Origin of the sequence: Arthrobacter sp. MA-N2 (genome assembly GCF_000517125.1) — a bacterium.
Lineage (GTDB): Bacteria > Actinomycetota > Actinomycetes > Actinomycetales > Micrococcaceae > Arthrobacter > Arthrobacter methylotrophus.
In genome coordinates this window covers 1,939,060-1,996,083 of sequence record NZ_KI912155.1, presented here as the reverse complement: position 1 = coordinate 1,996,083, position 57,024 = coordinate 1,939,060, and the positions used below count along the sequence as shown (strand labels likewise).

The 57,024-nt window shown below is 63.3% G+C and carries 48 protein-coding genes, 1 tRNA gene and 2 pseudogenes (1 of these 51 only partly in view); 19 read left to right on the top strand and 32 right to left on the bottom strand.

The genetic code is table 11. From position 1 onward, the window contains the following. A protein-coding gene (locus tag A3M3_RS0110085) for an LOG family protein (RefSeq protein WP_028266217.1) crosses the window boundary here: on the bottom strand, window positions 1–803 show its 5' portion. 331 nt of this gene lie to the left of the window's left edge; only the first 803 of its 1,134 coding nucleotides appear in the window; the start codon lies at window positions 801–803; the stop codon falls past the left edge of the window. Between the two features lie 62 nt (window positions 804–865). On the opposite strand from A3M3_RS0110085, the gene A3M3_RS0110080 reads away from it, so the two are divergent. From A3M3_RS0110080 to iolB, 5 genes are all read left to right on the top strand, one after another. Then, window positions 866–1,645 carry a gamma-glutamyl-gamma-aminobutyrate hydrolase family protein gene (locus A3M3_RS0110080; protein WP_028266216.1) on the top strand — a complete coding sequence of 260 codons (780 nt, stop codon included), beginning with the start codon at window positions 866–868 and terminating at the stop codon, window positions 1,643–1,645. A gap of 103 nt (window positions 1,646–1,748) precedes the next feature. Further along, window positions 1,749–2,144, top strand: a complete 396-nt coding sequence (locus A3M3_RS27420) for a cupredoxin domain-containing protein (RefSeq protein ID WP_028266215.1) — start codon at window positions 1,749–1,751, stop codon at window positions 2,142–2,144. An 11-nt stretch (window positions 2,145–2,155) separates the two neighbouring features. Continuing rightward, window positions 2,156–2,590 carry a hypothetical protein gene (locus A3M3_RS0110070; protein ID WP_051423096.1) on the top strand — a complete coding sequence of 145 codons (435 nt, stop codon included), beginning with the start codon at window positions 2,156–2,158 and terminating at the stop codon, window positions 2,588–2,590. 270 nt (window positions 2,591–2,860) lie between these two features. Then, entirely contained in the window at window positions 2,861–3,601 is a 741-nt protein-coding gene (locus A3M3_RS0110065; RefSeq protein ID WP_028266213.1) for a GntR family transcriptional regulator, read from the top strand. A 17-nt stretch (window positions 3,602–3,618) separates the two neighbouring features. After that, window positions 3,619–4,518: a 5-deoxy-glucuronate isomerase gene (gene iolB, locus A3M3_RS0110060; protein WP_028266212.1), complete on the top strand. Its 900-nt coding sequence runs from the start codon at window positions 3,619–3,621 to the stop codon at window positions 4,516–4,518. Window positions 4,519–4,811: 293 nt separating this feature from the next. Here iolB and A3M3_RS28045 read toward each other — a convergent pair. From A3M3_RS28045 to A3M3_RS0110035, 5 genes and pseudogenes are all read right to left on the bottom strand, one after another. Next, window positions 4,812–4,925, bottom strand: a pseudogene (locus tag A3M3_RS28045) (inositol 2-dehydrogenase); the annotation flags it as partial. A gap of 108 nt (window positions 4,926–5,033) precedes the next feature. Further along, window positions 5,034–5,978 carry an ATP-binding cassette domain-containing protein gene (locus A3M3_RS0110050; protein ID WP_028266210.1) on the bottom strand — a complete coding sequence of 315 codons (945 nt, stop codon included), beginning with the start codon at window positions 5,976–5,978 and terminating at the stop codon, window positions 5,034–5,036. A gap of 15 nt (window positions 5,979–5,993) precedes the next feature. Beyond that, window positions 5,994–7,046, bottom strand: a complete 1,053-nt coding sequence (locus A3M3_RS0110045) for an ABC transporter permease (protein ID WP_028266209.1) — start codon at window positions 7,044–7,046, stop codon at window positions 5,994–5,996. 64 nt (window positions 7,047–7,110) lie between these two features. Beyond that, window positions 7,111–8,106 (bottom strand): substrate-binding domain-containing protein, encoded by a 996-nt coding sequence (locus A3M3_RS0110040; protein WP_028266208.1) that lies wholly within the window; start codon window positions 8,104–8,106, stop codon window positions 7,111–7,113. 149 nt (window positions 8,107–8,255) lie between these two features. Further along, window positions 8,256–9,266, bottom strand: coding sequence for a LacI family DNA-binding transcriptional regulator (locus A3M3_RS0110035; RefSeq protein WP_028266207.1), 1,011 nt, complete (start codon window positions 9,264–9,266; stop codon window positions 8,256–8,258). Window positions 9,267–9,422: 156 nt separating this feature from the next. Here A3M3_RS0110035 and A3M3_RS0110030 point away from each other — a divergent pair, with 156 nt between their 5' ends. Continuing rightward, window positions 9,423–10,601: a Gfo/Idh/MocA family protein gene (locus A3M3_RS0110030; RefSeq protein ID WP_028266206.1), complete on the top strand. Its 1,179-nt coding sequence runs from the start codon at window positions 9,423–9,425 to the stop codon at window positions 10,599–10,601. Beyond that, window positions 10,598–11,608 carry a sugar phosphate isomerase/epimerase family protein gene (locus A3M3_RS0110025; RefSeq protein WP_028266205.1) on the top strand — a complete coding sequence of 337 codons (1,011 nt, stop codon included), beginning with the start codon at window positions 10,598–10,600 and terminating at the stop codon, window positions 11,606–11,608. Before A3M3_RS0110030 ends, A3M3_RS0110025 begins: the two co-directional genes overlap by 4 nt. Before the next feature lie 180 nt (window positions 11,609–11,788). On the opposite strand, the gene A3M3_RS0110020 is transcribed toward A3M3_RS0110025, so the two are convergent. The 12 genes and pseudogenes from A3M3_RS0110020 to A3M3_RS0109960 all read right to left on the bottom strand — a co-directional run bounded on the left by A3M3_RS0110020 (window position 11,789) and on the right by A3M3_RS0109960 (window position 27,210). Further along, window positions 11,789–12,661: a sugar phosphate isomerase/epimerase family protein gene (locus tag A3M3_RS0110020; protein WP_028266204.1), complete on the bottom strand. Its 873-nt coding sequence runs from the start codon at window positions 12,659–12,661 to the stop codon at window positions 11,789–11,791. Between the two features lie 8 nt (window positions 12,662–12,669). Next, window positions 12,670–13,683: a Gfo/Idh/MocA family protein gene (locus A3M3_RS0110015; protein ID WP_028266203.1), complete on the bottom strand. Its 1,014-nt coding sequence runs from the start codon at window positions 13,681–13,683 to the stop codon at window positions 12,670–12,672. Window positions 13,684–13,697: 14 nt separating this feature from the next. Further along, window positions 13,698–14,609 carry a sugar phosphate isomerase/epimerase family protein gene (locus A3M3_RS0110010; RefSeq protein ID WP_028266202.1) on the bottom strand — a complete coding sequence of 304 codons (912 nt, stop codon included), beginning with the start codon at window positions 14,607–14,609 and terminating at the stop codon, window positions 13,698–13,700. 108 nt (window positions 14,610–14,717) lie between these two features. Continuing rightward, window positions 14,718–16,229 carry a CoA-acylating methylmalonate-semialdehyde dehydrogenase gene (locus A3M3_RS0110005; RefSeq protein ID WP_028266201.1) on the bottom strand — a complete coding sequence of 504 codons (1,512 nt, stop codon included), beginning with the start codon at window positions 16,227–16,229 and terminating at the stop codon, window positions 14,718–14,720. A gap of 42 nt (window positions 16,230–16,271) precedes the next feature. Beyond that, a complete protein-coding gene (gene iolD, locus A3M3_RS0110000; protein WP_028266200.1) occupies window positions 16,272–18,200 on the bottom strand; it encodes a 3D-(3,5/4)-trihydroxycyclohexane-1,2-dione acylhydrolase (decyclizing) in 1,929 nt (642 codons plus the stop codon). Between the two features lie 20 nt (window positions 18,201–18,220). Continuing rightward, entirely contained in the window at window positions 18,221–19,150 is a 930-nt protein-coding gene (locus A3M3_RS0109995; protein ID WP_028266199.1) for a Cgl0159 family (beta/alpha)8-fold protein, read from the bottom strand. Further along, window positions 19,147–20,172 carry a 5-dehydro-2-deoxygluconokinase gene (gene iolC / locus A3M3_RS0109990; RefSeq protein WP_028266198.1) on the bottom strand — a complete coding sequence of 342 codons (1,026 nt, stop codon included), beginning with the start codon at window positions 20,170–20,172 and terminating at the stop codon, window positions 19,147–19,149. The genes A3M3_RS0109995 and iolC overlap by 4 nt, the downstream gene beginning before the upstream one ends. A 227-nt stretch (window positions 20,173–20,399) precedes the next feature. Further along, window positions 20,400–20,669: pseudogene (locus A3M3_RS24615) on the bottom strand (tautomerase family protein); the annotation flags it as partial. Between the two features lie 334 nt (window positions 20,670–21,003). After that, window positions 21,004–21,906, bottom strand: coding sequence for a succinate--CoA ligase subunit alpha (gene sucD / locus A3M3_RS0109980; RefSeq protein ID WP_028266197.1), 903 nt, complete (start codon window positions 21,904–21,906; stop codon window positions 21,004–21,006). Between the two features lie 27 nt (window positions 21,907–21,933). After that, window positions 21,934–23,103, bottom strand: a complete 1,170-nt coding sequence (gene sucC / locus A3M3_RS0109975) for an ADP-forming succinate--CoA ligase subunit beta (protein WP_028266196.1) — start codon at window positions 23,101–23,103, stop codon at window positions 21,934–21,936. A 283-nt stretch (window positions 23,104–23,386) separates the two neighbouring features. Further along, window positions 23,387–25,948, bottom strand: a complete 2,562-nt coding sequence (pcrA, locus tag A3M3_RS0109970; protein WP_035741585.1) for a DNA helicase PcrA — start codon at window positions 25,946–25,948, stop codon at window positions 23,387–23,389. 419 nt (window positions 25,949–26,367) lie between these two features. Next, entirely contained in the window at window positions 26,368–27,210 is an 843-nt protein-coding gene (locus A3M3_RS0109960) for an inositol monophosphatase family protein (RefSeq protein ID WP_028266194.1), read from the bottom strand. 33 nt (window positions 27,211–27,243) lie between these two features. Between A3M3_RS0109960 and A3M3_RS0109955 the strand changes: the two genes are divergently transcribed. Further along, window positions 27,244–27,870, top strand: a complete 627-nt coding sequence (locus A3M3_RS0109955; protein WP_028266193.1) for a hypothetical protein — start codon at window positions 27,244–27,246, stop codon at window positions 27,868–27,870. Between the two features lie 37 nt (window positions 27,871–27,907). Here A3M3_RS0109955 and A3M3_RS0109950 read toward each other — a convergent pair whose 3' ends face one another. Together A3M3_RS0109950 and A3M3_RS28040 are read right to left on the bottom strand one after the other, a co-directional pair. Beyond that, window positions 27,908–28,951: a hypothetical protein gene (locus A3M3_RS0109950; RefSeq protein ID WP_028266192.1), complete on the bottom strand. Its 1,044-nt coding sequence runs from the start codon at window positions 28,949–28,951 to the stop codon at window positions 27,908–27,910. A gap of 173 nt (window positions 28,952–29,124) precedes the next feature. Next, window positions 29,125–29,643: a hypothetical protein gene (locus A3M3_RS28040; protein ID WP_155854357.1), complete on the bottom strand. Its 519-nt coding sequence runs from the start codon at window positions 29,641–29,643 to the stop codon at window positions 29,125–29,127. Between the two features lie 930 nt (window positions 29,644–30,573). On the opposite strand from A3M3_RS28040, the gene A3M3_RS24610 reads away from it, so the two are divergent. Further along, entirely contained in the window at window positions 30,574–30,855 is a 282-nt protein-coding gene (locus A3M3_RS24610; RefSeq protein ID WP_035741582.1) for a hypothetical protein, read from the top strand. A gap of 72 nt (window positions 30,856–30,927) precedes the next feature. Here the strand turns inward: A3M3_RS24610 and A3M3_RS0109935 are convergent, their stop codons facing one another. The 3 genes from A3M3_RS0109935 to A3M3_RS0109925 all read right to left on the bottom strand — a co-directional run bounded on the left by A3M3_RS0109935 (window position 30,928) and on the right by A3M3_RS0109925 (window position 33,923). Further along, entirely contained in the window at window positions 30,928–32,448 is a 1,521-nt protein-coding gene (locus A3M3_RS0109935; RefSeq protein WP_035741579.1) for a putative bifunctional diguanylate cyclase/phosphodiesterase, read from the bottom strand. Further along, window positions 32,438–32,884 carry a DUF7793 family protein gene (locus A3M3_RS26940; protein ID WP_051423094.1) on the bottom strand — a complete coding sequence of 149 codons (447 nt, stop codon included), beginning with the start codon at window positions 32,882–32,884 and terminating at the stop codon, window positions 32,438–32,440. Before A3M3_RS26940 ends, A3M3_RS0109935 begins: the two co-directional genes overlap by 11 nt. Window positions 32,885–33,158: 274 nt before the next feature. Then, on the bottom strand, window positions 33,159–33,923 hold the full coding sequence (locus tag A3M3_RS0109925; RefSeq protein WP_028266189.1) for a membrane protein: 765 nt from the start codon (window positions 33,921–33,923) through the stop codon (window positions 33,159–33,161). A 126-nt stretch (window positions 33,924–34,049) separates the two neighbouring features. Between A3M3_RS0109925 and A3M3_RS0109920 the strand changes: the two genes are divergently transcribed. The 5 genes from A3M3_RS0109920 (at window position 34,050) to A3M3_RS0109900 (ending at window position 39,421) form a co-directional block, all read left to right on the top strand. After that, window positions 34,050–34,122 (top strand) — tRNA-Arg (locus A3M3_RS0109920). A 1-nt stretch (window position 34,123) separates the two neighbouring features. Further along, entirely contained in the window at window positions 34,124–34,579 is a 456-nt protein-coding gene (locus A3M3_RS0109915; RefSeq protein WP_231497223.1) for a DUF6314 family protein, read from the top strand. Beyond that, window positions 34,576–34,992, top strand: a complete 417-nt coding sequence (locus A3M3_RS0109910; RefSeq protein WP_035741576.1) for an NUDIX hydrolase — start codon at window positions 34,576–34,578, stop codon at window positions 34,990–34,992. The genes A3M3_RS0109915 and A3M3_RS0109910 overlap by 4 nt, the downstream gene beginning before the upstream one ends. A 140-nt stretch (window positions 34,993–35,132) precedes the next feature. Then, complete coding sequence (locus tag A3M3_RS24600) at window positions 35,133–38,492, top strand: PAS domain-containing hybrid sensor histidine kinase/response regulator (protein WP_231497222.1); 3,360 nt, start codon at window positions 35,133–35,135, stop codon at window positions 38,490–38,492. Further along, complete coding sequence (locus A3M3_RS0109900; protein WP_028266186.1) at window positions 38,489–39,421, top strand: GGDEF domain-containing response regulator; 933 nt, start codon at window positions 38,489–38,491, stop codon at window positions 39,419–39,421. Before A3M3_RS24600 ends, A3M3_RS0109900 begins: the two co-directional genes overlap by 4 nt. 181 nt (window positions 39,422–39,602) lie before the next feature. Here the strand turns inward: A3M3_RS0109900 and A3M3_RS0109895 are convergent, their stop codons facing one another. Continuing rightward, on the bottom strand, window positions 39,603–41,516 hold the full coding sequence (locus tag A3M3_RS0109895) for an ABC transporter ATP-binding protein (protein ID WP_028266185.1): 1,914 nt from the start codon (window positions 41,514–41,516) through the stop codon (window positions 39,603–39,605). Continuing rightward, complete coding sequence (locus A3M3_RS0109890) at window positions 41,513–43,183, bottom strand: ABC-F family ATP-binding cassette domain-containing protein (RefSeq protein ID WP_028266184.1); 1,671 nt, start codon at window positions 43,181–43,183, stop codon at window positions 41,513–41,515. The genes A3M3_RS0109895 and A3M3_RS0109890 overlap by 4 nt, the downstream gene beginning before the upstream one ends. 273 nt (window positions 43,184–43,456) lie before the next feature. Between A3M3_RS0109890 and A3M3_RS0109885 the strand changes: the two genes are divergently transcribed. The 5 genes from A3M3_RS0109885 to A3M3_RS0109865 all read left to right on the top strand — a co-directional run bounded on the left by A3M3_RS0109885 (window position 43,457) and on the right by A3M3_RS0109865 (window position 47,456). After that, window positions 43,457–44,182, top strand: coding sequence for a hypothetical protein (locus A3M3_RS0109885; RefSeq protein ID WP_028266183.1), 726 nt, complete (start codon window positions 43,457–43,459; stop codon window positions 44,180–44,182). Beyond that, complete coding sequence (locus tag A3M3_RS0109880) at window positions 44,179–44,898, top strand: hypothetical protein (protein WP_028266182.1); 720 nt, start codon at window positions 44,179–44,181, stop codon at window positions 44,896–44,898. Before A3M3_RS0109885 ends, A3M3_RS0109880 begins: the two co-directional genes overlap by 4 nt. A 244-nt stretch (window positions 44,899–45,142) precedes the next feature. Next, window positions 45,143–45,961, top strand: a complete 819-nt coding sequence (locus A3M3_RS0109875; RefSeq protein WP_028266181.1) for an amino acid ABC transporter substrate-binding protein — start codon at window positions 45,143–45,145, stop codon at window positions 45,959–45,961. Between the two features lie 15 nt (window positions 45,962–45,976). Further along, window positions 45,977–46,642, top strand: a complete 666-nt coding sequence (locus A3M3_RS0109870; protein ID WP_028266180.1) for an amino acid ABC transporter permease — start codon at window positions 45,977–45,979, stop codon at window positions 46,640–46,642. Beyond that, complete coding sequence (locus tag A3M3_RS0109865; RefSeq protein ID WP_028266179.1) at window positions 46,629–47,456, top strand: amino acid ABC transporter ATP-binding protein; 828 nt, start codon at window positions 46,629–46,631, stop codon at window positions 47,454–47,456. The genes A3M3_RS0109870 and A3M3_RS0109865 overlap by 14 nt, the downstream gene beginning before the upstream one ends. Window positions 47,457–47,526: 70 nt before the next feature. Here A3M3_RS0109865 and A3M3_RS0109860 read toward each other — a convergent pair whose 3' ends face one another. The 7 genes from A3M3_RS0109860 to A3M3_RS0109830 all read right to left on the bottom strand — a co-directional run bounded on the left by A3M3_RS0109860 (window position 47,527) and on the right by A3M3_RS0109830 (window position 56,891). Then, on the bottom strand, window positions 47,527–50,553 hold the full coding sequence (locus A3M3_RS0109860; protein ID WP_028266178.1) for an alpha-mannosidase: 3,027 nt from the start codon (window positions 50,551–50,553) through the stop codon (window positions 47,527–47,529). Window positions 50,554–50,719: 166 nt separating this feature from the next. After that, a complete protein-coding gene (gene fdhD / locus A3M3_RS24595) occupies window positions 50,720–51,649 on the bottom strand; it encodes a formate dehydrogenase accessory sulfurtransferase FdhD (RefSeq protein ID WP_051423092.1) in 930 nt (309 codons plus the stop codon). A gap of 1 nt (window position 51,650) precedes the next feature. Continuing rightward, window positions 51,651–53,987: an FdhF/YdeP family oxidoreductase gene (locus tag A3M3_RS0109850; protein WP_028266177.1), complete on the bottom strand. Its 2,337-nt coding sequence runs from the start codon at window positions 53,985–53,987 to the stop codon at window positions 51,651–51,653. A 62-nt stretch (window positions 53,988–54,049) separates the two neighbouring features. After that, window positions 54,050–55,402, bottom strand: coding sequence for a molybdopterin molybdotransferase MoeA (locus tag A3M3_RS0109845; RefSeq protein ID WP_028266176.1), 1,353 nt, complete (start codon window positions 55,400–55,402; stop codon window positions 54,050–54,052). Then, window positions 55,399–55,686: a DUF6457 domain-containing protein gene (locus A3M3_RS28500; protein ID WP_028266175.1), complete on the bottom strand. Its 288-nt coding sequence runs from the start codon at window positions 55,684–55,686 to the stop codon at window positions 55,399–55,401. The genes A3M3_RS0109845 and A3M3_RS28500 overlap by 4 nt, the downstream gene beginning before the upstream one ends. A gap of 31 nt (window positions 55,687–55,717) precedes the next feature. After that, window positions 55,718–56,353, bottom strand: coding sequence for a molybdenum cofactor guanylyltransferase (gene mobA / locus A3M3_RS0109835; protein WP_028266174.1), 636 nt, complete (start codon window positions 56,351–56,353; stop codon window positions 55,718–55,720). A gap of 37 nt (window positions 56,354–56,390) precedes the next feature. Next, complete coding sequence (locus A3M3_RS0109830) at window positions 56,391–56,891, bottom strand: HNH endonuclease (RefSeq protein WP_028266173.1); 501 nt, start codon at window positions 56,889–56,891, stop codon at window positions 56,391–56,393. Window positions 56,892–57,024 lie beyond the last annotated feature (133 nt).

Sequence of the window (57,024 nt, the reverse complement as noted above, 5' to 3'; positions counted from 1 at the left end):
CCGTAGAACCAGGTAGGGATGCCCAACGACGTCGTTCCGCGCGGATGGCGCCTGATGACGGCCGCCGCCGCCCGCGCCCAGGCGGTCACCGAAGGACGGAACCCCGGAACCCCCGCGAGCGATTGCAGCGCGGCAGCGAAGTCGCCGTCGGGCAGGCCGCTCAAGTAGGCGCCGAGGTTGGCCGCTTCCATGGCCCCGGGCCCGCCGCCTGTAGCCACTGTGAAGCCGGACAGTGCCAAGAGGCGCCCTAGGCGTGCGGCGTCGTCGAAGTCTTGTGTTCCCCGTTGTGCGGCATGCCCGCCCATGACCCCCACCATCTTGTGCCCTGAGAAATCCCCGTTGTCCATGAGTTCGTCCAGGGCGTCCCCGATGGCGTGGTCGTGGAGCGCGGCGGCGAGAGTTGCGTCCAAACTGGTGCGTTGCCCCGGCATGATGCTCCACTGGTACACCCTTGCGTCCAGTGTTGACTCGTACTCCGTTGAATCAATGTCCTCGTACAGTTCGGCGGCGCTGTAGAGACTTCCCCGGTAAGGGTTGAACGGGACGCCACGCAGCTTGGGAAAGATGAGTGCGCCGCGGCTGCGCAGGGAGTCCTCGACCCCGTCGTCGAAGGTGCAGCCCAGAAAGATGGCGCCTAGGGGATCCAACCGTTCCAAGTCCGCCCGCCGCCCACGCAGGTCCAACGACTGTGCGTGCCATCCGTGCATCGTTGCGGCTCCGGAGCTGAGCAAGCTGTCGAAATGGGCCACGCTCCCAATGTCAAGCGTGCGGGGACTGGGAGTCAGGGAACCGGACGGATTCATGGCATCAGCGTAAGCCCGCGGTTCCGTTGCGCAGGAGTCGCCCGGCCGGTGCATCATGGAGCATGCAGATTTCCGAACAGCAGAGCAGCGTCCGTCCCCGGATCGGCATTCCCGTCCGGCTCAGCAGCTCCGAAGACGCCGACGCCCGGGTGGGCGAGGCGAATGAACTCTTCGAGTTCATCGTCCAGCTAGTGCGCGACGCCGGTGCGGAGCCGGTATTGCTCGACGCCTCCTTCACCGACGAAGCGGGCAGGCTGGCCACCGAGCTCCGTTCCCTCAACGGGGTCCTGCTGCCCGGCGGCGGAGACCTGGATCCGCGGCTTTACGGCGAAGAAGCAAGCGAAGCCTGCTACGACGTCAACCCGGAGCAGGACCGCTTGGACTTAGCGGTCGCCCGGGAATCGCTCGACGCCGGTTTGCCCACCCTCGGTATCTGCCGCGGCCACCAGCTCCTGAATGTCGTGTACGGCGGGACGCTCATCCAGGACATGCACCCTTCGTTGGTGGAGCACAACGGCCTGACGTCGGCGGAGGGTGGGCTAAGCGTCTGGGCTTGGCACGACGTCGAACTTTCCCCGGCTTCAAAAGTAGCGGGGCTTTATGGTTCGCGGAACTCGGTGCGGATTGCTTCGGGACATCACCAAGCGGTTGCCCGAGTGGGCGATGGCCTGGTGGTGACCGCGGTTGCAGAGGATGGCACCGTGGAAGCCCTTGAGGATCCGCAGCGCTGGGTGGCATCCGTGCAATGGCATCCGGAGGCCTCGCAATTGCCGGAAGAGGAACGGCTGGCCCCGTTCAAGGCTTTCGTGGAGGTCTGCAGGACGCTGCGTCCTGTTTCCTGAGAGTGTAGTTACTCGTTGTGGTGAACCTGATGGCTCCTGATTACGTCTCATGAATGTGGCAGGCAAATTCCGGCCACCGGACATGAGAAGCGGGGAACCAGTCATGAGGAAGAACGCCAAAGCGCTGATGGTCATCGTGGCGGCGGCCGCTTTGATCTCCGTGTCCGGGTGCGGAGCGTCCGGAACCGGCGGATATGGCGTGTCATCGAGCCCGCCTTCCGCCGTTTCCTCCGGCACTCCACAATCCGGCATCGCCACCATCACTATCAAGGACTTCGGCTACCAGGGACCCGTGTCGGTCAGCCCCGGCGCCAAGGTCACGGTGAAGAACGAAGACGCCCAGGCCCATACGGTCACCTCGGACGATGGCAAGGCGTTCGACGCCGCGGCCAACGGCGGAGGCGGAACAGCCCAGTTCACGGCGCCCACTACACCGGGCAGCTATGCATACCACTGCGCCTACCACTCCAATATGCACGGAATGCTGGTCGTGAAATGAGCACAGGGAAGATGAGCACGCTGCCAGCCGCTCGCCGCAGGCCGAGGGACGTCGTGCTGCGGCTGCTTGTCGTTGCAGCCCTGGTTATTGACGCAGTGGTGCACTTTCAGCTTGCCCCCGGCTACCAGTTGGCTGCTCCGGGCGGAATCGGGCAAGGAAACTTGTTCCGTCTGGAGGCCGCGGCCGCGCTCCTGGCCAGCCTGTACGTCCTGGTCCGCGGCAGCCGGCCGGCTTACGCAGCCGCCCTGCTCGTTGCTGGCAGCGCTTTCGTGGTGGTCCTCCTCTACCGCTATGTCGATATTCCGGCCATGGGTCCGATCCCGTCCATGTACGAGCCAGTGTGGTTTTTCGAGAAGTCCCTCAGCGCCGTCGCCGAGGGAGTGGGGGCGGCTTTGGCCGCCGCCGGTCTCTTCAGGCAACGCCGCGGTTCGCGTCGACGCCGCTGAGAAGCGCCCCCGTCCCTGACAGGCACGCCGCCCGCGCTGAAATCCCAAGAGCCCGAGAGCCTGAGAGCCCAGCGCTTATCCGCCCATGGTTCTGATGACTGGACATGTCCCTCATAGCGGCCCTGAAATGGTGCAATAGCCGCGACTTCGGCACCCTTGACCCATGCGACCCTCCTGCTATCATCAGTAAAGCAGTATGTCCTATCAAGCGAACATGAGCGGACATGCGTGCAACTTCCGGGACAGTCCCGGAATGCGAGGGAGCATGCAATGGCGAATCAACTTGGCCTCACTATCGACCGCTCGTCCCCCGTGCCTTTGTACCACCAGGTGGTCCAGGGCATCGAGGCTGCCATCCACAACGGAGTACTGGAGCCGGGTAGCCGCTTGGACAACGAAATAGACCTCGCCGCCCAGCTCAACCTGTCGCGGCCCACCATGCGCAAGGCTATGGACGAACTGGTCCGCTCGGGTCTGTTGGTCCGCAAGCGCGGCGTCGGCACACAGGTGGTGTCGAGCCAAGTCCGCAGGCCGCTGGAGCTCTCCAGCCTCTACGACGATCTGACGAACAACGGGAAGAAGCCCACAACACAGGTCCTCAGCTTCTCGCACATGGAGGCCGACGCAGCCACGCTGACCGCCCTCCAGCTTCCGGCCGGGTCCAAGGTCTACCACTTCACCCGGCTACGCAAAGTGGGCGGCAAGCCCCTGGCGCTGATGGAGAACTGGGTCCGCGACGACATCACCACCATGGACGAGTCCATGCTCGCCGCGGAAGGCCTCTACGCCATCCTTCGCCGCGGCGGCGTGAACTTCCGCCTCGCCTCGCAGCGGATCGGTGCCATGATCGCCAACGACTACCAGGCACCGCTGCTCGAGACCGAGGCCGGCTCAGCCTTGGTCACCATGGAGCGCACCGCCGTCGACGACACCGGACGCATGGTGGAAACCGGGCACCACGTCTACCGGGCCGATTCCTACAGCTTTGAAATGACACTCGTACAGCGCTAACGCAAGGACACAGCTTCATGGCCAACTGGGTCTATCCACTGGGAACAGCCAACGACGGCGATTGGGACATCTCGCTCGGAACCTCCGATTCCGCGTTGATTGTGGACGGTTGGGCTCACACGGGGCTCAAGGTCGCCACGCTCGCCGCGGGCGCCGCCGTCGAGCTCCCCGCCGCGGCTGAAGAGCGGATCGTCGTGCCGCTCAACGGCGCCTTCACGGTGACGGTCGACGACGTCGAGTATCCCCTTGCGGGGCGGCCGTCCGTCTTCCATGGCCCGAGCGATGTGCTGTATTCCGGCACGAACGCCGCCGTCACTATCAGTTCGTCCGACGGCGGCCGCGTCGCCGTCGCCACGGCCCCGGCTAACGCGTCGTACCCCACCAGGCTAGTCACCGCCGCGGAAACCCCGGTGGAGCTGCGTGGTGCAGGCAATTGCTCCCGTCAGGTCCACAACTTCGGCACCCCTGCCGCTCTCGAGGCAGATCGCTTCATTGTCTGCGAAGTGCTCACCCCCGCAGGCAACTGGTCCTCCTATCCCCCGCACAAGCATGACGAGGAAAAGGACGGCGAGACGCAGCTCGAGGAGATCTACTACTTCGAGACCCGCGTGGCTGACGGCTCGGGTGCACCCGACCCTGCCCATGCGGATGCGATCGGCTATCAACGCGTTTACGCTTCAGATGACCGTCCGATCGACGTTGCCGCAGAGGTTCGCACGGGCGACGTCGTGCTCGTCCCCTATGGCTGGCACGGTCCCGCCATGGCCGCTCCCGGCTACGACCTGTACTACTTGAACGTCATGGCCGGCCCGGGCCCTGTGCGCGAATGGCTCATCAGCGACGACCCCCACCACGGGTGGGTGCGGCAGAGCTGGGATGGTCAGGACATCGACCCCCGTTTGCCGTTCGGCACCTAAGGCCGTTCGGCACCCGAACCAGACGCAGGAACGCTCCTCCGGAACGAATGTTCCGGAGGAGCGTCCTTGTGATGGAGGGATTCTCGGAAGGGGCTCTTATCTGCAGGAGCGTTCCTCGAAAGGCGTGTGTATCTGCAGGAGGGTCGGGGGAATCCAGCTTATTTGTGGAGGAGCGTTCCTGCCGATGACAGGGAACTCCGCCCCGCTTGCCACGACACCTCCGTGATGGCGGGTCCAAGAGCCAAGGGCGACATAGCCTGGATCGAAGCGGAGTCATGGGAGGCAATCACGACGGCGTCGAGGTCTGCCACGAAGGTGACTTCGGCTCCGCTGATGGTGGTGGAGAGGTTCCTGATGTGGTCTGCGCCCATAACGCCGGCGCCGATAACGCCAACCCGGGTCGGCATGCTGTCTTCCCGTCTACTACGTAGTGCACATTCCCGCTGGGCATGGCGAGCGGGGACCCATCCGTTTTCAGGCGGACCCCCGTCTCCATCGCCCTGTGTCCCTGCCCGTTAGGCGTGCCGCGGGCTGTTTTCCCTTGAAGAGTCGGCAACGTCGGCGATTTCAGTTACCCCGGCGACTTCGGCTTGGACTTCTTTGAGGGCTTGGGTGTGTCCGCCGAGTTGTTCGAGTTCGTGGGCGAGTTCTGCCAGTTCCGCGCCGCCGGCCATCTGGGCGGTGAGTTCGTCCAGGGTGATGTCCTTTTTGTCGTAGTAGCCGATGGACTTGCCGCGTTTGAGCAGCAGGAACCGGTCACCGACGGGGAAGGCGTGGTGCGGGTTGTGGGTGATGAAAATGACGCCCAGGCCCCGGTCCCGGGCCTGCAGGATGTAGCGGAGCACGACGCCGGACTGCTTGACTCCCAGCGCGGCGGTGGGTTCGTCCAGGATCAACACCTTCGCCCCGAAGTACACGGCCCGGGCGATCGCGACGCATTGGCGTTCACCGCCGGAAAGCTGACCGATGGGCTGTTCCACATCGCGCAGATCGATGCCCATCGCGGCCAGCTCCTTCAGCGTGATGTCCTTCATCTTCTGGACATCCATGGACTTGAACGGCCCGAACCCGGAGGTCAGTTCCGAGCCCAGGAAGAAGTTCCGCCAGATCGGCATCAACGGCACCACGGCCAGGTCCTGGTAGACCGTGGCGATGCCGGCATCCAGGGCGTCCCGGGGCGAGTTGAACTTCCGCTCATCGCCCATGACGTGCAGGGTGCCTTCATCGTGCTGGTGCAGGCCCGCGATGATCTTGATCAGCGTGGACTTGCCCGCGCCGTTGTCCCCCAGCACGCAAGTGACCCGGCCATTGTCCACGGCCATCGTCACGTCCCGCAGGGCGATGATGTTCCCGTAGTGCTTGCCCACCCCGTCCAGGGAGAGCAGATGCACGGGGGTGTGGGTCAGCGGGTCCTTCTCGTCCCGGAGCAGGGTCTGCTGATCGATCTGTTTGGCATTCATTTTCCCTAACCCCTTTTACTTAAGCTCTGCACGACGTTTGACGATGAGGTTCACGATGGTGGCCAGCAGCAACATCAGGCCCAGGAAGAACTTGAACCAGTCCGGGTTCCACTGCGCATACACAATGCCCTTGTTCGCCATCCCGAAAATAAACGCACCGATCGCCCCGCCCACCGCCGAACCATAACCACCCGTGAGCAGGCAGCCGCCGATCACCGCGGCAATGATGTACAGGAACTCGTTGCCCACACCCTCACCGGACTGCACAGCATCGAACGCGAACAAGTTATGCATGCCCAGGACCCAGCCGCAGAACCCCACCGCCATGAACAACCCGATCTTCGTCCTGGTCACCGGCACCCCCACGGCACGGGCCGCGTTCGCGTCCCCGCCCACCGCGAAGATCCAGTTCCCCACCTTCGTGCGCAACAGCACCCACGACGCGATCGCGACCAGGATGATCCAGAAGAACACCGTGATCTTCACCTCGACCCCGCCGATACTGATCGAGGAAGCAAACACCGCATGCGCCGAATCAAAACCATCCAGCTTCGAAATCGACGGAGACGACACCGACCCGCCGATCAGCCGCGTCAACGCCAGATTCAGGCCCGTAAGCATCAGAAACGTCGCCAACGTCACAATGAAGGACGGAAGCTTCGTCTTGACCAGAATCCACCCATTGATGAAACCAATGCCCAACGAAACCACCAGCGCCAGCACCACCCCGACCCAGGCATTCATCGAGAAATACCAACTGAACAACGACGCCGTCAGGGCCGAGGAAATCACAGCCACACCAGTGGAAAGATCGAACTCACCACCAATCATCAACAACGACACCCCCACCGCCATGATCCCGATCGTCGAAGACCCATAAAGGATCGTCGCCAAAGCATTCGGCTGCGTGAACGTACCCGAGACCGAAGCAAAGAAAACAAACAAAACCACAGCCCCCACCAAGGCACCCACTTCAGGCCTCGCCAAAAACTTCTGGAACGGATTGCGTTGCCCAACCCGCTCATCCTTGATCGGCGCGGGCGCCGGGGGCAATGTTGCTGTTGACATGGGAAGAACTCCTTGTTGCTCAGGCCGCGCGGTGGTAACCCGCCGCGCGGCCAGGATCCTGGATCTAGCGGACGCCCTGCTGGGCGAATTTGAGGACGTCGGAAGCGTTGGACTTGTCAACGATTGTGGGGCCGGTCAGCACCGGCTGGCCGCCACCGATCTTGAAACCGCCACGCTTGGCCTGCCAGAGAGCGTCGACGGACATGTAGCCCTGGAGCCACGGCTGCTGGTCCACCGTGAAGATCACGGAGCCATCGACGATCTTCTGCGCGAGGTCCGCATTCAGGTCGAAGCTGGCAACCTTCGCGGAGCTGCTCGCGTCCGTGACGGATTTGAGGAGCGTCAGGGTGATCGGAGCGCCCAGGCCGATAATGACGTCAGCGTCTTTCGTCGCCTGAAGCTTCGCGGTCGCGGTGGACTGGACCGAGGTCATGTCCTGGCCGTTCACATAAAGAATCTCTGTCCCCGGAACCTTTTCCTTGACACCTGCGCACCGTGCTTCAAGACCAACGTGGCCCTGTTGCTGGATCACGCAGACCGGATGCTTGAAGCCCTGGGCCGCGAGCTTGGTTCCCACGGCCTCGCCGGCGAGCTTCTCGTTGGAGCCGAAGTGCGTAAAAGCGCCGAGCTGCGCGGACACGTCCTCGCCGGCGTTGAGGCTGACCACCGGGATGCCCGCGTCCTCTGCCTTCTTGAGGACATCTTTGAGGGCGTCCGGAGTGGCGAGGGTCACGGCGATGCCATCGACCTTCTGGTCGATGGCCTGCTGTACGAGCTGTGCCTGGCGGCCGGCTTCGGGGTCGCTGGTGTACAGGAGGTCAACGTTGTCCTTGGCGGACGCTTCCTCTGCACCCTTGCGCACGATGTCCCAGAAGGTATCGCCTGCCGCTGCGTGGGTGATGAGGGCAACTTTCATCCGGGGAGTGCTGACGGCTTGACCGCCTCCTGCGGCGTTGGCGCTGTCAGCCGGCTTTCCCCCTTGGCTGGAACAAGCGCTAAGAGCCATCATCGGAACGACGGCTGCCACAAGCGCCGCTTTCCGCCAGGAAAACTTCTTCACGATTTATCTCCTTTGATAGGGGTAGCGGCCCTGCCGCTCTGCAGGAACTCAAAGCCCTCTACACAGATCATGGTGACTAGCCTCACATATGTCAATACTTTGTCCTGACATTAGGATGTTTTTACGTGCAGGCGGTGCTCGATGACCGCCTAGCGGGCCGCTGGCGCCGTCGTAGATCGGACAATCAAGACAGGTTCGATAAGCGTGCGCTGCGGCTCCAAAGCCGGGTTTTCGATCCTGGCGAGCAGCCTGTTTGCTACGTCAATCCCGAGCAGATCGCTGCGGTTGTCGACGGATGTGATGTCCAGATACTTCGATTTAGCCAAAGGCGAGTTGTCATAGCCGATGACGGAAATGTCGCCGGGAACATTCAGCCCGCGCGCCTTGAGGGCCGCAAATGCACCCATGGCCATCGTGTCGTTGGCCGCGAAGATCGCCGTGGTATCCGGGTATTTTTCCAGGAGCCAGCAAGAAGAGGCGTAGCCGTCCTCCTCCGAGGTACCTTGGGACTCGGCAATCAAGAGTTCGACGCCCGCCTCCTCAATCCGCCGCCGAAACCCCGCGCGCCGGTGGGCCGACGCGCCGTCGGACCCCGAAAGATGGCCGATGCGGGTATGCCCCAACCCCAGCAAGTGGTCCGCCGCCATGCCGCCCCCGCCGTCGTCGTCGTTGGTTATCAGGTCGGCGCCGCTTGGCACTCCCTTGCGCCAGCCGGCCACCACCGTAGGAACGCCAGATTCGGCCAGCATGGACTCGCTCGGCTCCGCGGCGATGACGAGCGCGTCGACATGCATAGCCAGGAGGCCGTCCGCGGCATCCTTGATGCGGTTCGCGCCGGGCCGGGAGTCGGCCAGCATCACGTGGTAGCCGAGGTCCGCCAGGACGGACTCCATGCCCCTCAGGAGATCCACGAACCACAGGTTCCGGTAGTCGTCGATCAACAAACCGATACTCTTCGTCCGATTGCTCGCCAGCGTGGTCGCGGCGCGGCTGGGACGGTAGCCCAGCTCCGATATTGCCGCTTGGACGGCTTCGCGGCGTTTATCACTGACCCTCGCCGGTGACTGGAGAACCAAGGACACCAACGACGGCGAGACGCCGGCAAGCTTGGCAACGTCATAGATGGTCGGGCGCCGGGTTTTGGGACGTGTCGCACTCATGGTTCAGGAACCTTTCTTCTCTGTTGTCAAGGGTGCTAGCGATACATTGACAGGACATACTCACATGATTAGGCTTTGACTCCAGTGCTAAATTGTAGCGCTCCAAAGTGCCAACGGGGTGTTCGGCACCCAGGCTGAATTTCGAAGGAGAAATCAATGGCTGAGAGCCTAGGGGTCGCCGTTATCGGCGCAGGAATGGCCGGCAAGGCCCATGCTGCGGCCTACCGCACAGCGTCTACCCTTTACAGCCCCGTGCTTCCGCCGGTGCGCCTCGTATCGATCGGCGACGTGAACGCCGAGTTCGGTTCCCTCGCGGCCCGGCGATTCGGCTACGAACGCAATGACACCTCGTGGCAGGCGATCGCAGAGGCAGACGATATCGACGTCGTGAGCGTCGTCATCGCGAATTCCCTCCACCGCGAGGTCGTCGAGGGTCTCCTCGCTGCAGGTAAGCACGTACTCTGCGAGAAGCCCCTGAGCGACTCCCTCGAGGACGCCCGCGCCATGGCCGCGGCCGCCCGCAACGCTTCAAGCATCGCGCGCATTGGCTTCACGTTCCGCCGCACGCCCGGCATCGCCTATATCCGCGACCTCATCCGCAGCGGGGTGCTCGGCAACGTCCTGCACTTCAGCGGCCGCTACTGGACAGACTACGGCTTCAGCCCCTCGGCTCCGATGAGCTGGCGCTACAAGGGCGGCCCCGGTTCCGGCGCGCTGGCCGACGTCGGAAGCCACCTGGCCTACGTTTCCGAGTTCCTGTGCGGCGATATCAAGTCCATCACCGGTGGCCGCCTGAGCACCGTCATCGGCAAGCGCCCGTTGCCGCTCGGTGCCGTCATCGGACACGACCATGCAGCGGTGAGCGACACTTTCGAAGCTGTAGAGAACGACGATTACGCAGCCTTCAACGCGGAGTTCGAAACCGGCGCCGGCAGCTTTGAAGTTTCCCGCGTTGCCGCCGGCCACGCCAACAGCCTCAACTTCGAAGTGTTCTGCGAGAACGGTGCGGCCAAGTTCGACCAGCGCCGCCCCTCCGAAATCCAGCTCTTCCTCAACGATGGCTCCGGCAACGAGAACGGCTACCGCCAGGTCATCCTCGGCCCGGGCCACCCCTATATCGCCGGCGGCCTCGCCATGGACGCCCCCGAAGTCGGCTTCGGCCAGAACGACGCCTTCGGCTACCAAGCCCGCGCATTCCTCGAAGAGGTCGCCGGCCTTCCCGAGGCCGAGTCTCTCCCCCGCTGTGCGACGTTCGACGAAGGCGTCCGCAATATGGAACTGCTCGGTGCTGTTACGGAATCCGCACTCAACCACGGAAAGAAGATCGCACTGTGAAACTCGGCGTCTACAACGCAATCCTGCACGACCGGCCCCTTCCCGAGGCCCTCAAAGTCATCGCTGATCTGGGGCTGACCGGGATCGAAATCAACACGGGCGGGTTCCTGCCTGCCGTTCACGTTCCCACCATGGACCAGATCCTGGTCTCGGATGCCGCGCGGGATGACTACCTCGGGATCTTCGAGGGGACCAGCGTCGCCATTGCGGGCCTGAACTGCAACGGCAACCCGCTGCACCCGAAGCGCGAGATCGGCAAAAAGCACGCCGAAGACATCCGCCGCTCCATCCGGCTCGCGGAACGTCTCGGCCAGAACCGGGTCGTGACCATGTCCGGCCTGCCCGGCGGCGAGCCCGGCGCGACCGTAACGAACTGGATCGTGAATGCTTGGAATTCGGCGGCCTTGGACGTGCTGGATTACCAATGGGACGTCGCGGCGAAGTTCTGGCGCGAGACCGACCGCCTGGCCGCAGATCATGGCGTCAAGGTGGCCCTCGAACTTCACCCGCAGAACATCGTGTTCAACACCGCCGACGTGCACAAGCTCATCGAACTCACGGGAGCCACCCACGTGGGCGTCGAACTAGACGCTTCCCACCTGTTCTGGCAGCGGATGGATCCAGTGGCCGTGGTCCGTGAACTCGGTCCGCTGGTCTTCCAGGCGGCCGCGAAGGACGTCCGCGTCAACACCGCGAATGCTGCCCTCTACGGTGTGCTTGATAACAGCTTCCGTAGGCTTTCGCCGGAGGAAAACCGCACCAACCTCGGCGACGACGAATGGGCCAACGAGTGGCCCAAGAACTCCGCTTGGGACTTCGTCGCCCTCGGCCGCGGTCACGACACCGCCTACTGGACCGAGTTCCTGCGAGCCCTGCATGAAGTGGATCCGAACATGCTGGTCAACATCGAACACGAAGATACCTCCCTGGGCCGCATCGAAGGTCTCGAGGTGGCTGCCAAGGTCCTGCGGGATGCCGACGCTGCGGTGACCGCGACTCTGCCATGAGATCGTGAGCGGGCGTCGGTCGAAGCAACGCTCGCTCACCTATCCGGCCGTAAACACCAACGCTCGCTCACCTATCCGGCCTTAAACACGGAGGGAGGCGGCGAGAAATCGCCGCCTCCCTTGTTGTTCCGTGTTTACTGCACGTTGTTTACTGCACTTTGGGTTTACTGCACTTTGGGTTTACTGCACTTTGGCGATGTACTTGCTCATGGTCTCCAGCTGGTAGCGGGACACCTCGTTGGCGTTATCGTCCTCGGCGAAGACGCTGGACACCATGACGGTATTGTCCCTGTCCAGGAAGCCGATTTCCTTGAGGCCGCCAAAGAACTCGTCCCAGTTGACGTCGCCGTCGCCGATCTTGAGGTGCTGGTGCACGCGCACGGCGTTGCCGGGCGGGTTGGTGATGTAGCGCAGACCGTGGGAGGCACGGTGGTCCATCGTGTCGGACACATGGACCAGGCGCAGCTTGTCCCCCGCCGCCCGCATGATGTCAAGTGGCTTGTTGCCCATGTGAAAGGTATGCGAGGCAACGTAGACCATGCCGATGTTGGGTGAATTCACGCCGCGGATGACGCGCAGGGCCGCGAGCCCATCCTCCACGAAATCGTCCGGATGCGGGTCGATGAGAACGTCCAGGCCCTCGCGTTCGATGATCGGAAGGAGCTCTTCCATGGAGCGGTAGAAGGCCCTTTCGGACTCCTCGGCCTTCTCCGGGCGTCCGCTGAATTCGGTGTTCATAGTCTGCACTCCAAGGTCGACCGTGATCTGGATGGCGCGTTTCCAATAACGGACAGCTGCCTCGCGGGCGTCTTCGTCCGGTCCGGACCAACGCAGCACGGGAAGCACCGAGGCGATTTCGACGTCGGCGCCCTTGCAGGCCTTCTTCAGCTGGCCCACCAGTTCGTCGTCGGCCTTGGGATGGTTGAAGAACGGGATGAAGTCAGCGTGTGGGGTCAGCTGGAGGTATTTGTAGCCGAGATCGGCGGCCAACCGGGGAAATTCGAGCAGGCTGTGGCTGTGATGAAACGGGGTGGGGTCGAGGGCGATCTTCATGGTCACTCCTACTTGTACAGCTCGGGCTTGGTGTTGAGCTGTACCGCAACCTTTTCGCCCGACTTCTGGGCCTCAACGCCTGCCTCGCAGCAGGCAGCGGTGGCATAGCCGTCCCAGGCGGTAGGGCCGCCGATTTCGCCGCGGCGGGCGGCGTCCACCCAGAACTGGATCTCGACGTCGTACGCGGCACCGAAGCGCTCTTCGAAACCGGGGGTGACCTTGCCGCCCCAGCGGCCGGAGCTACGGACGTAAGGACCGCCGTCGCCACCGATGCTCACGATGCCGTCCTCGAAGGACGCCTGGGTGGCAACTTCGTAGCCGAACTTCGCGTTGACGTAGATCTCGACGTCGGCCAAGACACCGGACTCGGTCTCGATCAGGACGTGCTGGGGGTCGTGCTGGCCGTTCGGGGCGTTGCGCGTTGGCTTGCCCAGACGAACCTGGACCGAGGTGATTTCTTCGCCGGTGAAGAAGCGGATGGCATCGAATTCGTGGACCACGGAGTCGTTGATGAGCATCTCGTTGGTGAAGCCCTCGGGGGTGTCAGGGTTGCGGTGCTGGTGGTGCAGCATGAGCAGCTCGCCGAGTTCACGGTTGTGGATCATGGAACCCAGGGCGGCGTATTCGGCGTCGAAGCGGCGCATGAAGCCCACCTGGATACTCTTACGGCCGGTTGCCGTTTCGGCTTGGACAACCTTCCATGCGCTCTCGGCATCCGGGGTAAGCGGCTTCTCGCAGAGGATCGGGAAGCCCTTCTCCAACGCTTTGTAAAGGATGTCCTCGTGCAGAAATCCGGGAGTCGCAATGAGCACGGCGTTGACGTCGCCATTGTTGAGGGCCTCTTTGGCGCTCGCGAGGGCCACGGCGCCGTCGATCCCTTCGATGGCGGCCTGCGCGCGGGCGAGGTCGACGTCGACGACGGCGGCCACTTCGGCGCCGTGGATGCGGGTGCTGAGCCGCTTGATGTGGTCGGCGCCCATGCGGCCTGCGCCGATGACGGCCACGCGGAGAATGTCAGTCAATGTTCTGTCCTTAGTTAGTTGACGGCAGTGCGGGAGCCGCACGAGAGCAGGTAGTTGCGGGTGCGCTTGGCGATGGGCATGGGAACGTCGAAGGCCACGGGGTACATGTCCTGTTCCACAATGCCGAAGATCGGGCGGTTGAGTCCTTCAACGGCTTCGATGACTGCACGCAGGTCCGGGAGGCCGTTCGGCGGTTCGGTCATGACGCCGGCCCGGTTGGCTGCCGCCCAGGTCATGTTTTCCTCGTTGACATGGGCCAGCACATCCGGGTTGATCTGCTTCAGGTGCAGGTAGCCGATGCGGTCCGGGTAGTTCTTGATCAGTTCCAGGCTGGACGCTCCGCAGTATTCCGCGTGTCCGGTGTCAAGGCACAGGTTCAGGTACTGGGGATCGGTTTCGGCGAGCAGGTGCTCGATATCCGTCTGGGCGCCCACGTGGGAATCTGCGTGGGAGTGGAATTGTTGCTTCAAGCCGAAGTCCTCCAGCAGCACCTTGCCCATACGGTTGTGTCCCGCGAACAGGTCGTTCCATTGTTTCTGCGACAATTCGCCGCTCTCTACGGCCTCGCCGGTGACGTCGTCGCGCCACATGGCCGGAATGACCACAATGTGTTCACCGCCCATCGCCGCAGTCAGCTCGGCAACTTTGCGTGCAGGCTCCCATGCTTGCTCGTATTGTGCGGCGCCGCGGTGGAAGGCCGTGAAGACCGTTCCCGCCGTGACCTTGAGGTCGCGCTGCTTGAGTTCCTCGGCGAGGCGTGTGGGATCGTTCGGCAAGTAGCCATAGGGGCCAAGTTCGATCCATTTGTAGCCGGACTCGGCCACTTCATCCAGGAAGCGGTCCCAGGGGGTCTGCTTTGCGTCGTCCGGAAACCAAACACCCCAGGAGTCCGGGGCTGTGCCGATGATGAGTTTGTTCTCTGTCATTTCTCAATCCTTGGTCAAACCGCGCCCGGCCGGCCCAACTAGCTCGCATTTGTTGTCGTTATGAGGGCTCAAAACGACAACAAATGCGAGTCAGTTGGGTGGGGGGGGCTAGTTGGAGGGGAAGTTGTAGGAGGCGCCGGAAGCGTGGGTCGGTTCGGGCCAGCGGGAGGTGACCACCTTGCCGCGGGTGTAGAAGGAGACGCCCTCGGGCCCGTAGATGTGCTTGTCTCCGAAGAGCGAGGCCTTCCAGCCGCCGAAGGAGTGGTAGGCAACCGGTACCGGCAAGGGCACATTGATGCCGATCATGCCCACGTCCACGGAGCGCTGGAACTTGCGCGCGTTGGCGCCGGAGGAGGTGAAGATCGCGGTGCCGTTGCCGTAGGGGTTGGCGTTGATCAACTTGATGCCTTCGTCCAGGTCCTCCACGCGGACCACAACGAGGACAGGTCCGAAGATCTCCTCGGTGTATGCGGTCATTTCGGTCTTGACGTGGTCGATCACGGTGGGCCCGACCCAGAAGCCATCCTCATGGCCTGGAACCACCAGGTCACGGCCGTCCACCACCATCGCGGCTCCCGCTGCTTCGGCTTCGGTGACGATCCGCACGATGCGTTCCTTGGAGGCCGGGGTGATGACCGGGCCCATTTCGGCGTCGGGCTCGGTGCCGTTCTTGACCTTGACGGCCAGAGCGCGTTCTTCGACCTTCTTGACCAGCAGCTCGGCGGCATCGCCGACGGCGACCGCAACGGAGATGGCCATGCAGCGTTCACCGGCGGAACCGAATGCGGCGGCGGCCAGGTGGTCGGCAGCGTTGTCGAGATCGGCGTCGGGCATGATGATCGCATGGTTCTTCGCGCCGCCCAGGGCCTGGACCCGCTTGCCGTGCTTGGTGGCGGTTTCGTGGACGTACTGGGCTATCGGGGTGGAACCGACAAAGGAGATCCCGTCCACGTCCGGGTGCGTCAGGAGCCCGTCCACGGTTTCCTTGTCGCCGTGCAGGACCTGGAACACGCCGTCCGGCAGGCCGGCCTGTTTCCACAGCTTCGCCAACAGCATGGACGCGGAGGGGTCGCGTTCGGAGGGCTTGAGGATGAACGCGTTGCCGGTGGCGATCGCCATCGGGGCCATCCACAAAGGCACCATGACGGGGAAGTTGAACGGGGTAATGCCGGCCACGACGCCCAGGGGCTCGCGGAAGGAGAACACATCTATGCCGGTGGAGACCTGGTCCGAGTAGTCGCCCTTGAGCAGGGTCGGAATACCGCACGCGAATTCGATGACTTCCAGGCCGCGGCCGATCTCGCCCTTCGCATCGGAGAGGACTTTGCCGTGCTCCGCGGTGACCAAGGCTGCGAGTTCGTCCACGTGGGAGGCGAGCAGTTCGCGGAACTTGAAGAGAACCGCGGTGCGCTTGGCCAGTGAGAAATCGCCCCACCTTTCCGCCGCGGCCTTGGCTGCGGCGACCGTGGCGTCCAGATCGGCGCGGTTCGCCAGGCGCAGCTCCGCGGAGACGGCGCCGGTGGCCGGGTTGTAGACGGGCTGGGTCCGCTCGCCTTCGCCGGCGGTTTCAACACCGTTGATGAAATGCTTGATGGTGGTCATGGTGGTCGTCGTCGACATGTACGGACTTCCTTGTCTGTCGCTTTGAAGGGCGTTGGTGGTCTAGCCGAGCAGCTTGCGCTGGCGGTTCTTATGGTCTGTGTACGTCAGGTAGGCCTGCTGCGTGGATTCGAGTTCGGAGACCTGCGAAACGGGAACGTCCCACCAGGATTCGGAACTCGGGGCGTCCAGCAGGGGGTCCGATTCGACGTGGATGACGATCGGCCCGCTGTCCTCCGGTGCCGCTTTCGCGTCGCGGATGGCCTGTTCCAGCTCGGCGATGACCTTCTCTCCCGGTTCGATCCGGATCACTTTGGCGCCGAGGCTTTCGGCGTTGAGGGCAAGATCGATCGGCAGGTTCTGGCCGGCGTCGAAGGAATGCTGTTCCTTGTCCAGCACCCGGTACTGGGTGCCGAAACGCTGCGAACCCAGGGACTCGGAGAGCGAGCCGATGGAGGCGTAACCATGGTTTTGGATCAGGACCACGATCAGCTTGATGCGTTCGGCGACGGCGGTGACCAGTTCGGTGTGCATCATCAGGTAGGAGCCGTCCCCCACCATCACCACGACGTCGCGTTCCTCGCCGCCCGCTGCCGCCTCGGTCAGGGCCGCGCGCTTCACGCCCAGGCCACCGGGGATTTCGTAGCCCATGCAGGAGTAGGCATATTCCACGTGGTAGCCGAAGGGGTCCCGGACGCGCCACATCTTATGCAGATCACCGGGCAGGGAACCCGCGGCGCAGATGACGACGTCGGAGGCGTCCATGGCCCGGTTGGTAGCGCCGATGATCTCGTTCTGTGCCGGCAGGGGTGTGTGGCGGGTGTCGAAGGCTTCGTCCACAATGACGTTCCAGCGCTCCTTCTCCGCCGCGATCTTCTGCTCGAGGTCCGCGCCCACACGGTAGCCGCCGAGCGCCCGGTTCAGCTTGACGAGGGCCTTGCGGGCGTCGGCGACGATCGGCAGCGTGGTGCCGTGCTTGTACGCGTCAATCGCGGCCACATTGATGTTCACGAACTTCACGTCGGGGTTCTGGAAAGCAGTGCGCGACGCCGTCGTGAAGTCCTCGTAACGGGTACCGATGCCGATGATCAAGTCAGCCTCGGCAGCGATGGCGTTCGCCGCCGTCGTGCCTGTGGAGCCAATGGCTCCGAGCGAGAACTTGTGGTCCCACGGGAGCACGCCGACGCCGGCCTGGGTGTTGCCCACCGGGATCCCGGTCAGTTCGGCGAACCTGGCGAGTTCCGCGTTGGCGAAGGCGTACAGGACGCCGCCGCCCGCAATGATCAATGGCCGTCTAGCGGCACGGATGGCCTCGGCGGCACGGCGGATGTCGTCATCGGCGGCCTCGGGGCGGCGGATCCGCCACTCCCGCTCGGTGAGGAACTCCTCCGGGACGTCCAAGGCCTCGGCCTGGACGTCCTGCGGCAGCGAAATGGTCACCGCGCCGGTCTCGGCCGGGTCCGTCAGGACGCGCAGGCCGTGGTGGAACGCGGAGAACAACTGCTCGGGGCGGGAGACCCGGTCGAAGAACTTCGAGAGCGGACGGAAGGCGTCGTTGACCGTGATGTCGTAGGCGTAGGGCAGCTCGAGCTGCTGCAACACCGGGTCTGCCGCGCGGGTGGCGAAGGTGTCGCTGGGCAGCAGCAGGACCGGCAATCGGTTGGTGGTGGCCAGCGCCGCGCCCGTCAGCAGGTTCGAGGAACCCGGACCGATCGAGGTGCTGATCGCGAAGGTCTGGCGGCGACGCGTGTGCCTGGCGTAGCCGACAGCTTGGTGCGACTGGGCCTGCTCGTTGCGGCCTTGGTAGTACGGCATGATGCTCGGGTCAATGGACTGGTACTGCTTGAGGGCCTGGCCCACTCCGGCGACATTGCCGTGCCCGAAGATCCCGAAAATGCCCGGGATCAGGCGCTCCCGGTACTCACTCCCGCCCACTGTGTCCACCGTGTACTGCTTGGACAGGAACTCGACCACGGCCTGGGCGACCGTCATTCTGCGCGCTGACATTACTCTTACTCCGATACTTTCGCAGGTGTCTTCAGCAGTTCTGTCGTCTTCAAGAGCGAGGCGGCCGTGGCCACGGCCCCGGCCACGTCCCCGTCGGCCGGGTACAAAAGGGTCCGTCCCACCGTCAATCCTTGGACTCCCGGAAGGGCAAGCGCGGCCTGCCAGCTGGCGAAGACCTCGTCCTGGCCCGCATCCGGATCTCCGCCCAACAGAACGGTGGGCAGCGTGGTGGCGGCCATGACGCGCTCCATCTCGGCCACCACCGGGAGCTTCATCCAGGTGTAAGCGCTCGTGGAACCCAGCCCTTGGGCAATTGCGATCGATTTGATCACCGCGTCTGGAGAAAGGTCGTTGCGGACCTGACCGTTTGCCTCGCGGATGGACAGGAACGGTTCCACCATGGCGATGAGCTTGCGCGCGGCCAGGGAGTCCACGGCCTTCGCGGTGGCTTCCAAGATCGACGCCGTATCCGGGTCCCCGAGGCAAATCCGGGTGAGCATCTTGCCGCCGTCGGCACCGAGTGAGTCCAGTGCGGCTGCGGTGTGGCCCGTGAAGCGATCGTCGATTTCGTTGACCAGGCCGGCTAGGCCGCCGCGGTTCATCGAACCGAAGACGAGCTTGCCCTCGAGCGCGCCGAGGAGCAACAGGTCGTCCATGATGTCCGGGCTCGCGAGGACGCCGTCGACGGCGGGGTTCGCCAAGGCGATCTGCAAACGGTCCAGCAGGGTCCGGCGATCCGCCATGGCCACCGGGTCTGCTCCGACGCTCAGTGCGCCGCGGGCCGGGTGGTCGGCGGCCACGATGAAGTTCTGGGTCCCGTACTTCAGCCCCGGGTGGCGGCGACGTGCAGCTGCGGCGCGGGCAACGGCGTCGGGATCTTCGAGCCGGATGGCACTCAAGTGCTCATAACGGCGGGGGTCGTCATTGAAGCTCAACGTGTTGCTCCTTCGGAGACTGCTGCGTGTGAAGCTGCTGCATCGGTGCCGGCCGGGGCCAGCCGGCCGCGTTCGGCGAGCAGCGAGGTGACTTCCTCCGGCGTCGGCATCGCGTCGGCGCAGGAGAGGCGGGAGGCGACAATGGCGCCTGCGGCGTTGGCATAATCCAGAACCTGTGCCAGCGGCCAGCCGGACAACAGCCCGTGACAGAATGCCCCGCCGAAGGAGTCACCGGCGCCCAGGCCGTTGACGGTCTCCACGGGGACCGGCGCGGAGACAACACGTTCAGTGCGGGTCTTGGCCATGACACCTTCCGGGCCGAGCTTCACGACGGCGATCTCGACCCCCGCGGCCAGCAGGCGGTCGGCCTGTTCGTCCGGAGTTCCTTCACCCACGGCGACCGCACATTCCTTGTCATTGCCGATGGCTACCGTGACGTGCGGCAGGATTTTGGCGACCTCTGCTCGGGCTTCGTCCTCGGAAGCCCAGAACATGGGGCGGTAGTCCAGGTCCAGGATGGTGTACTGGCCCTCGCTCAGGCTGGTGCGGGGCCGAGCTTCGTGGGCCGCAAGGTGCGCGGAACGGCTGGGTTCCTGGCACAGGCCGGTGACGGTGGACCAGAAGATGCCGGCGTCCTTGATGGCGTCCAGGTCGAGTTCCTCGGCTTTGATCTGCAGGTCCGGTGCCGTGGGGAAGCGGCCGTAGAAGTACAGCGGGAAGTCGTGCGGGGGCTGGATCGCGCAGAACGTGGCAGGAGTTTGAAGGCCCGGCACCGGGGTGACGAACGCGTCGTCCACCTTGAACTTGCGAAGCTCGCGGTGCAAGTAGATCCCGAAAGGGTCATCGCCCGTGCGAGTAATGACCCCGGAACGGCGGCCGTGGCGGGCGGCGGCCACGGCCACATTGGAGGGCGAGCCGCCAAGGTACTTGCCGAAAGAGCGCACATCCTCAAGTCCCACACCGATGTCGTTCGGGTAGATATCAACGCTGATGCGCCCGATGGTGAGTAGTTCGTGGGTCACGGTGATCGCGGACCTTTCTGTAGTGAACTCTTCTTGCGGGACGGTGAGAGCTCCGGTGCTTTTGCCGGCCCGCAGTGAGCGGGGCCACAAGCACTACTTTGCACCAGAATTCATGTCCTGTCAAAGGTTTGTACTGACATATTTACAACGAAACGTAATGCCGCGAGCTTCGGGTCCCGAAGCCTTGAAATCCGCGTCGAGAGGGGGTTTTACCGGGCGGCGATGGCGGCGATGGCGGCGAACGAGGACTGCCTGGCTTCCCGAGTGCGTCCACCCTGAGTGAATATCCGGATCATCACCACTCCGGACGTCCGCTCGAAGCCGAGAGCGGCATCCTGGGCGATGATCTGGCCGCCGGGATACTCGGTGATGATGTGAAAGTAATCGCGCTCGGGGATGCCACACCCGGCAAGGATGGCGGCATGGATTCGCTGGCGGAGTTCGCCGAGCTGCCCGGGGGTGCGGCCTTCATTGACATCAATGCGCACGAGGGGCATTTGTTCTGCCGAGCTAGCTTGTCCTGACATACTAACAAGTTAGTTAATCGCGCCACAAGAGGCGGTCCGGACGCCTCTCCCCCATCGACGCTCGCTCACAAATGGTGCCCGAACGCCAAACGCCCGCTCACGTATCCGGCCTTAACCGCCGACGCTCGCTCATTAGACATGAGCGAGCGTTCGTGGAAAGGCCTTCAAAGGTGAGGGAGCGTCTTTCGTAGCAGCGCGCCCGGCTGTCCAGAGGTTAAACAACGACGGCGCCCGTCACCTTCACGTGGAAGGTGACGGGCACCGTCGTACTTTCAATTGCGCTGAGATCCTGCGCGGGGTCTTACTAGAGGGTTGCGAAGACCTCGCGGAGGAGCTTGGCGGTCTCGGACGGCGTCTTGCCGACCTTCACGCCTGCAGCTTCGAGAGCTTCCTTCTTCGCCTGCGCAGTGCCGGCGGAGCCGGAGACAATGGCGCCTGCGTGGCCCATGGTCTTGCCTTCGGGAGCGGTGAAGCCTGCGACGTAGCCGACAACTGGCTTGGTGACGTTGGCCTTGATGAAGTCTGCTGCGCGCTCTTCAGCGTCGCCGCCGATTTCGCCGATCATGACGATTGCCTTGGTCTCCGGGTCAGCCTCGAACGCAGCCAGGGCGTCGATATGGGTGGTGCCGATGATGGGGTCGCCACCGATTCCAATGGCGGTAGAGAAGCCGAGGTCCCGCAGTTCGTACATCATCTGGTAGGTCAAGGTACCGGACTTGGAAACCAAGCCGATAGGACCTTTGCCCGTGATGTTTGCCGGGGTGATGCCAACCAGGGCTTCGCCCGGCGTGATGATGCCGGGGCAGTTCGGGCCGATGATGCGGGTGATCTGCTTGCCGTCGGCGTCCACCGTGGCCTGGGCGAGTGCCCAGAACTCAGCAGAATCCTGAACCGGCACGCCTTCGGTGATGACAACAACCAGGCCAATGCCCGCTTCGATGGCTTCAACGACGGCAGCCTTGGTGAATGCCGGCGGAACGAAGACGATCGAAACGTCGGCGCCAGTCTCCGCAATGGCTTCCTTGACGGTGCCGAAGACGGTGATTTCCTTGTCTCCGTGCAGCACCGTGGTGCCGGCCTTGCGGGCGTTGACGCCACCGACGATGTTGGTGCCGGCCTTGAGCATCAGGGAGGTGTGCTTGGTACCTTCGCCACCGGTGATGCCCTGGACGATGACCTTGGAGTCCTTGTTCAGATAAATAGACATAGTTTAAGTCGCCTTACTTCCCGGTGCTTACTTCGCTGCGTTGGCGAGCTCGGCGGCCTTGTCGGCGCCCTCGTCCATGGTGGCTGCCAGGGTAACCAGCGGGTGGTTGGCCTCGGCCAGGATGCGGCGGCCTTCTTCGACGTTGTTGCCATCGAGACGGACAACCAACGGCTTGTTGGCGTTGGTGCCAAGCTCGGCCAGTGCGCCGACGATGCCCTTTGCCACAGCGTCACACGCGGTGATGCCGCCGAAGACGTTCACGAAAACGCTCTTGACCTGCTCGTCGCCAAGGATGACGTCCAAGCCAGCGGCCATGACCTCGGCGGAAGCTCCACCGCCGATGTCCAGGAAGTTGGCCGGCTTGACGCTGCCATGGTTTTCGCCTGCGTAAGCGACCACGTCGAGGGTGGACATCACAAGACCGGCGCCGTTGCCGATGATGCCAACCGAGCCGTCAAGCTTCACGTAGTTGAGGTCCTGTGCCTTGGCCTTCGCCTCAAGCGGGTCAGCTGCGTCCTTGTCCTCGAGCTCACTGTGGTGAACATGGCGGAAGCCCGCGTTCTCGTCCAGCGTGACCTTGCCGTCGAGGGCAACGATGTCGCCAGCGCCGGTCTTGACCAAGGGGTTGACCTCAACAAGGGTTGCGTCTTCCTTCTTGAAGACATCCCAGAGCTTGAGGATGACGGAGGCGACCTTGCCGCGCAGTTCCTCGGAGAAACCGGCGGCGGCGACGATTTCGTCGGCCTTGGCCTGGTCGATTCCGACGGCGGGATCGATAGCGACCTTGGCGAGTGCTTCGGGGCGCTCTACAGCAAGCTGCTCGATTTCCATGCCGCCTTCAACCGAGCACATGGCCAAGTAGTTGCGGTTGGCTCGGTCCAACAGGACGGAGAAGTAGTATTCCTCAGCAATGTCGGCGCCCTGGGCGATCATGACCTTGTTGACGGTGTGGCCCTTGATGTCCATGCCAAGGATGTTGGTGGCGTACTCGAGCGCTTCGTCAGCGGACTTTGCGACCTTGACCCCGCCAGCCTTGCCGCGGCCACCGACCTTTACCTGCGCCTTGACGACAGTCACGCCGCCGATCTTCTCGGCAGCAGCCTTTGCTTCTTCAGGAGTATGCGCCACGATGCCGGCGAGCACGGGTACACCGTGCGCTTCGAACATATCGCGCGCCTGATATTCAAACAGGTCCACGGTTTAGTGTCCTTCTACGTCGAAGTAGTTTCTGTACAGCCGGAAACCACGGTGACCGCGAAAACCGGCTGCGGAGAGGTGCGCATCAAACGGCCGTCAGACAGCCGGTCACATTGCGCAAGTTCCTCTCGAACTTTAGCCCCCCGGGGAGGCTAGCCGGTTCTACAGTACCCGTTAAGTGAGTAACCACACACTTCTATCGACCGTAGAAAAACCGCGGCACGACGGGGTTTTCCCTAGCCTCCGGCCAGCCACATGCCAGGCGAACGGGACCCCTTGGTTTTTAGGAGTCCAGTTTCGTCAGCGGCGCGTAACGCAGCAGCAGGCGCTTCTCCCCGACGTCGAAGTTCACCTTCGCCACGGTCTTGTCACCCGCGCCTTCGACGCCGATCACGGTGCCGTTGCCGAAGCTCGTGTGGTTCACTTTGTCCCCCACATTGACGGCCACCACTTCCTTTTGCGGCTGGACACGGTTGCGGACGACGGCGGCCGGCACGTCGGCGTCGAACCCTGCCGTAGCGCTGGGAGCGGCCCCGCGCGAGGTGCCCGCCCCCCAGAAGGATCCGCCGTAACGGTTCGAACCAATGGGTGCGTTGCCCCAGCCGCTGACCTGGCGGGAGGCGCCTTCCCGTCTCCACTCCACGAGATCGGTGGGGATCTCCTCGAGGAATTGGCTCGCGGGGTTGTATTGGCTCTGGCCCCACATGCTGCGGACTTCCGAACGGGTCACATAGAGGCGTTTCCGGGCGCGGGTGAGGCCCACATAGGCCAGTCGGCGCTCCTCTGCCAGTTCCTTGGGGTCCGTTGCGGAGCGCTGGTGCGGAAAGAGCCCGTGTTCCATGCCTGTCAGGAAGACCACAGGGAATTCCAGGCCCTTGGCGGTGTGGAGGGTCATGAGCGTGACCACGCCCATCCGCTTGGCCTCTGCGACGGCGGCGGCGGCGTCCTCGGAGGATCCCTCCGGAGCGTCGGGGATCTGGTCGGCGTCGGCCACGAGGGAGACCTGCTCCAGGAATTCTCCCAGCGAGCCTTCGGGGTTGTCGCGCTCGTATTCCCGGACAACTGCCACCAGCTCGGCGAGGTTTTCCACCCGGGATTCGTCTTGGGGATCATTGCTGGCGCGGAGCCCGGCGAGGTAGCCGGTTTGTTCCAGGACGGCTTCCAAAGCGGCGGCGGCTCCGGAACCCGATGCCACCTCGGCCAGGTCGTCCAGGAGCTTCACGAAGCCCAGGACCGCGTTCACGGAGCGGGTGGCCATGCCGGGAGCCTGGTCTGCCTTGCGGGCCGCAGCCATGAAGGAACTGCGCTCACGCTCTGCCAGCGCCGCCACGGCACCCTCGGCACGATCGCCGATTCCGCGCTTGGGTTCGTTGAGGACTCGGCGCAGATTGACGTCGTCGTCCGGGTTCACGAGGACACGAAGGTACGCGAGGGCGTCCTTGATTTCCTTGCGTTCGTAGAAGCGGGTGCCACCCACCACTTTGTACGGCAGGCCCACGCGGACCAGAACGTCTTCTATGGAGCGCGACTGCGCGTTGGTGCGGTAGAAGATGGCGACATCACCGGGACGCAGGCCGTCCTCGTCCTGGAGCCGGTCGATTTCCTTGGCGATGAACTGGGCTTCGTCGTGCTCGTTCTCCCCCACGTAGCCGATGATCTTCTCGCCGTCGCCCTCGGCCGTCCAGAGTTTCTTGTCCGGACGGTTCGGGTTGCGCGAAATAACGGAGTTCGCCGCGCTCAGGATGTTCTGGGTGGAGCGGTAGTTCTGCTCCAGCTTGATGGTGCGGGCTTCGGGGTAGTCCTTTTCGAATTCGACGATGTTACGGATGTCCGCGCCGCGGAAGGCGTAGATGGACTGGTCGGAGTCGCCGACGACGGTCAGCTCGCTGGCGTGCGGCCCCTCGCCCACGATTTCGCGAACCAAGGCGTACTGGGCATGGTTGGTGTCCTGGTATTCGTCCACGAGGACGTGCCGGAAACGGCGGCGGTAAGACTCTGCGAGCGCAGGAAAGGCCCGGAACATGTAGACGGTCTGCGCGATGAGGTCGTCAAAGTCCATCGCATTGGCTTGGCGCAGCCGCTGCGTGTAGCCCTTGAAGACCTCGGCCACGGCCTGCTCGAAGGGTTCGTTGTAATTGGCGCTCGACGCAAACGCGTCGTCGTCGATGAGCTCGTTCTTGAGGGCCGAGATCTTGTGCTGGATGGACTTGGGCGCGAACTTCTTGGGATCCAGGTCCAGGTTCTTCGCTACGAGGGTGATGAGCCGCAGCGAGTCCGCGGAGTCGTAGATGGAGAAGTTGGAGTTCAGCCCCACGTTGGTGGCTTCGCGCCGCAGGATGCGCACGCAGGACGAGTGGAACGTGGAAATCCACATCGACTTGGCGCGGGCACCCACCAGGGCTTCGATGCGTTCCCGCATTTCCGCGGCCGCCTTGTTGGTGAAGGTGATGGCCAGGATCTCGCCGTGGTGGGCACGGCCCGTGGCGATCAGGTACGCAATGCGGTTGGACAGGACACGGGTCTTGCCTGAACCCGCGCCAGCGACGATCAGCAATGGACTGCCGGCATGTTTGACGGCTTCCTCCTGCTGCGGATTCAAGCCCTGCAGCAAGGCCTCGGCGGACGGCAGCCCCGGGTAGGCCCTGGGCTGCGCGCTGCCGGAAGAGCCGCTGCCCTGTGCATTGCCAGGTTCGGGAGCGTCCGGTTCGGCATTGTGCCGAAGGTGGCCGCCGACGTCGGGCAGGCCATTTCCGGCGCGCGAAAGCACCGCCGGAGCGCCCTTGGTGGCAGCTCTGCTGGCAGCTTTGAAAGGGCCATCCGCGTACGGGTCAAACAACATATCCATGGTGACTACCAGTCTAGGCGGTGGCTCCGACACTCAATGTCCGGATGACGCGCAGGATTGGTCCACATGAAGGATGCCGCGTCCCGTTCCGCCAACCCCAAGGGACATGTCCACCCCTTGCTCCAACCAGCGGACACAACGGCAATATGCCCACCCCTGACACCAAGGAATGCGCATGCTCAGCGGAACCGCGGCATTATGCCCACCCCTAGCCTCGGGAGGAGAGCATGCTCAAGAGAGAGCCCAGCACCCAAAACCCACGCCAGCCCGAACTCCCCACCAGCCCCAAGGGACATGTCCACCCCTTGCTCCAACCAGCGGACACATTAGCAATATGCCCACCCCTGGCACCAAGGAATGCGCATGCTCAGCGGAACCGCGGCATTATGCCCACCCCTAGCCTCGGGAGGAGAGCATGCTCATGCGAATTGCGGTACCGAGGTGAGCGCCGCGCGCAACTGACGCACCGCCGTCGGGCCTCCCGCAATAAACCAATCCAAGCCGTTGACGCGCACGACGGCGGTGTCCCCGCCTGCCGCGCGGACAATCGCTTTGCCGGGGAGCCAGTCCCACTCGGGGCAGCTGTGTTGGAACCAGCAGCCCAGTTCACCATCGGCCACCCGGCCAAGATCGCAAGAGCCTGAACCAAACATGCGCAGCGAGGCGGCGGACACCGCGGCCGCGTGCCAGGGCATGGCAGCGCGGGGATCGGCGAGCCACGTCGGGTGAATATAGGTCGCGGCACCCAGTTCGCTGAGGGGCGCTCCCGAGGGTCCCCCTATCCTTTCGCCGTTGAGCGTGGCGGGGTGTCCTTCGCCGCCGGTCCAGAGCTTGTCCAGCTCCGGTTGGTAGATGGCGCCGAGGATGACGTCGGGATCCGAGGCCACTCCATGAGCTGCCGGCAAGTCATGCCGCAAGGCGATCGCCGAGCACCAATACGTGGAGCCTTGCAGGAAATTGTAGGTACCATCGACGGGATCGATCACCCAGGTACGGCCGCTGCTTCCTGCTACCGAGCTTCCTTCTTCGCCCAGAATGCCGTCCTCCGGGCGGCAGCGGCGCAGTTGCTCCAGGACATAGGCCTCAGCAGCATGGTCGGCGGCGGTCACAACATCCGAGATAGATGTTTTGCGTTCTCCTTGGAGCCCGCCCATCCGCATCAGCAGGGCAAGCTGCCCGGCTTCCCGGACCAGCGCCGTAGCGAGTTCGTAGTCGTCGAGCGAGGGATCAAGTTCTGTGGCGGAGTGCCTGCCAGTGGTCATGAGTCCAGCTTATGGGGCGGGATAATGGATGGCATGACCAAGACCCCAGCGCAACGCATCAAGAAGCACGGCGCCAATGCTGCCGTTCCCCAGCACCATTTGCCGTCGGTGATCAATCCCACCACGCAGCGGTCTCCGGAGAATGCCCAGAACAATGGGCGCCTCATTGTGATTGCCGGGGTTGTGGCGAGCCTCTTCCTGTTCTGGTACGTGCATCTCCTGACGCTAAACCAGATGACCCAGTTGTCCGGTGGCATGGCCATGCCCGATTCCCTCATTGGCGGATTTTCCACCGACTACGTCCATCAATTGCACGGCGCGATGACTGATGACGCCCGCGGGCAGCTCAGCTACATCCATAAGACAGCCGGAACCCTGTTTCCGTTGATTTTCGGCTTCACCTGGCTTTTGCTGATCGGCACCAATGTGGCCAGCAAGACATTGCGGTGGGTTCTGTGGGCTGCTCCACTTTTGTTCGCGGTGGTCCGTTTGTGGAGCAACGTGGCGGTTGACGCCGCCGTGGGGTCTGCCACGCCCGACGCCGGCCAGGTGGCTTTGGCGTCAACGCTCACCGTGGTGGGGTGGGTGCTGTTCCTGTTGAGCCTTTTGGCCGGTGGCGCGGCAGTGTTCCTGGGCCGGCGGCGTTCAAAGAGCGCCTGACCGAAGCTAGCCCCTCGCGAGGCCCTAGCCTTGGGAATCAGGAGCCTTGCTGCGAGTCAGGTCCCGGAGAGAGCATCTCGCGGGCTTGCCGGGCACGTTGGGGAGCGCCGGCTTTGTCGAAGCGATGGGCAGCTTCCACCAGGCTTTCCTTTGCGGCTTCCTGGTTGCCGGTCTCGGCTTGGGCACGTGCCATCAAGAGAAATATTTCGCCTGCGATCTGCGAAGGCAGCTGGTCGGCGTTGCCTTTGATGTCCTCCAGCAGCTCGAGTGCCGCCGCGGCGTCTCCCGCCAAATAATTCCAATGCGCGCGGTTGAGCCGAAGCAGGAGAATTTCTTCCTCGCTGCCTCCGACAACTTCCGTGGCAAGCTCAGCCCGTTCTATGCATCGCAGGGTGGCTGCGTCTGCCACTTCCGCCGCCAGTCTCATCGCGGCTGACGCCTTGTTGAACTTTGCCCAGACATCAAGGTTCCGGGAAGGGGAGAACGTTTCAGCGGCAAGCTCGTGGTAGTGGAGGCCCTCTCCGACCTTGTCGCCCAGAAAAGCCACGTTGCCGATCACCCAGTAAGCTTTGCCGGCCAACTGGTCATCCATTTCATCGGAGATTCTTGCCGAGAGGGACAGACATTCCTTCCATGCCTCGCCCAGTTTGCCGGATTCGCCAAACGCAGCGATCAGGGCTTGCCGGGCGTGTACGTCGATTTCCATGTCCGCATCGTCATCGACCAATCCAACTGCCGACGCCGCAGTCTCGATGGCTTGCTCCAGGAGACCCTCGCTTCGCAGGGAGTTCGCCAGCATCGTGAGGGCCCTGGCCCTGTGTTGCGGTGAAGCCGCAGCCAACGATGCCTCGGAAAGAGATTTCGCCAGGGCGGTGCACTCAGCGAAATCACCGGCGTCGAGAAGATTTTCTGCTTGAAGGAACGTCATATTCCACCACCCTGTGGAATCACCCTCGTCCAGGGCAATGTCGGCGGCCGAACGCGCACCATCGGCGGCCCTGGTGAAGTCGTGGCTGGCCCGATGGCCCCTCGCCTCCAGCTCCACGGCAGCGTATGACGGCGCAACCTTCTTTTCTCGCATAGCTCCATTATGTCTCCGAGACACTCTGTCACGGACTCGGGCTGTCATTTAGCACGCTTTTGGCCGATATTGCTTGGTGCCCGTGTCGGAGTTCGGTGGTTGCTGACCGCTGGATGCCGGCGAGGCCCCGCAAGACCCGGGCGAGTTGCGCAAAGCCCAATCAGAGCTCGAGGCTAGGCGGCGACAGTCTTCGGTTTTAAGTCGGATATCGCGGAGCAGAATAGCAATGGAATGACCAAGGCGCCCGCCTTAATACCGTAAATCATGCGTTTTGTATTCTCAATAGCTTCACCAAAAGCAGCGGTTCCGAATTGAACTAATGAAAAGCTGACCGTGAGAAGAGAAACGGCAACAAAGCAGCGCTTGAGCGAATGTCGTTCGCCCTTCCTAATTCCGCGGACACTCAAAATGGTGAAAGCTATCCAAGAAGCCACTAGCCCGAAAAGCCCGAATCCTCTGAGTGGGCGGGTGAGCGCCGGGCCAATAGTCAGCCGATCATCGACTGTAACAGGTGGAACGTCCGGATCCTTTGCGAAGGAGCCAAGATAATCTGGGCGGATCTGCCAATAATCGACGGCGGCACGTTCCGCGAGAGAGATGGCTCGCTCGGGATGGCGGCAAGAAATTGAAGGATTACAGCATAATTTATGCGATCCTTGTTCTTGTCGATCTCTTCTGCGGAGGGGGATCATTCGACTTCCCAAGTAACCCGACGGCGATTACCTCCCAAGGATTGATCCATCGAAACTCCTTGGGATTGCCATTAATAAGTCATGTCGCGGGAACTATCAGGGCCAGGACTACCGCTATTGACGTAATCTTGGATGTGAGCAATGGGAGGCAGCCGGTCGCGAAGGCAAGCGTCCCGATCCATTGCTGGTACCCCATACGGCCAATTAGAACCCCAAAGATTACAATCAATGCCATTCCAGCAAGCGTCGGAAATTCGCCGTAAACACCCTTGGTATAGTCGGCAAAATTTGAATCCATCGGTACCAAAAAGAGCAAAATGCTAGCGAAGCATTTCAGAAACAAATGGCAATTTAGAATTTGGAAGAATATTGCGCAACTAGGGTGACTAAGATCGCATATCCAGCCATGATTACCTGGAGGTCGACACTGCCCCGTTATCAGCGAATCCAGCAGGGAACGGGGACGAATAGCCGTAGTAGCCCCAGAATCAATAGCAGTCCAAACGCAGCCAATGTGGCAGTCGAGGTTCGCGCCAGTGTCGATGGCCCCACCAGGCGCCTCTTCGTGTCTCGCAAATGTTCGCTGTTTTCTGTGGTGTCACGTTGTTCCCTTGGATTTGGGTTGTTTTGGTTTTTTGTACAGCTCTACCTGCTTTTATTTATCCGAGGAAACGAAGGGTGCTGACGGAAAGTCGGCGAGTTGATCGAGAAGTCCCACAGCGTAAATGGCCTTGTGATGACTGATAGTGATGCGGGGAGATGATGTGTTCCACGTGGCGGACGGCATTGCTCGTCGCGACGGGTCTCACCCGAGTGGCCTAATCAATGCGGACAAAGCGCTGATGACACGGCGTGTCGTTACTCCTATAATGAGCGTGATCCACATTGTTCACTCCAGTCCCATCAGTCTCATAGCATCAGGAGCTTTCCATGAAAAGAACTATTGCCGCCCTCCTCGCGGCCGCAGCGATCCTGCTCGCCGGAATCACCGGCTCGGCAGCCGTTTCCGCCAGCAGCCAGAGCCCCTCGCAGGATTCGTCCATAGCCATTGGCTGGTGGCCCAACTTCGCTACCCAGACCCAGGCCATTGGCTGGTGGCCCAACGCCGCCACCCAAGACTCGGCTCAGGCCATTGGCTGGTGGCCCAACGCCGCCACCCAGAGCTCGCCGCAGGCCATCGGCTGGTGGCCCAACTCCACCCCCTCCAACTAGTTACAAGTGAAAGGCACCGGACCAATGGGTCCGGTGCCTTTCTGCTGCCTGCGATTATCGGAGCAGTTGCCCTCAAGTGCCGAGCAGCAGTTCCGCGAATTGTTCCGGTGGCATGGGGCGGCCGAAGTAATATCCTTGACCGCTGGCGCAGCCCAGGCGGCCAAGCTCGGCTGCCTGCTCTGCCGTCTCAATGCCCTCGGCAACGGCCTGCATTCCACACGCATGGATGAGCTGGAGAACCGCCGCGACGAACTCCCGTTCCTTGTCGTCCGTACCCAGGCCCTGAATCAGGGAGCGGTCAATCTTGACCACGTTGACGGGCAGGCTGCGCAAGTAGCTGATGGACGAATAGCCGGTGCCAAAATCGTCGATTTCCAATCGGATGCCCAAGCGCCGAAGGCCGGTCAGAGAGTATCTGTCAATGTCGCTGCCATTTACCGCCATGGACTCCGTCAGCTCGATGACCAAGCTGGACGCCTCCACTCCGGTCTCGGCAAGCACCTCCCGCACATGCTCGATCAATTCCAGGCTTTGCAGTTCGGTTGTCGAAATATTGACCCGCATGCTGAAGTTTTCGTCCACGCCCGGGTCATCCTGCCATACGCGCAATTGCCGCATTGCTTGACGAAGAACCCAATAGCCGAGATCGATGATGATGCCGGTTTCCTCGGCCAATGGAATGAACGCATCCGGCATCAGCAATCCCCTGTCCGGGTGGTTCCACCGCACCAAGGCCTCCGCACCTTCAACCCGGCCGGATTTCAACTCGACAACAGGCTGGAAATGAAGGACAAGCTGATCTGTCCGGATGGCTTCACGCAGCTCCGAGATCATGAGTCCTTGGAGTCGGCGCGCATACAGTAATGCCGGCTCGAAGACCTTGACGCTGCTCCGATGCTCCGCCTTTGCCGCGTACATGGCCGTATCGGCTTCCATCACGAGGTCGTCGACGGACTGACCCGGCTCGGCAACGCGGAGTCCGATACTTGTTCCACAGATGATCCGCACTTCACCGATATCGATGCTCTCGCCTACGGCCCGGAGGATTCGCTTGGCTACCCCCCGCGCATACGCCGCATTTGATTTGGGCAGCATGACGGCAAACTCATCCCCGCCGAGCCTGGCCACCATGTCGTTGTCGCGGACGGCAGCGAGCAAGCGTCTGGCAGTGACCTTCAAAACGGTGTCTCCCGCGCCGTGCCCTAGGGTGTCGTTGATCCCCTTGAACGAGTTCAAGTCCATCACGAGCAACGCAGGAGGGAGTTCGCCGCGCTCTGATTCGACGAGTTCATGGCTCAGCGCCCTTTCGAGGGCCGTGCGGTTGGCAAGCTGCGTCAGCGGATCAGTGAGCGCCATCCTTTCAAGTTCGATTTGGGCCTCGCGCAGCATGGCTGTTCGGCTTTGGACCCGTTCCTCGAGCTCCTGGTAGACGGCTTGGAGATCATCTGCCATGAGATTGATACCGGTAATGACGGCAGCCACTTCGTCCCGCGGTCCGGTAACCGGGATTCGCGTGCTGAGGTCGCCGTCCGCAATCCGGACCACCCCTTCAACGAGGGCAAGGAGTCGCGGATCCTGAGGCTCATGATTCACGGTGATGCTCTCTCAACCAGTCACGGGCTTCCGCCTCGGATGTGAAGAATTGCGCCGGAAGGGAACCGGGCTTCGCTCGCAGGAGGAAGTGGGCGATGACCCGGTCCACAGGGCTCTCCCCCAGCAAAGCACAGGCCGAAACGACCACCGAGTTCGTGTAGCTGACACGCGCGTCGCTGGTGACGGACAGCACTCCGGTCACCCTCAGCAGAACCGGTAGCCGTCCTCCACCCGCAAACCCACGAACAGCTGCGGCGGCTGTCCGGGCTTCCGGCAAGCCGACAACGGCATTCGGCGGCAAAGTGACTTCAACAATGCCGTCTTCTGCCAAGTCGACGGTGATCGAATCTGCAGGCGCGGAGTCCTCCGCCCATGAGATGCCAAGCGCATCGTCTGGAAACCGGGAGTCGTGGACCGGAACTGCCTGGGCGCTCATCGATGCATGGCCTGCCGCCGGGTGATCGGCTCAGAAGAGTCCCGCAAGGCGCAATCCAGGAATCGGCATGTTGCCCCGGGGAGGGATACATTGCCGGCGTGTCCCGGACGACGCAGAACAAGCTGATGAGTCATGGTTCCTTTGTTCTGCTGTGTCGATAAATCTAGTCGGCGCCAAAACTGCGTGGAACCCTCAGTATGGTGCCATTCTGGTAAGTGCACTCATGATAAGGCAAACATTACCCGTCTGCTGACACGAGGCTACCTTCGAAAACTCAGGGTCCCGCGAGCCGCGCCGCCGTGCGCCGCCCTTCCCGGACCCCCTGCGCCACCACGAGCCCCGCGGCACAAAAACCGATGGTGATCGGATAGCCCATCAGGCGTTCCAAGGTTCCTGGTTCGGGCACGGTCATCCGCGTCAGGCCACCCACCACGAGAGCACCGAATGACACCGTTCCGCACCCCAGGACGAACCAGCTCATGGCCGTATGGTGCAGCCAGAGCCGCCCGAGGACCAACAGCGCCAGTGCACCGCCAACGAAGAACATGAGGGCACCAGTAAGGTGCCAAGGGGACCCTAGGTCTTCCGGAACGAAACCCACAATGACAGTTCCCAGTCCGGAGATCCCGGTCAGGACCCGGACCACGACGGCGGAGGTCCACGTCTTGCGGTAAGCGGCGCCGTACTTGATGCGCACGCCGGGACGGGCCGCGATACACAAGAGCGCCGAGCTGAGGAGCAACGCCCCCAATAGCATTCCGAGGCCCTGCACCACGAAGGATGCATCCATGAGCACGTGCAGGGGTGAACAGACGTCCCGGTGCTCGTAGATCCCGCATTTGATCGCACCCAGATCGCTAATGAAGCCGGTGCGGCGATCATAGGGCGTGGAACCTCGCCAGGCTTCGATCACCGCCGATTCGGCAACGAAATACTGCACTACGCTCAACTGGGCCCAGCCGCCGATGTTCGAGCGGATGGAGCCGAGTTCCGGGAGGTAGTCGCCGGGGGCGGCCGGCACCGTCATCTGCTCTCTCATCCGGGCCAGCCTAGCGCGCGGCGTCCAGCGGCGCCGCCCGCCGGTGTTCGAGGGCTGCCCCGGCAGCTTGTATGCTTGTATGCGTGCCCGGCCAGCGGCTCCCAGGAGCTTCGAGCGGGTGCACAGGCCCTCGTAGCTCAGTGGATAGAGCACGGCTCTCCTAAAGCCGGTGTCGTTGGTTCGATTCCAATCGAGGGCACTTGAAAGACCAGCTGCGCGATTCGTCTCCGATTCAGGACCTGCGGGCCTACCTGCACGGCAGCTGGACCGTGGAACGGTCCCTCCGGGACCGGGCAAGCGGAGCGCGCGGCACCTTCACCGGCGTCGTGCGCTATACAGAAGCTCCCGACGGCGGACTCCTCCTCCGCGAGGACGGCACCATGAGCTGGCCTACGCACACCGGCCCGACCTTTCGCGAATACCTCCTGCGGCCTTCGGAATCCCCCTCAGCCATGGATGTCTGCTTCCCGGATGGCAAACCATTCCACCGTATGAGCTTCAGCAGCCATGCCAGCGAGGACAGCCACTGGTGCGATCCCGATGACTACAAAGTCAATTACCGCTGGGGAGGGCCGGATGCCTTCAGCTACGCGTGGGACGTCCAAGGACCTGCCAAGGATCTGCTGCTGGAATCCCGGCTCAGGAGGGCGCAATGACCCACGACAATCGAGCCAAGGACCTGATTGTCGTCAGCGCGGTCTGCGTCTACGACGGCGCCGGACGTCTGCTGACGGTGCGCAAGCGCGGCACCGACAAGTTCATGCACCCGGGCGGCAAGCCCGAACCGGGTGAAACTGCGGCTGAAGCGGCTTCCCGCGAGCTGGCCGAGGAAGTCGGAATCGACGTCGGCCCCGCCGATCTGGAACCCCTGGGAACCTGGCTGGCTGCCGCCGCCAACGAGGCCGCTACGGACATCGAAGCGACGGTGTTTACTGCGCCGGGCACGTGGGAGGCCCAGCCCTGCGCCGAGATCGCGGAGATCCGCTGGTTGGATCTCACGGCCGAGCTTCCGGACGACCTGGCCCCGCTCCTCACCGACCACGTCTTGCCTTTGCTCGGGAAAAGGTAAAGGCACCACGGAGCAAAGGAAGTCCGGTTCCGGCACACTTGTCACTATTGCCGCGAAGTAGTGGAGCTTTGGCGCTTATGGTGGCAAAGTTGCTTTAACCTAATTCAGGTTCGCATTGTCAGATCCAGCTGGGGGATCGCATGCAGTCTCTTGACGAGCGCCGTAACGCCATGCTTGGCCGCATGGGCAGATCTGGCGTTCCCCGGCCGGTCCTTGCTTGGACAGCCTTTGCTCTCGGTACGGCCGTAGTGATCCTGATTGTGTTCCTCGGCGCAAACCAACGGACGCCGGCGGCACAGTCGGCGGGTGATCTCGCTATCCTGGCGTCCGCGCTGCTCGCCACAGTGAGTTGCGCCCATGCCGCGATGCGAAGGGACGCAAGCTCCCGTGCGTGGTGGATCATGGCGCTTGCCACCTTCGTATGGACCATCGGTCAATCTATCTGGACCTTCTTTGGGCTCACCCGAAACCACGAGTATCCCTACCCTTCCATAGCGGATGCCGCTTTCATCGTTTACGCGATCCCTGCCGCGATGGCCCTCTACCTGTTCCCGCGTCCCCGCGTTTCGCGGCTTGCTTTCCTGCGCGCCCTCTTGGATTCGGCAGTGATCGCCTCTGCGGTGCTGTTCATGAGCTGGGCCACTGTGCTCGGTGCCATGTACAAGGCCGAAGGGCAGGAGACACTTGTCCATCTCACCGGCCTCGCCTTCCCGGTTACCGACATCGTGATGGTTTCCATCGTCCTCATGCTCACCATGCGGAGGGCCCCGGGTGAGCGGCTCAGATGGGTGTGCCTAGGTGGCGGACTCCTCGTCCTGGCACTCGCTGACAGTACCTTCGTGAAACTGACCTTCGAAGGCGTCACCGGGCTGACCGGGACGCCGCTGGCGGCGGGCTGGATCACGGCGTTCCTCCTGATCGCATTGGCGCCGCTGGTCCCTTACGGCCACAAGCGCCGCACGGACCGTCGACTCTACACCCTGGCCGTGGAACTCCTTCCCTACGTCCCCGTCTTCGGGGCGGTCATGGTGGCGCCCATACGTGTCGGTCGTCCCGGCGACCCTTTCCTCCAGGCTGTAGGACTCACGGTGCTGGTCCTGACCATCACGCGCCAGACCCTCATGATCCTGGAGAACATCAACTTGACCCGGGATCTCGAATCCAAGGTTGCCGAACGCACTGCGGAGCTCGAAGGCCTCGCCGCGATCGTCAACTCCTCCGCGGATGCCATCGTGGGCAAGACCGTGGACGGCGTCATCACCAGTTGGAATCCAGGGGCCGAACGGATCTACGGATACAGCGCCTCGGAGGCAATCGGCAAGCATGTCTCCTTCATCATTCCGGATGAACTCCGGGACGAAGAAGAAGACCTCCTGGCAGCCATCAGGGCCGGCGGGGAAACGCACAGCTTCGAAACGCACCGGGTCCGCATCGACGGTTCCATCGTTCCCGTCTCGCTGACCATGTCCCCGATCCGCGGCAGCGAAGGCATTCACGGAGTCGCCACAATAGCCCAGGACATTACGGAACGCCGGATCGCGGAGGCGGAGCTGGTCACAGCCCGGGAAGCCGCCGAGGAAGCCAGCCGCTTGAAGTCAGAGTTCCTGGCGACGATGAGCCATGAAATCCGTACCCCGATGAACGGGGTCATTGGATTGACCGGTCTGCTACTGGACACCCCCTTGGAGGATACCCAGCGCCAATATGCCGAGGGAGTCAAAGGGGCCGGCGAAGCGCTGCTGACGCTGATCAATGACATTCTGGACTTCTCAAAACTCGAAGCCGGCAAAGTCGATCTAGATCCGGCGCCGTTCAATCCACGCATCCTGGTGGAGGAACTCGCAGTCCTCCTTGCCGAAGCCGCCCAGGCCAAAGGCCTGGAGTTGATCGCGTACTGCCGGCCGGAAGTTCCGGCGATGCTGGTGGGTGACGCTGGCCGCATCAGGCAGATCCTGCTCAACTTGGCCTCGAATGCCGTGAAATTCACTCCGTCCGGGGAAGTCGTCATCAGCGTAAAGGTCGTGGAACAAGGCCCTGCGGACGTGCGGGTTCGCTTCGAAGTCCGTGACACCGGAATCGGAATCGACGCAGCAGACCATTACCGGCTCTTCGAGTCCTTCTCACAGGCCGATGCCTCCACCACTCGGCAGTACGGCGGAACCGGCCTTGGGCTGGCCATCTCGCGCAGGCTTACCGAGGTGATGGGCGGCGAGATCGGGGTGGACAGTTCCTTGGGGAACGGCAGCACTTTCTGGGTCACCCTCCCGTTGGCTGCGACGGAACCGGCCGCAACTCCGGCGTCGATCTCGCCCGGGCAACTGAGGGGACTGCGGGTCCTGGTGGTGGATGACAACGCGAGCAACCGGCTGGTGCTCAAAGCGCAATTGGCGGGCTGGCAGATGATTCCGGAGGCAGTCGGCGAAGCCCAACAAGGGTTGGAGCGCTGCCGCGAGGCGGCCGCGGCCGGACGTCCGTTCGACATTGCTGTGCTGGACATGGTCATGCCCCACATGAACGGACTGGAGCTGGCCCACGAGCTGAGCACCGACATCGCACTGGATTCCCTACGGATCATGATGCTGACATCCACCATGAATGTGGACAAAGCCGAACTGGTGGCCGCCGGGGTCCAGGAATGGTTGACGAAGCCCGTGCGCAGCTCCGAATTCTACGATCGGCTCATGCGCCTTGTCGCCACCCGTCCGCCTGCGTCTGCGCCGATCGTTTCGCCCGTGGCTCCCGTTGCCATCAGCCAGCCTTCGCGCGGCCTTATTTTGGTCGTGGAGGACAACGAGGTCAACCAGCTCGTCGCCCGGAGCATGGTGGCGAAGCTCGGGTACAAGGCCGACGTGGTTGCCAACGGTAGTGAAGCAGTTACCGCCACGGTGGCAACTGAGTATGCCGCGGTCCTGATGGACTGCCACATGCCCGTCATGGACGGATTCGAGGCCACCAAAGCCATCCGGGCACGGCAGGATGGACGCCGGAGGCTCCCCGTCATTGCCATGACCGCCGGCGCCATGGATGAGGATCATGAGCGGTGCCTCGCCGCGGGCATGGACGATTACCTCACCAAACCGGTGGACATGGACAAATTGGACAGGGTTCTCTCCCGGTGGGTGCCCGCGGCCTCGAAGGAAAGCGCGGTACCCGTGCTGGATCCGGCGAGGCTGGAAACGTTGCGCAACTTGGGACCCGTGGACGGATTCGGCTTGCTGCCTGCTGCGGCCGGTGCCTTCCGGGGGGACATCCAACCGAGCCTGGAAGCACTCCGCCAGGCCCTGGACAACGGGGGCGGCGAGGACTTCCGGCAGGTGGCCCATAAATTGAAGGGCGCGGCAGCCAATATTGGAGCCGCCCGGGCATCCAGAATGTGTGCGGATCTGGAACGCAGCTCGTCAAACGGAGTGCCCGTTGATCCCGCACTTCTCGCCAGGCTTGAGACCGAACTGGCCCTTGTCGAGCAAGCGTTGGACCGGACCCTGTCGGTGGCCCCATGAAGGTGCTGGTAGCGGACGACGACTTCGGTTCACGACTGGTGGCGCAGGCGGCAGTTGAGCACTACGGACACGAATGCATTGTGGCCGCGGACGGCAATTCCGCGTGGGAGCTGTACAAGCAACACCGACCGCAGGTGGTGGTGACCGACCTGATGATGCCTGGCCTCAATGGACTCGAGCTCTGCCGTGCCATTCGCTCCGCGGAAGGCGACTCCTACACCTATCTCGTCCTCGTCACGTCGAAGGACTCCCATGAGGACGTCGTCGCGGGCATGCACGCCGGCGCGGATGACTACGTGGCCAAACCGTTGGACCCCTTCGTCCTGCATACCCGCCTGCTGGTGGCGCAAAGGGTGACATCATTGCATACCGATCTTGCGCGCTACCGCGCCGCGCTCGCGGAGCAAGCCCGCACCGATCCCCTGACGAAGCTCCATAACCGGCTCAAGCTCTCAGAAGACCTGGAACAGCTGCACCGCAAGTGTGCACGCTACGGTACGGACTACAGCCTGGCCATTTGCGATGTGGACAATTTCAAGAGATACAACGACATCTACGGCCATCAGGCCGGTGACTCTGCGCTACAGGCAGTCGCAGCGTCGCTTGCCGGTGAAAGCCGCCAAAGCGATGGAATCTATCGATTCGGCGGGGAGGAATTCCTCTTCCTGCTGCCAGGACAGTCGGCGGCCGGCGCACAAACCAGGCTCGAACGCGCGCTGGACGCCGTACAGGGCCTCGGCATTCCCCATTCCGGAAACCCTTCGGGCACCCTGACCCTGAGCGCTGGACTCTCAGCCTATGTTCCCGAGCACCGGGTCAGCAGCGAACGGCTCCTGAAAGAGGCCGACATAGCCTTATATGCAGCCAAGTCCGCCGGCCGAAACCGCATCCAGGTCGCCCCGGAAGCCCGGCAGCCCAGCCGAAACTGATTGGCGATGACACCATCAGCATCACATAGCACAGGTTTTTGGCCGTGGCCGATCCCCGGTCCCCCGAATTTCCAGGCTGTACGCGACGCGAGGCGCTGAAAGGTTGCTCAGCGTGACACCGCCGAGGCCCGGTCCACCGTCTCGCCTGGCAGAGGCGGAGCCTCGAAACCCGGGACCGCGTCTACAGTTCCGGAACAGCTTCCTGGGCCACGGCCGTAGCCTCCGCGAATTGCGTGTTATACAGCTCAGCGTAGCGACCGTCCGCGGCGAGAAGCTCCGCGTGCGTTCCGCGCTCAACGATCGAGCCGTCCTCCACCACCAGGATGACATCGGCGGCCCGGATGGTGGAGAGCCGGTGAGCGATCACGACGGCGGTGCGCCCTTCGAGCGCCTCGCCCAGGGCCGCCTGGACGGCGGCTTCGCTCGTGGAATCCAAAGCTGCCGTGGCTTCGTCCAGAATGACGACGCTTGGCTGGGCGATAAGGAGGCGGGCAATGGTAAGGCGCTGGCGTTCCCCGCCGGAAAGACGGTAGCCGCGCTCCCCCACCACGGTCTCCAAGCCATCCGGCAGCGAGCGGACCATCGTTTCGAGGCGGGCGCGCCGGAGGACTCCCCACATTTCCTCGTCCGTCGCTCCAGGCCGGGCCAGCCTCAAATTCGAGGCAATGCTTTCGTGGAACAGATGTCCATCCTGCGTGACCATGCCCAGGGTTGCCCGGAGGGAATCGAACGTGGCATCCCGGATGTCCAGTCCGGTACCCGGCCCGTGCCCGCCGAGGCGCACGGCGCCGGAATCGACGTCGTACAGGCGGGACAGCAACTGGGCCACCGTGGACTTGCCCGCGCCGGAGGACCCCACCAGGGCCACGGTCTGGCCGGGTTCTACGCGGAAGCTGATGCCGTGAAGGACTTCCTCTCCTCCGCGGGTGTCCAGTGTGGCCACTTCCTCAAGGGACGCGAGGGACACCTTGTCCGCGGACGGGTAGGCAAAACGGACGTCGTCGAACTCCACCGCAACTGGTCCTGAGGGCACAGCGACAGCGTCCGGCTTCTCCTGGATGAGCGGCTCAAGATCCAGGATCTCGAAGACCCGCTCGAAGCTGACCAGCGCGCTCATGACCTCCACGTGGGCACTGGAGAGCGCCGTGAGCGGCGCATAGAGGCGGGTGAGCAGCAGCGCCAGCACGACGACGTCGCCCGCTGCCAGCTGCCCGCCGAGGGCCAGCCAACCGCCCAATCCATAAACGAGCGCGAGGGCGAGGGCCGAAACCAGCGTCAGAGCGGTGATGAACGTGAACTGCAACATGGCAGTACGGACACCGATGTCCCGCACACGGCCCGCACGCAGGGCGAACTCGGCGGACTCTTCGTCCGGGCGGCCGAACAGCTTTACGAGCGTGGCGCCGGGTGCGGAGAAACGCTCCGTCATCTGGGTTCCCATGGCCGCATTGTGGGACGCTGCTTCGCGCCGGAGATCGGCCAATTTGGAGCCCATGCGGCGCGCAGGAATGAGGAAGATCGGCAACAACACCATCGCCAGCACGGTGACCAGCCACGAGGTGTTGAGCATGACCACGAGGGTCAAGACCAACGACACGATGTTGCTGACCACTCCGGAGAGGGTGCCTGCGAAAGCCGACTGGGCGCCGATGACGTCGTTGTTGAGCCGGCTGACGAGGGCACCCGTACGGGTCCTGGTGAAGAACGCGATGGGCATGCGCTGCACATGGTCGAACACGCGCGTCCGCAGATCCACGATCACGCCTTCGCCGATCACCGAGGACAGCCAGCGGGTCAACAATCCCACCCCTGCATCAGCGACCGCCACGGCGGCGATGAGTCCGGCCAGCCCTATCACGACGTCCGCGCCTGAACGGGCGATGATCGCGTTTACCACCTTGCCGGCCAGCACCGGGGTGGCCACGGCAAGGAAAGCACCGGCAATGGAGGCCACCACGAAGGCGATCAGCTTGTTTCGGTACGGTTTAGCGAACGCGAGCACGCGTTTGATGGTTTCCCGGGAGAACGGCTGGGAGCCGCTCTTGGCGCGGGTGATGTTGTAGAGCGAGCGCCAAGCGACGCCATCCATGCTCATGGCTTGTGATTCCCCATTCCGGAAGTGTGGTGCAGTTCGGTCACGGTGCCGTTGTCAAGGTGCCAGCGGGAATCGAGCCGGACGTTTTCAAGCAAACGGCGATCGTGCGTGACCAGCAAGAGCGCGCCGTCGTAACCGTCTAGGGCTTCCTCAAGCTGTTCGATAGCCGGCAAGTCAAGGTGATTGGTGGGTTCGTCCAGTACCAGCAGGTTCACGCCGCGGGCCTGCAGCAGCGCGAGCGCCGCGCGGGTGCGTTCGCCGGGAGACAAGGAATCCACGGTACGGGACGTGTGGTCCGCCTTGAGGCCGAACTTTGCCAGAAGGGTGCGGACGTCTGCGGAATTCCACTCGCTCAGAACGGCTTCGACGGCGTCTGCCAGGGTGAGATGCCCTGCCAGCAGTCCCCGGGCTTGGTCGATCTCGCCGATCGCCACCGACACGCCCATGGAGGCGTCTCCGGCGTCGGGCTGTTGAAGTCCCAGCAAGAGCCGCAGGAGGGTGGATTTTCCTGCGCCGTTGGGTCCCGTAATGCCAATGCGTTCTCCGGCGTTGAGTTGGAGATTGACGGGTCCAAGGGTGAAATCGCCTTGATGTGCCACGACGTCCCGCAAGGTTGCCACTACCGAGCTGGAGCGCGGAGCCTGGCCGATGCTGAACTGCAGTTGCCATTCCTTGCGAGGCTCTTCCACCTCGTCAAGCCGGGCGATGCGCGATTCCATCTGCCGGACCTTCTGGGCCTGCTTTTCCGAAGACTCGGCGCTGGCCGCCCGGCGGATTTTGTCGTTGTCGGGGTTCTTCTTCATGGCGTTGCGGACACCCTGCGAGCTCCACTCGCGCTGGGTCCGGGCCCGGGACACAAGATCTGCCTTGGTGTTCGCGAATTCCTCGTAGCGTTCACGGGCGTGCCGCTTTGCCACCGCCCGCTCGTCGAGGAAGGAATCGTATCCGCCGTCGTAGACCGCCACGCTGTTCTGTGCCAGGTCAAGTTCCAGCACTTTGGTGATGCAACGGGCCAGGAACTCCCGGTCATGCGAGACCAGCACGGCGCCGCCGCGAAGGCCCTGGACGAATGATTCGAGCCGGGCGAGTCCGTCGAGGTCCAGGTCATTGGTGGGTTCGTCGAGGAGCACCACGTCGAAACGGCTTAGCAGGAGCGCGGCCAACGCAACCCGGGCGGCTTGGCCGCCGGACAGGCCTGTCATGAGCGCATCCGGGCCCGCCTCTAGCCCCAGTTCGGCCAACACCGCAGGGATCCGGTCATCCAGGTCTGCTGCCCCCGATGCCATCCAGCGGTCAAAAGCCACGGAGTAAGCGTCGTCGGCGTCTGGGGTTCCGGCGGCGAGGCCCTCGGCGCCGGCCTCCATCTCGGCCGTGGCCTGGGCACAACCAGTGCGGCGGCCAATGTAGGCGGCAACAGTTTCTCCGGGAGTCCGTTCGTGTTCCTGGGGCAGCCACCCCACAAAGGCGTCGCTCGGAGCGAGGCTGACGGTGCCCTCTTGGGGGCGGTCGGCTCCGGCAAGGATGCGCAGGAGAGTAGATTTCCCGGCGCCGTTCGCGCCGACAACTCCCACTACATCTCCGGGCGCCACTGTGAGTGAGAGCTTCGAGAACAGGGTGCGGTGACCGTGGCCGCCGGAGAGCTCTTTGGCGACAAGCGTTGCAGTCATTGCTCTATCCTCTCACTGCTCCGCGCCAGGGCGGAAAGGCTTGTCGTGCGGAAAGGCCTGCCGCGACAGGCTTGTCGTGCGGAAAGGCCTGCCGCGACAGGCTTGTCGCGCGAAAAGGCCGGGGCATGAAAGACCCCGCCGGTCCGTACTTGGGGGGTGTGCGGACCAGCGGGTTCGAGAATCAAGCATAATTCAATGTGCCCGCATCGTAAAATCGAACTCACTGTCCTCTCGGAAACCGCCCGCCGGAAACGGCCCATCAGAAAGTGGTTCATGCCCCTCCCCTCCAAGGCGTTCCAACGCTGGCTGCACGGGATTGCCCCGAACACCAGCACGGCCGATGTCTGCCGCTTTTCGGGAGTGAAACGCACTACGCTGGCCCAGCAATTGGTCCGCGGCAAGGTGGCTGAGAGTTCACTCGTGAGCATCAGCCGGGCCTTCGACATGAATCCCTTCGATGCCTTGGCCCAATTCGAGGCCTACGCTGCGCTTCGCGGATCTCCGGTTCCACCCACTGACGCGGAACTCGTCAGCCAGATCTCCACCATGGATCTGTTGCGGGCCGTCGTGCAGCGCTCCGAGCCCAGGGACGCCGTCCAGCCGCTCGTCCTGGCAGACACACCACATCTGAGTTCGGTCAGAAATTGGGTGGACGCGATCGACGACGGCGAGCTTCGCCACCGGGTCAGTGAAGCCACCGGGATCGCCCCGCAAAACTATTCCGCGCACCTGACTGCCAACCGCCTGCCACCGGAACTGGCCCTGGCAACATCACGCGCCGCCGGCGTCGGACCTGCCGGAGGCCTCGTGGCGAGCGGCCTCGTCACGGAGGCCGAAGCCGGCTGGCCCGAGGGCGCGCGGCGGGAGGCATTGGAACGGATGACGGAAGGCGAGCTGGCTCTGCTGGCCGGCGAACGGCTGCTGGCGCTTGGCAAGTCCTTGCGCCGGCACGAGCATGAGCTCGACCACGCCACCAGAATCTGGGAGAACCTGGGATGACCACCGTCTTGTCATGGGCAACGCTGTGCGTTTGCCTCACCCTGACCGCTATTCGCATTCCCAGCGCCGTCCGGGGCGAGAACCGCCTGATGTTCGTCCTGTTCGCACTCATTTCCGCCGACATCCTACTGAGCATCGAGGGCCCGTACCTGTTCCTCGACCAACTGCTGGGCGGCTTCAATCTATGCAACTTGCTGCTTCGGCTCATGCTCTACGGGACGTTCCTGCTTATGGGGTTTAAGGTGGCCAAAGCCTTTGGCTCGCCCGGAGGGGAACGCGCCATTTGGGGGCCCTTGGGCTTTGCGGTCCTGGGGACCACCGCGGTCTTGACAGCTTGCTTTTTCTTCTCTATGGACACTGCCGGCTCCACAGTGGGCCTGAATGACCTGGATCCGGGGGTGCCTCTGGCGTTCTATGCAGCCTTGGGACGGTTCTATCCGGGATACGTTGCCGCATGCCTGGTGCCGGGCATCTGGCGCTCGGTACGGCTTCCCGGTCCGGCTGTGCTGCGGGCCGCCTCGGCGACGCTGCTCCTGAGCCTGGTATTGCTGCTCGTTTCGCAGCTCTTTCCGCTGGTGCCGGAATCTAATACTTGGCTGCGGCCGCTCATCAATTATTCGGCTGCCTTGGCGAGTGCGTTTGGCTTGGCGGGCATTTGGCTGTCCAAAACCATTGCGCGCCGGACCAGCCGCGCGGTAACGTCAACGAAACACTAAAACATACCGCGTAACCTCTTTCACATTTCCATTATATCGTGCCATAATTATGAATGTGTGAATGCGATGCAGCCTGACCTTTGAATCAATGAACGGGTTTTCAGGGTTCGTGGCGCGTGCAGGATCACGTTTTGGGGGGATGAGTGGTGGCGGGCCGTTGGGGACCGCCCCCACTCAGCCTTTTAAGGGGCCTTCCGCGCAGGGCACGGGCAGCCGGAAGGGACCGGTGACTAAGATGGCTTTCATGAAGAGCCTGCCCACTCGCCGTACAGCACTGTCCGCAACCCTTGCCGCCGTCGCGCTGGCATTGACCGCTTGCGGCGGTGGGTCATCACCGTCTTCTACGTCCGGCGCAGACACCTCCCTGTCCGACATCAAATCCAAGGGCGAGATCGTCATTGCCACCGAGGGAACGTACCGGCCTTTCAGCTTCCACGAAAACGGAGCAGGTCCGCTCACGGGCTTTGACGTCGAAATCGCCCAGGCCGTGGCCGGCAAGCTCGGAGTGAAGGCGACGTTCCAGGAAACCCAGTTCGATGGCATCTTCGCCGGACTTGATGCCAAGCGCTTCGACACCATCGCAAACCAGATCTCCATCAATCCCGAGCGCACGGCCAAATACGACTTCTCCGCGCCGTACACGGTGTCCAACGGCGTCGTGGTGACCAAGTCGGATAACACTTCCATCAACAGCTTCGCCGACCTCAAAGGCAAGACCACCGCCCAGTCGCTGACCAGCAACTTCTACAAGATGGCAGTCGACGCCGGCGCCAACGTCCAGTCCGTCGAAGGCTGGGCTCAAGCCGCGACCCTGGTCCGTCAAGGCCGCGTCGACGCCACCGTCAACGACAAGCTGACCTACCTCGACTATGCAAAGACCACTCCGGATTCCGGCTTGAAGATCGCGGCAGAGACCACAGACAAGACACAGAGCGCCATGGTCTTCCGCAAGGGATCCACCGAGCTCAAGGCCGCCGTGGACAAAGCCCTGACGGATCTTCGTGCAGACGGCACCCTGGCCAGGATTTCCGAAAAGTACTTCGGCGCAGACGTCACCAAGTAGCCGGCGGCCAAACAGATGACCTTCAACTGGGATCTCGTCTGGAGTTCCTTCGGGCCCATCGTCGGCGGCGCCGTCACGGGAACCATCCCCTTGACCCTGGCCTCGTTCGCCCTAGGCTTGGCCTTGGCCCTGCTGGTTGCCCTGTTGCGCTTGAGTCCCAACCGGGTGCTCTCCGGCGTCGCACGTTTCTACGTCTCGGTGATCCGCGGGACTCCCCTGCTGGTGCAGTTGTTCGTGATCTTCTACGGCCTCCCAAGCCTCGGCGTGAAGCTGGAGCCGTGGCCCAGCGCCATCATCGCGTTTTCCCTCAACGTGGGCGGTTACGCTGCCGAGGTCATCCGTGCCGCGATCCTCTCCGTGCCCAAGGGCCAATGGGAGGCCGGGCACACCATCGGAATGTCCAGGCCGCAAACCCTCGTGCGGATCATCCTCCCGCAGGCGGCCAGGGTCTCCGTGCCCCCGCTGTCGAATACCTTCATTTCGCTCGTGAAGGACACCTCACTGGCTTCGCTCATCCTGGTCACCGAGCTCTTCCGCAACGCCCAGCAGATCGCTGCTTTCAGCCAGGAGTTCATGATCCTGTACCTCGAATCGGCTTTGGTCTACTGGGTCATTTGCCTTGTCCTCTCCACGGGCCAGTCCGCCCTGGAGCGCAGATTGGACCGATATGTCGCCCACTGAGCCCAGCAAAGCCTCGCCCGCAGGCACCGGGTTGGTTTTGTCCGCCCGGGACCTTGCCAAAGCCTTCGGCAGCAACGTCGTGCTGCGCGGGATCGACCTCGATGTCCGCCGCGGCCAAGTGGTTGCGCTGATTGGTCCTTCCGGTTCGGGGAAGACTACCGTCCTGCGATCACTCAATGGACTCGAAGTCCCCGACGCCGGTACGGTCACCTTCGGGGACGCCGACGCCGGTACCGTCCGGGGGTCCGGTGCGGGACTGACCCTCGATTTCGCCGGCGCCGTGAGTAAGCGGGAGATTGCTGCCCTCCGTGACCGCAGTGCCATGGTGTTCCAGCACTACAACCTCTTCCCTCACATGACGGTGCTCAAGAACGTCATCGAGGGACCACTCCAAGTCCAGAAGCGACCCCGTGCGGAAGTCGTGGCAGAGGCTGAGCGGCTCCTGGCCAGGGTGGGGCTCGCCGACAAGCGCGATGCCTATCCCTTCGAGCTGTCCGGTGGACAGCAGCAGCGGGTGGGAATTGTGCGCGCCCTCGCACTCAAGCCCCAACTGTTGCTCTTCGATGAACCCACCTCGGCCCTGGATCCGGAACTCGTGGGTGAAGTGCTTGGAGTCATCAAGGAACTTGCCGACGAAGGCTGGACCATGGTGATCGTGACCCATGAACTCGCTTTCGCACGCCAGGTTGCTGATGAAGTCATCTTCATGGATGGTGGCGTGGTGGTGGAACGCGGCCCCGCTGCGGAGGTCCTGCGTGAGCCGCGGCAGGAACGCACCAAGCAATTCGTCAAGCGGCTGCAGCACGAAGTCTAAGCCCAACTAGCTCGCAGTTAATGTCGTTTTGGACGCCCTAAGCGACATTAACTGCGAGTTAGTTGGGTAGTCAGCGGCTGAATCGCAAGGTCACCAACTGGAATGGGCGCAGAGTCAGTTCTGCGGCAACAGCTCCGGGCACGACGCCGGAAGCCTCCACCGGGCGCTCCAAAAGGTCCACGGATTGCACCTTTCGGGAATCGAAGTTGGCCGTGATGATGCCCGTGGAACGTTCTCCCAGCGATTCGTAAAGCCGCACGATGACGTCTCCGGATCCGTCCTCCGCAAGTTTGACGGCTTCGATCACCAACGCCTGGTTGAACACCGTGAAGAGCGGCTCCACAGGCTTCGCGCCCGTCAGCAGCCTCGGCTTGAGGTTGGTGCGGTACCCCTCCTCGACGGCGTCGCCGATGCTGGCACCGGGCCGAATGCTCAGCTCCAGGACATGCATACCGAGATCGGCACGGGGGTCCGGAAACTTCGGCGCCCGGAGCAGGGACACCCGGACATTGGTGGTGGTGCCGCCGTCGTCGCGGATGGCCCGGGTGACGTCGTGACCGTAGCTCGAGGCATTCGAAATCGCCACGCCGTAGCCTGGTTCCGCCACATGGATCCAGCGATGGGCGCAGAATTCGAACTTGGCCGCTTCCCAGGACGTATTGGTGTGGGTTGGCCGGAAAACGTGCCCGAACTGGGTTTCCGAAGCGGAACGGTCCGCGCGGACGTCCAGCGGGAACCCGATCTTCAGCAATTTCTCGCGTTCCTGCCAATCCACGGTAGTGGATATTCCGAGGGACGCAGCTCCCGCTTCGAGGGAAATGCGCTGGGTGATGGTGGAGGAACCAACCGTCCGCTCCACCACGACGACGGCGTCCCAGCCTGCGCTCTCGAGCGTCACCGAGCGTGCCTCGACCACCGAGACGACGTTCCGGCGATAGAACTCGTCGATGTCCCAGGCATCCCACTCGTTGGGCGTATCCCGGTGAAGTTCCAGATGGTTGCCGAACTGCCCCGGCGCCATCGCTTCACGGCCGGTTGCGTGGTCCGAGAGGGACGTCAGCAATCCGTTGGCATCCAGCACGGCGCGGATGATGCCGTTGTCCAAGACATAGCCGCCGGCCCGTGGGGTGACACTCACCGTGGTATCCGCGTGCACCGCTTCCGCTGCGGCGAGGGCAGGTACGCCGTTCCGCTCATGGGGGGCCGCGTTGAGGAGAAATACGGTGTCCCCCTCGCCGAGCAGGGCTATGGCCGCATTCGAGATGATGGCTTCCAGTTCCCGGGCGATGGCAGCATAGTTCCGTTCCGCATCCTGGTGGACCCACGCGATGGCGCTGCCTGGCAGGATGTCGTGGAACTGCTGCAACAGCACAAGCCGCCACAAGCGCTTGAGGTCCGCGGCCGGATAGGTGAAGGAACCGGCAGTCCGTATTGCCGCCGTCGAGCACCACAGCTCTGCCTCGCGCAGGAGGTGCTCCGAGCGGCGGTTGCCCTTTTTGGTGTTGGCTTGGCTCGTGTAGGTGCCCCGGTGCAGCTCGAGGTACATCTCCCCCACCCAGACTGGGAGGTTGCGGTATTCGGCCTCGGCCTGCGTGAAGAATTCCTTCGCGGTTCCGACGCGCACCTTCGGCGAGCCTTCCAGGTCCGCCGTTCTGCGGGCTGCGGCAATCATTTCGCGCGTGGGCCCGCCACCGCCGTCGCCATAGCCGAAGGGGACCAGCGAAATGGTGCCCCTGCCGTGCTCCCGATAGTTTCGCTGGGCGTGTGCGAGTTCGCGGCCGTGGAGCTCGGAGTTATAGGTGTCCACGGGCGGGAAGTGGGTGAAAAGCCGCGTACCGTCGATGCCCTCCCAATTGAAAGTGTGGTGCGGCATCTTGTTGACCTGGTTCCAGGAGATCTTCTGAGTCAGGAACCAGCGGCATCCGGCAGACTTGACGATCTGGGGCAGGGCCCCGGAATAGCCGAAGGAATCGGGCAGCCAGGCTTCCTGGCAATCGACGCCGAACTCCTCCAGGAAGAAGCTTTTACCCTCGACGAACTGGCGGGCCATGGCCTCACCGCCGGGCATGTTGGTGTCCGATTCCACCCACATGCCGCCTACCGGCACGAATTGGCCGGCTTTGACCTTTTCCCGGATCCGGATGAACAGCTCCGGATAGAACTCCTTGATCCACGCCAATTGCTGGGCAGAGGAGCAGGAAAACACGAATTCCGGGTTCTCATCCATGAGGGCCACCACATTGGAGAATGTGCGGGCGCACTTTCGGATGGTTTCACGGACCGGCCAGAGCCAGGCAGAGTCAATGTGGGCGTGGCCCGTGGCCAACAGTTCGTGTGCCGAAGCGTAGGCCGGCCGGCTCAGGACCTCAGCCAAGGCCTCCCTGCCTGCCGCTGCGGTGCCAGCAACGTCGTCGGGGTCCATAACGTCCAGCATGCGCTCAAAGGCGCGGAGGATTTCATGCCGCCGCGGCAGTTCGAAGGGCAGCTCGTGCATGAGCCCGCTGAGGGTCCAGATGTCCTGATGGAGCTCCCAGACCACCTCGTTGAGTTCGGCGATCGCGATGCGACCGAGCCGATAGCGGGGCTCGTCTCCGGACGTGGCCTTATCCCCCAGCGGGGTTGCCGCGAAGCTCCATCCTTGGCTGAGGTCCGGATTGGCTGCCGCTTCGACGTAGAAGTCCACGGAGAGCCCGCCGCCCAGGAGCTTCAGCGGAACGTGCTGGTTTCGGGGAGAAATGGCCTTGATGATGGTCCCGTCCGCGCGCCAGGCGATGCCTTCGCATTGGAATCCGGGGGCGTCGTTGCTGAAGCCGAGATCGACGACGATCTCCACCGCAGTGCCTTCGGCAGCTCCCCAGCCTTCCGGGACCTCGCCCCTAAGCCGCAACCACTTGGTGCTCCAAGCCTTGCCCCAGGCGGCGCCGTGCTCCTGGGGTTCAAAGACCTGGTGGAGCGCCTCCGCGACCGGAACCGGTTCACCCGGCACATCCCAACTACTGAGGGTGAGAGGCAGCGCGCGGCCGTAGATGGCGGGGGCAATGCGCTCCCGGACAAAACGTTCGAGCCGCTTCTCAGTGATCAGGCGGTCGTCGTGCACTTGAAGTCCCCTTTAACGGTGGGCTACATTGAGTTGCTTCCGTACCGTCAGGCAGCCTAGATCGGCAAAGTCACGGTCCAGCGGAAACAAGGATTCCATTCGATGGATAAAATCTACGTTGTTCCGCAACAATTACCAAGTGATTGACCGCTGTCCCTGCAAGCCCCTAATCCCCACCGGCTCCCAGCCTTCGCAAGCTCAGGCCGGGGCCCTCGCCGGTGTCGGCCCCTGCCGGAACGCCCACCCGGTCGCTTCCAGCGTAGACGTTCAGACTGGTCCCCCGGCTGAATCCCACGAGCGTCATGCCCGTCTCTTGGGCGAGTTCCGCGGCGAGGCTCGAGGGTGCGCTGACGGCAGCCAGAACCGGGATTCCGGCGAGCGCCGCCTTTTGGACGAGTTCGAAAGACGCCCTTCCGGAAACCTGCAGGACGGTACCCTTCAGGGGCAACAGTCCTTCGCGAAGTGCCCAGCCCACCACCTTGTCCACGGCATTGTGCCTGCCCACGTCTTCGCGTAAGCACAAGAGTTCAGCAACACTGCCTTCGCCGTCGTCGTGGATCTTGAAGAGACCCGCTGCATGCACTCCTCCGGTCTTGTCAAAGACCGCCTGTGCGGCGCGGAGCCGGTCAGGCAGGGAGGCGAGAATTTCCACCGGCACCTTCAGCGGGTCGTCCGCCGGGCTGAAGTGGGAGGACTTGCGCACCGCCTCGATGGAGTCGGTGCCGCAGATCCCGCACGAACTGGACGTGTAGACGTTGCGGCCGGTGTCCGGAAGGACGACGTCGGGCCGCAACTGGGCTTCCACCACATTGAACGTCTGAACGCCGTTCTCGTCCTCGCCGGCGCAGAAACGCAGCGAGATGAGCTGGGCAGGATCCCAGATGACGCCCTCGGAGACCAGGAAGCCCGCCACCAAGTCAAAGTCGTCGCCAGGAGTCCGCATGGTCACGGAGAAAGACATGTGGCCCAAGCGCACCTCCAACGGTTCCTCGACCGCCAGGAAGTCCTCGCGGTAGCGGACCGGGTGATCCAGGGCCTGGGCCGAGCCGTCCAGGACGAACTTGTGCACTTTGCGGCGCTGGGTCACCCGTCCCATGTCAGATCCCTACCGTCTGGGCAGCTTCACCGTGTTCAGCGGCTTCCCCGTGCTTAACGAACCGCACAGTCATGGCCTTGTAACCGGGCGTGTTGGATTCACGGGCAACCAGCTCGCGGTGGACCAGGGCGTTGGCCTCCGGGAAATACGCAGCCGCACAACCCTTCGCCGTGGGGTAGGCAACCAGCCGGAACTTGTCCGCCCGGCGTTCCGTGCCCCCGAACGTGGAGATGACGTCCACCAAGTCCCGGTCTTCGAAGCCGAGCTCGCTGATATCGTCCTCGTGGACCAAGATGACCCGGCGGCCATCGGAAATGCCGCGGTAGCGGTCATCGAGCCCGTAGAACGTGGTGTTGTACTGGTCGTGGCTACGGACCGTCTGCAGGATCAGGTGGCCGGCCGGGGCTTCGAGGTACTCCAGCGGGCTCACGGTGAAGCGTGCCTTGCCGATGTCCGTCGCGAACGTCCGGGTGTCGCGCGGCGGATTGGGCAGCACAAAACCATTCTTGGTCCGGACCCTCGCGTTGAAGTCCTGGAAGCCGGGGATCACCCTGGAGATGTGGTCGCGGATGACGTCGTAGTCTTCGGCCATGGCACGCCAATCCACCGGGTGGTTGTCCCCGAGGACCGCCTGCGCCATGCGTGCGACGATGACGGGTTCGCTGAGCAGGTGGTCCGAGACCGGAGTCAGCCGGCCCTGGGTGGAGTGGATCACGGACATGGAGTCTTCCACCGAGAGTATCTGGCGGCCGCCTGGGTGCTTGTCGTCGCTGTCCGTTCTGCCCAGGGTAGGCAGGATCAGGGAGGTCTTGCCATGCACTACGTGGGCACGGTTGGGCTTGGTAGAGATGTGTACCGTCAGCCCGGCCCTCTTCAGCCCTTCCTCCAGCGCAACGGTATCCGAGCCCGCCGCCGCGAAGTTACCGCCCATGGAGACGAACACATCCACGTCGCCCTTCTCCAAGGCGTGCTGGGTTTCCACGGAGTCGTAGCCGTGTGCCCGCGGCATTGTGAATCCGAATTCCTTGTCGAGAGCTGCGAGGAAGCCCTCCGAAGGCTTCTCCCAGATACCCATGGTGCGGTCGCCCTGCACGTTGGAGTGGCCGCGGACGGGGCAAGCTCCGGCGCCCCGCTTGCCGAAGTTGCCTTGGAGGAGCAGGAGGTTGATGATTTCCCGCAAGGTATCTACGGAGTGCGGCTGCTGGGTCAGGCCGAGCGCCCAGCAAATGATGGTGCCCTTCGAAGCGGCCAGCATGCCCGCCACCTTGGTGATTTCGATGCGGCTCAGGCCCGTGGCGCGTTCCGTCTCCTCCCAGTCCAGGGTTGCCCGTGCCTCGGCGTAAGCCTCGAAGCCGTCGGTCTGCGCCTCGATGAAGGCGCTGTCCACCACGGTGCCCGGTTTCCGCTTCTCTTCTTCCAGCAGGAGGTGGCCCAGCGCCTGGAACAAAGCGAGGTCCCCACCTACCTTGATCTGCAGGAATTCATCCGCGATGTCCGTGCCACCGCCCACCACGCCGTTGAGGGACTGGGGATCCTTGAAGTTCAGGAGCCCGGCTTCGGGCAACGGATTAACGGCGACAACCTTGCCGCCGTTGTTCTTGCAATCGCGCAGGGCGGAGAGCATGCGCGGATGGTTGGTTCCCGGGTTTTGGCCTACCACGAGCACCAGTTGCGCCTCATGGATGTCTTCCAAGGAGACGGTGCCTTTACCGATGCCGATGGTCGGGTTCAGGGCGCTGCCGGAGGACTCGTGGCACATGTTCGAGCAGTCGGGCAGGTTGTTGGTGCCCAGGCTCCGGGCGAAGAGCTGGTACATGAAGGCGGTCTCGTTGGCGGTCCGCCCCGAGGTGTAGAAGACGCAGCGGTCCGGGGTGGTGGCGTTCACGTGCTCACCGATCAGGGCGAAAGCGTCCGCCCAGCTGATCGGCGAATAGTGTGTTTCGCCCGGGCGAATGACGACGGGCTCGGCGATGCGTCCTTGGCTGCCTAGCCAGTACTCGGTCTTGTCCTCAAGCTCGGCCAAGGAATGCCGGGCCCAAAACGCCGAGTCGACCACCCGCGTGGTGCTTTCTTCGGCAATGGCTTTGGCACCGTTTTCGCAGAACTCGGCGGGACTGCGTTTGCCCGTAATGGACTCCGGCCAAGCGCACCCGGGACAATCGAAACCGTCCCGCTGGTTGACGCGGAGCATCGACTTGACGGTCCGGCTCACACCGGCTTGGGCCCAGCCCCGTTCCAATGCGACGGTGACTGCCTTGACACCGGCGGCGGAGCGCTTGGGCGGGTGGACTTGGAGATCATCTTCATTGATATCCTGCTCGGGAGCATGCCTGTTCATGATCCCATCATTGCAAGGCCTGACTCCCGATTCCACCTGTGTCCATTCTTGGCCGGAAGATGTCAGCCGGTCAGGGCACTCCAGTCCACTGGACCTGACGAAACCTTGCGGCTGGGCCTGGCGGGAGTCTTCTTGGCTTGGCCCTCCGGAGGCTTCGCCGCGGGAAGCGGAGGCCCCCAAGGCAAGGGAAAAGCGGGCACGGCCTCGCCCAGCTGCACGCCGTGGGGTGGCACCACCATGACTCCGTCAGCACTCGCGAGCCCCCGCATCATCCCCGGCCCCGCGTGCTGCGCCGGAGAGGCCAAACCGTACACGAACCTGAAGGGAAGCAAGCGGGTGCGTCCAGGATCGGCGTCGAGCATCGCTCCGCTTGGCACCTCTTCGATGTCGGACAGCGTTCCGTGCCCGAGTCCGGCGAGCAGCGGCGCCCCGATCGTGAAGAGCGCCATCATGGCAGCGAGCGGGTTCCCGGGAAGCCCGACCACAAAGCGTCCGTCAGGCAGTTCGGCCAAGACGGCGGGATGTCCCGGCCGCATCGCGATGCCATCAATCAACAAACGGCCCCCGAGCTCCGCAATGGCCCGCCGGAAGTGGTCCGTCCCCGAGCGGCCCGTACCCCCTGTGGTGATAACGACGTCGGCGGGTGGCCTCTCCGGCGACAATTCGCCTTCCTCCAGGCCCGAGAGCCATTCTTCATAGGAGTCGCCCACTTTGAGCTGCTCGCCGCGGATCCCGCCAAGGAGTTCGACGACGGCGCCAAGCTGGGGCCCGAAGGTATCCCGCACCCGGCCGGGGAGCGGCACACCCGTGGTCACCACTTCTGAGCCGGTCATGAGCAGCTTCACGTGGGGTTTGCCCAGGACGTCGAGTTCGTCGCGACCTGTCAGGGCGGCCAGGGCGAGGTGGGCGGGGTTCAGGACCACCCCGGATGCGATCAGCAGCTCGCCCGCCCCGGCTTCTTCTCCCGCGTTGCGGATATGTTGCCCATTGTGCGGTTCGCCGGGCTTGGCGTTCCCGCCGAGCGCGAGGACCGGCAAGCCATCTTCGTCGGTGGTCAGGACCCCGCTCTCGCTGCGGAGCACAGCCTTGGCCCCCGGCGGGATCAGACCGCCGGTAACAATAGGGCTCGCTTGGTGCGGGGCCAGCCGATGGCCTGGTTCGGCGAGGATCCATGGGCCGCTACCGTTGACAGCCCAGCCATCCATCGCCGAGGAAGCATAGTGCGGCACGTCCTGCAGCGCGCGGACATCCGCGGCCAAGATCCTGCCGAGGGCGTCCTTCAGGGCTACGGGTGCGGCCGGAATGGGCGTGGCACACTCGAAGGAAATTTGCCGGGCCTCCGCCCACAGGTGGTCGGCGTGCGGGACATGCTCGGCGTGCGGGTCCTCGGCGCTCTGGCCAGGGGCTTCCGTCATCCGGCGTCGATTCCGGGGTTCGTATAGTCCTTGGCGAGCGTGCGTGCCAGGCCCAACGCGGCATCCATCGATGCGGTTTCAGTCGACCGGCCCGAACCTGCGGCACGTCCGGCGGCGAAACCGGCAATGAAGGTGGTCAAAGGAGCTGCCGGCCGGACGACTGAATGCGCGGCTACGCCTGCCAAAGACAGGATCTCGTTGATGTCGATCTCGACGTCTTCGAGCTGGAATGCCTGCATCAGGCTCCTGCACCATTCCTCAAGCGTTTCTTCTTGGCTCTTCACGATCGGCCTCCACAGTCCGGTACAGCTTTTGTCACGGCTGGTCGCCGTCTACGCCGAGCGCCGCGGCATCACCCCAGGTATCCACGTCATCGGTGGAACCAGCGGGGACTGGTACGGCTAGCAGATCAAGCCTAGCAAGCAGCCGGAAGACTGCGGCATTGGCCAGGCCACCCCGTTCTGCTGCCGCCAGCACTTCCCGTTGCAAAGCGGAGAACCGGTAGACCCCGAGCAATGGCTGTCTTCGGCCATCGGCTGATACGGATATGGCCCCCTCCGCGTCCGGGTGCTCGGCAAGCTCGCTGAGCACCACCGGAACCGCGGTACCAGCGAACGGCATATCGCAGGCCATGACGAGTACCCACCGCGCGTGTGGCCCGCTTGGCAATCGACCGTGCCCGGCTCGGGTCACGCCGTCTTGTTCAAGGGCAGCGAGCCCTGCTTCGATCGCGGCCGCTGGTCCGGCGAATGGGGGGTCCTCGCGGGCGGTCAGGGTCCCGTCCGGCAATGTACCGGAATCCGGCCCGACGACGACGACGGTGCCGGCACCATGCGCTGCCTCCAGGGCGCGCTGGAGGAGCGTGACGCCGCCGAACTTGAGTTCGGCTTTGGGCACGCCACCTAGGCGGGAGGACTTCCCACCCGCCAAGATCACCGCATCAAAGTCCACCCGCCCAGATTACCCGGGAAGCAGGCTCAATTCCGGTTCAGGCCGCCGATTCGGGCAAGAGGAAGGGATCCCATGCGGGCGCAGGTTTCTCAAGCTCCTTGATTTGCCAGATAGTCCCGGTGGGCGCCGCCGGAGTGAACCTCAGTTTCCAGCCCATCTCGGCCGGTGTGTGGTCACTCTTGGCGTTGTTGCAGCGTAGGCACGCCGCCACCAGGTTTTCCCAGGAATCCGCGCCGCCCCTGGATTTGGGGTGGACGTGGTCAATGGTGTGAGCTGCTTTCCCGCAATAGGCGCAACGGTGACCGTCGCGGCGCAAGACGCCGCGGCGTGTGACCGCTGTGATCGTGTTGTACCTTGGCCGGATGTAGCGATTGAGGAGGATCACGGACGGACGTCCGAGAATCTCCTGTGGCCCGACGACAGGCTCGTCGCCTTCTGCCACTACGCTCGCTTTTCCGGTGAGCACAAGGACCAGCGCCCGGCGGAAGGTTACTACCGCCAGCGGTTCATATCCAGCATTCAGAACGAGTGTGCGCATGCACGTACCTCTTCACGGCCGCACCCGTCAGGGGCGCGAGGGCCGGCTGCCCTCTGCATGTACGGGCTGTGGATCGACACCACAAGAGTAAACACGCGGAGGCCAGATCAACGAATCCGCGGGTGGGTTCCGG

What these genes read in the sequence shown, in the direction of transcription:
- A3M3_RS0110030 (WP_028266206.1), top strand. Translation starts at nt 9,423, where the DNA reads ATGGCTGAGAGCCTAGGGGTCGCCGTTATCGGCGCAGGAATGGCCGGC.
- A3M3_RS0110080 (WP_028266216.1), top strand. Translation starts at nt 866, where the DNA reads ATGCAGATTTCCGAACAGCAGAGCAGCGTCCGTCCCCGGATCGGCATT.
- A3M3_RS24610 (WP_035741582.1), top strand. Translation starts at nt 30,574, where the DNA reads ATGAAAAGAACTATTGCCGCCCTCCTCGCGGCCGCAGCGATCCTGCTC.
- A3M3_RS0109955 (WP_028266193.1), top strand. Translation starts at nt 27,244, where the DNA reads ATGACCAAGACCCCAGCGCAACGCATCAAGAAGCACGGCGCCAATGCT.
- A3M3_RS0109885 (WP_028266183.1), top strand. Translation starts at nt 43,457, where the DNA reads ATGCCCCTCCCCTCCAAGGCGTTCCAACGCTGGCTGCACGGGATTGCC.
- A3M3_RS26940 (WP_051423094.1), bottom strand. Translation starts at nt 32,884, where the DNA reads ATGAGCGCCCAGGCAGTTCCGGTCCACGACTCCCGGTTTCCAGACGAT.
- A3M3_RS0109950 (WP_028266192.1), bottom strand. Translation starts at nt 28,951, where the DNA reads ATGCGAGAAAAGAAGGTTGCGCCGTCATACGCTGCCGTGGAGCTGGAG.
- A3M3_RS0110050 (WP_028266210.1), bottom strand. Translation starts at nt 5,978, where the DNA reads ATGAATGCCAAACAGATCGATCAGCAGACCCTGCTCCGGGACGAGAAG.
- A3M3_RS0110065 (WP_028266213.1), top strand. Translation starts at nt 2,861, where the DNA reads ATGGCGAATCAACTTGGCCTCACTATCGACCGCTCGTCCCCCGTGCCT.
- iolD (WP_028266200.1), bottom strand. Translation starts at nt 18,200, where the DNA reads ATGACGGTCGCCCAGGCCGTGGTCGAGTTCCTGTCCAAGCAGTACACG.
- A3M3_RS0109900 (WP_028266186.1), top strand. Translation starts at nt 38,489, where the DNA reads ATGAAGGTGCTGGTAGCGGACGACGACTTCGGTTCACGACTGGTGGCG.
- A3M3_RS0110045 (WP_028266209.1), bottom strand. Translation starts at nt 7,046, where the DNA reads ATGTCAACAGCAACATTGCCCCCGGCGCCCGCGCCGATCAAGGATGAG.
- A3M3_RS0109895 (WP_028266185.1), bottom strand. Translation starts at nt 41,516, where the DNA reads ATGAGCATGGATGGCGTCGCTTGGCGCTCGCTCTACAACATCACCCGC.
- A3M3_RS0109910 (WP_035741576.1), top strand. Translation starts at nt 34,576, where the DNA reads ATGACCCACGACAATCGAGCCAAGGACCTGATTGTCGTCAGCGCGGTC.
- A3M3_RS0109870 (WP_028266180.1), top strand. Translation starts at nt 45,977, where the DNA reads ATGACCTTCAACTGGGATCTCGTCTGGAGTTCCTTCGGGCCCATCGTC.
- A3M3_RS0110070 (WP_051423096.1), top strand. Translation starts at nt 2,156, where the DNA reads ATGAGCACGCTGCCAGCCGCTCGCCGCAGGCCGAGGGACGTCGTGCTG.
- A3M3_RS0110020 (WP_028266204.1), bottom strand. Translation starts at nt 12,661, where the DNA reads ATGAAGATCGCCCTCGACCCCACCCCGTTTCATCACAGCCACAGCCTG.
- iolB (WP_028266212.1), top strand. Translation starts at nt 3,619, where the DNA reads ATGGCCAACTGGGTCTATCCACTGGGAACAGCCAACGACGGCGATTGG.
- A3M3_RS0109850 (WP_028266177.1), bottom strand. Translation starts at nt 53,987, where the DNA reads ATGAACAGGCATGCTCCCGAGCAGGATATCAATGAAGATGATCTCCAA.
- A3M3_RS0110035 (WP_028266207.1), bottom strand. Translation starts at nt 9,266, where the DNA reads ATGAGTGCGACACGTCCCAAAACCCGGCGCCCGACCATCTATGACGTT.
- A3M3_RS0109960 (WP_028266194.1), bottom strand. Translation starts at nt 27,210, where the DNA reads ATGACCACTGGCAGGCACTCCGCCACAGAACTTGATCCCTCGCTCGAC.
- A3M3_RS0109865 (WP_028266179.1), top strand. Translation starts at nt 46,629, where the DNA reads ATGTCGCCCACTGAGCCCAGCAAAGCCTCGCCCGCAGGCACCGGGTTG.
- fdhD (WP_051423092.1), bottom strand. Translation starts at nt 51,649, where the DNA reads ATGGGACGGGTGACCCAGCGCCGCAAAGTGCACAAGTTCGTCCTGGAC.
- sucD (WP_028266197.1), bottom strand. Translation starts at nt 21,906, where the DNA reads ATGTCTATTTATCTGAACAAGGACTCCAAGGTCATCGTCCAGGGCATC.
- A3M3_RS0109845 (WP_028266176.1), bottom strand. Translation starts at nt 55,402, where the DNA reads ATGACGGAAGCCCCTGGCCAGAGCGCCGAGGACCCGCACGCCGAGCAT.
- A3M3_RS0109830 (WP_028266173.1), bottom strand. Translation starts at nt 56,891, where the DNA reads ATGCGCACACTCGTTCTGAATGCTGGATATGAACCGCTGGCGGTAGTA.
- A3M3_RS24600 (WP_231497222.1), top strand. Translation starts at nt 35,133, where the DNA reads ATGCAGTCTCTTGACGAGCGCCGTAACGCCATGCTTGGCCGCATGGGC.
- A3M3_RS0109890 (WP_028266184.1), bottom strand. Translation starts at nt 43,183, where the DNA reads ATGACTGCAACGCTTGTCGCCAAAGAGCTCTCCGGCGGCCACGGTCAC.
- A3M3_RS0109875 (WP_028266181.1), top strand. Translation starts at nt 45,143, where the DNA reads ATGAAGAGCCTGCCCACTCGCCGTACAGCACTGTCCGCAACCCTTGCC.
- A3M3_RS27420 (WP_028266215.1), top strand. Translation starts at nt 1,749, where the DNA reads ATGAGGAAGAACGCCAAAGCGCTGATGGTCATCGTGGCGGCGGCCGCT.
- A3M3_RS0110005 (WP_028266201.1), bottom strand. Translation starts at nt 16,229, where the DNA reads ATGTCGACGACGACCACCATGACCACCATCAAGCATTTCATCAACGGT.
- pcrA (WP_035741585.1), bottom strand. Translation starts at nt 25,948, where the DNA reads ATGGATATGTTGTTTGACCCGTACGCGGATGGCCCTTTCAAAGCTGCC.
- A3M3_RS28040 (WP_155854357.1), bottom strand. Translation starts at nt 29,643, where the DNA reads ATGATCCCCCTCCGCAGAAGAGATCGACAAGAACAAGGATCGCATAAA.
- A3M3_RS0109880 (WP_028266182.1), top strand. Translation starts at nt 44,179, where the DNA reads ATGACCACCGTCTTGTCATGGGCAACGCTGTGCGTTTGCCTCACCCTG.
- A3M3_RS0109925 (WP_028266189.1), bottom strand. Translation starts at nt 33,923, where the DNA reads ATGAGAGAGCAGATGACGGTGCCGGCCGCCCCCGGCGACTACCTCCCG.
- A3M3_RS0110010 (WP_028266202.1), bottom strand. Translation starts at nt 14,609, where the DNA reads ATGACAGAGAACAAACTCATCATCGGCACAGCCCCGGACTCCTGGGGT.